This window comes from Isoptericola sp. NPDC060185, from assembly GCF_042728595.1.
GTDB lineage: Bacteria > Actinomycetota > Actinomycetes > Actinomycetales > Cellulomonadaceae > Isoptericola.
This window is the reverse complement of the sequence record NZ_JBHWYY010000012.1, coordinates 1-57,671: the sequence shown is the minus strand read 5'-3', so window position 1 is coordinate 57,671 and position 57,671 is coordinate 1. Positions and strand designations below refer to the sequence as shown.

45 protein-coding genes (1 of these 45 running past the window's edge) are annotated in these 57,671 nt (G+C 74.4%); 23 read left to right on the top strand and 22 right to left on the bottom strand.

Annotation, left to right across the window (positions count from 1 at the left end; translation table 11 throughout):
• The 10 genes from ACFWDO_RS06975 to ACFWDO_RS06930 all read left to right on the top strand — a co-directional run.
• Nucleotides 1-3,689, top strand: the 3' portion of a protein-coding gene (locus ACFWDO_RS06975; RefSeq protein WP_380315606.1) for a nitrate reductase subunit alpha. Its footprint begins 154 nt before the window's first position; the window shows 3,689 of its 3,843 coding nt (coding positions 155-3,843); its start codon lies beyond the left edge, outside the window; the stop codon is at nt 3,687-3,689.
• Entirely contained in the window at nt 3,686-5,344 is a 1,659-nt protein-coding gene (narH, locus tag ACFWDO_RS06970) for a nitrate reductase subunit beta (protein WP_380315609.1), read from the top strand. Before ACFWDO_RS06975 ends, narH begins: the two co-directional genes overlap by 4 nt.
• The gene (narJ, locus tag ACFWDO_RS06965) at nt 5,341-6,054 is read left to right on the top strand and encodes a nitrate reductase molybdenum cofactor assembly chaperone (protein ID WP_380315612.1); all 714 of its coding nucleotides are present in this window, start codon (nt 5,341-5,343) and stop codon (nt 6,052-6,054) included. The genes narH and narJ overlap by 4 nt, the downstream gene beginning before the upstream one ends.
• Nucleotides 6,045-6,806 (top strand): respiratory nitrate reductase subunit gamma, encoded by a 762-nt coding sequence (narI, locus tag ACFWDO_RS06960; RefSeq protein WP_380315615.1) that lies wholly within the window; start codon nt 6,045-6,047, stop codon nt 6,804-6,806. The genes narJ and narI overlap by 10 nt, the downstream gene beginning before the upstream one ends.
• 72 nt (nt 6,807-6,878) lie before the next feature.
• Nucleotides 6,879-8,108, top strand: a complete 1,230-nt coding sequence (locus ACFWDO_RS06955; RefSeq protein ID WP_380315618.1) for a nitrate/nitrite transporter — start codon at nt 6,879-6,881, stop codon at nt 8,106-8,108.
• An 88-nt stretch (nt 8,109-8,196) separates the two neighbouring features.
• On the top strand, nt 8,197-9,612 hold the full coding sequence (locus ACFWDO_RS06950) for a molybdopterin molybdotransferase MoeA (RefSeq protein WP_380315621.1): 1,416 nt from the start codon (nt 8,197-8,199) through the stop codon (nt 9,610-9,612).
• Nucleotides 9,613-9,626: 14 nt separating this feature from the next.
• Entirely contained in the window at nt 9,627-10,370 is a 744-nt protein-coding gene (locus tag ACFWDO_RS06945; RefSeq protein WP_380315624.1) for a molybdenum cofactor guanylyltransferase, read from the top strand.
• Nucleotides 10,367-10,684, top strand: coding sequence for a DUF6457 domain-containing protein (locus tag ACFWDO_RS06940; protein WP_380315627.1), 318 nt, complete (start codon nt 10,367-10,369; stop codon nt 10,682-10,684). Before ACFWDO_RS06945 ends, ACFWDO_RS06940 begins: the two co-directional genes overlap by 4 nt.
• Nucleotides 10,685-10,688: 4 nt before the next feature.
• On the top strand, nt 10,689-11,798 hold the full coding sequence (gene moaA / locus ACFWDO_RS06935) for a GTP 3',8-cyclase MoaA (RefSeq protein WP_380315630.1): 1,110 nt from the start codon (nt 10,689-10,691) through the stop codon (nt 11,796-11,798).
• A gap of 2 nt (nt 11,799-11,800) precedes the next feature.
• Nucleotides 11,801-12,070 carry a MoaD/ThiS family protein gene (locus tag ACFWDO_RS06930; protein ID WP_380315633.1) on the top strand — a complete coding sequence of 90 codons (270 nt, stop codon included), beginning with the start codon at nt 11,801-11,803 and terminating at the stop codon, nt 12,068-12,070.
• 13 nt (nt 12,071-12,083) lie between these two features.
• On the opposite strand, the gene ACFWDO_RS06925 is transcribed toward ACFWDO_RS06930, so the two are convergent.
• The 4 genes from ACFWDO_RS06925 to ACFWDO_RS06910 form a co-directional block, all read right to left on the bottom strand.
• Nucleotides 12,084-13,103, bottom strand: a complete 1,020-nt coding sequence (locus ACFWDO_RS06925) for an electron transfer flavoprotein subunit alpha/FixB family protein (RefSeq protein ID WP_380315636.1) — start codon at nt 13,101-13,103, stop codon at nt 12,084-12,086.
• A gap of 11 nt (nt 13,104-13,114) precedes the next feature.
• Nucleotides 13,115-13,921 carry an electron transfer flavoprotein subunit beta/FixA family protein gene (locus ACFWDO_RS06920; RefSeq protein WP_380315639.1) on the bottom strand — a complete coding sequence of 269 codons (807 nt, stop codon included), beginning with the start codon at nt 13,919-13,921 and terminating at the stop codon, nt 13,115-13,117.
• A gap of 121 nt (nt 13,922-14,042) precedes the next feature.
• Nucleotides 14,043-17,621 carry a discoidin domain-containing protein gene (locus ACFWDO_RS06915; protein ID WP_380315642.1) on the bottom strand — a complete coding sequence of 1,193 codons (3,579 nt, stop codon included), beginning with the start codon at nt 17,619-17,621 and terminating at the stop codon, nt 14,043-14,045.
• A 150-nt stretch (nt 17,622-17,771) separates the two neighbouring features.
• The gene (locus tag ACFWDO_RS06910) at nt 17,772-18,755 is read right to left on the bottom strand and encodes an N-acetylglucosamine kinase (protein ID WP_380315645.1); all 984 of its coding nucleotides are present in this window, start codon (nt 18,753-18,755) and stop codon (nt 17,772-17,774) included.
• A gap of 101 nt (nt 18,756-18,856) precedes the next feature.
• Here ACFWDO_RS06910 and ACFWDO_RS06905 point away from each other — a divergent pair, with 101 nt between their 5' ends.
• The 3 genes from ACFWDO_RS06905 to glgX all read left to right on the top strand — a co-directional run bounded on the left by ACFWDO_RS06905 (nt 18,857) and on the right by glgX (nt 22,954).
• Complete coding sequence (locus ACFWDO_RS06905; protein ID WP_380315648.1) at nt 18,857-19,804, top strand: MurR/RpiR family transcriptional regulator; 948 nt, start codon at nt 18,857-18,859, stop codon at nt 19,802-19,804.
• Nucleotides 19,801-20,547 (top strand): sugar isomerase domain-containing protein, encoded by a 747-nt coding sequence (locus tag ACFWDO_RS06900; RefSeq protein WP_380315651.1) that lies wholly within the window; start codon nt 19,801-19,803, stop codon nt 20,545-20,547. Before ACFWDO_RS06905 ends, ACFWDO_RS06900 begins: the two co-directional genes overlap by 4 nt.
• Before the next feature lie 118 nt (nt 20,548-20,665).
• Nucleotides 20,666-22,954 (top strand): glycogen debranching protein GlgX, encoded by a 2,289-nt coding sequence (gene glgX / locus ACFWDO_RS06895; RefSeq protein ID WP_380315654.1) that lies wholly within the window; start codon nt 20,666-20,668, stop codon nt 22,952-22,954.
• Between the two features lie 12 nt (nt 22,955-22,966).
• Here glgX and ACFWDO_RS06890 read toward each other — a convergent pair whose 3' ends face one another.
• Together ACFWDO_RS06890 and ACFWDO_RS06885 are read right to left on the bottom strand one after the other, a co-directional pair.
• Nucleotides 22,967-23,281 (bottom strand): type II toxin-antitoxin system PemK/MazF family toxin, encoded by a 315-nt coding sequence (locus tag ACFWDO_RS06890; protein WP_380315657.1) that lies wholly within the window; start codon nt 23,279-23,281, stop codon nt 22,967-22,969.
• Nucleotides 23,281-23,529, bottom strand: a complete 249-nt coding sequence (locus ACFWDO_RS06885; RefSeq protein WP_380315660.1) for a ribbon-helix-helix domain-containing protein — start codon at nt 23,527-23,529, stop codon at nt 23,281-23,283. The genes ACFWDO_RS06890 and ACFWDO_RS06885 overlap by 1 nt, the downstream gene beginning before the upstream one ends.
• Nucleotides 23,530-23,653: 124 nt before the next feature.
• Here ACFWDO_RS06885 and ACFWDO_RS06880 point away from each other — a divergent pair, with 124 nt between their 5' ends.
• Nucleotides 23,654-25,369, top strand: coding sequence for an FAD-binding dehydrogenase (locus ACFWDO_RS06880; RefSeq protein ID WP_380315663.1), 1,716 nt, complete (start codon nt 23,654-23,656; stop codon nt 25,367-25,369).
• 89 nt (nt 25,370-25,458) lie between these two features.
• Here ACFWDO_RS06880 and ACFWDO_RS06875 read toward each other — a convergent pair whose 3' ends face one another.
• The gene (locus tag ACFWDO_RS06875) at nt 25,459-26,196 is read right to left on the bottom strand and encodes a hypothetical protein (RefSeq protein ID WP_380315666.1); all 738 of its coding nucleotides are present in this window, start codon (nt 26,194-26,196) and stop codon (nt 25,459-25,461) included.
• A 352-nt stretch (nt 26,197-26,548) separates the two neighbouring features.
• Here ACFWDO_RS06875 and ACFWDO_RS06870 point away from each other — a divergent pair, with 352 nt between their 5' ends.
• From ACFWDO_RS06870 to ACFWDO_RS06860, 3 genes are read left to right on the top strand one after another with little or no spacing between them, the layout of a single operon-like run.
• Entirely contained in the window at nt 26,549-28,612 is a 2,064-nt protein-coding gene (locus tag ACFWDO_RS06870) for an alpha-1,4-glucan--maltose-1-phosphate maltosyltransferase (RefSeq protein ID WP_380315669.1), read from the top strand.
• A 24-nt stretch (nt 28,613-28,636) separates the two neighbouring features.
• Entirely contained in the window at nt 28,637-30,439 is a 1,803-nt protein-coding gene (gene treS / locus ACFWDO_RS06865; RefSeq protein WP_380315672.1) for a maltose alpha-D-glucosyltransferase, read from the top strand.
• Nucleotides 30,436-31,803, top strand: a complete 1,368-nt coding sequence (locus ACFWDO_RS06860) for an aminoglycoside phosphotransferase (RefSeq protein ID WP_380315675.1) — start codon at nt 30,436-30,438, stop codon at nt 31,801-31,803. Before treS ends, ACFWDO_RS06860 begins: the two co-directional genes overlap by 4 nt.
• Here the strand turns inward: ACFWDO_RS06860 and ACFWDO_RS06855 are convergent.
• The 8 genes from ACFWDO_RS06855 to ACFWDO_RS06820 all read right to left on the bottom strand — a co-directional run bounded on the left by ACFWDO_RS06855 (nt 31,787) and on the right by ACFWDO_RS06820 (nt 43,444).
• Entirely contained in the window at nt 31,787-33,991 is a 2,205-nt protein-coding gene (locus ACFWDO_RS06855; RefSeq protein WP_380315677.1) for an alpha-galactosidase, read from the bottom strand. The genes ACFWDO_RS06860 and ACFWDO_RS06855 overlap by 17 nt on opposite strands.
• Nucleotides 33,988-36,582 carry a glycoside hydrolase family 2 protein gene (locus tag ACFWDO_RS06850; RefSeq protein ID WP_380315680.1) on the bottom strand — a complete coding sequence of 865 codons (2,595 nt, stop codon included), beginning with the start codon at nt 36,580-36,582 and terminating at the stop codon, nt 33,988-33,990. Before ACFWDO_RS06850 ends, ACFWDO_RS06855 begins: the two co-directional genes overlap by 4 nt.
• Before the next feature lie 112 nt (nt 36,583-36,694).
• Nucleotides 36,695-37,915, bottom strand: a complete 1,221-nt coding sequence (locus tag ACFWDO_RS06845; protein ID WP_380315683.1) for an ROK family protein — start codon at nt 37,913-37,915, stop codon at nt 36,695-36,697.
• A gap of 69 nt (nt 37,916-37,984) precedes the next feature.
• The gene (locus ACFWDO_RS06840) at nt 37,985-38,788 is read right to left on the bottom strand and encodes an ABC transporter ATP-binding protein (RefSeq protein ID WP_380315686.1); all 804 of its coding nucleotides are present in this window, start codon (nt 38,786-38,788) and stop codon (nt 37,985-37,987) included.
• Nucleotides 38,785-39,702, bottom strand: a complete 918-nt coding sequence (locus ACFWDO_RS06835; RefSeq protein WP_380315689.1) for an ABC transporter ATP-binding protein — start codon at nt 39,700-39,702, stop codon at nt 38,785-38,787. The genes ACFWDO_RS06840 and ACFWDO_RS06835 overlap by 4 nt, the downstream gene beginning before the upstream one ends.
• The gene (locus ACFWDO_RS06830; protein WP_380315692.1) at nt 39,699-40,685 is read right to left on the bottom strand and encodes an ABC transporter permease; all 987 of its coding nucleotides are present in this window, start codon (nt 40,683-40,685) and stop codon (nt 39,699-39,701) included. Before ACFWDO_RS06830 ends, ACFWDO_RS06835 begins: the two co-directional genes overlap by 4 nt.
• Nucleotides 40,686-40,699: 14 nt before the next feature.
• On the bottom strand, nt 40,700-41,689 hold the full coding sequence (locus tag ACFWDO_RS06825; RefSeq protein ID WP_380315695.1) for an ABC transporter permease: 990 nt from the start codon (nt 41,687-41,689) through the stop codon (nt 40,700-40,702).
• Nucleotides 41,690-41,728: 39 nt separating this feature from the next.
• Entirely contained in the window at nt 41,729-43,444 is a 1,716-nt protein-coding gene (locus ACFWDO_RS06820; RefSeq protein ID WP_380315698.1) for an ABC transporter substrate-binding protein, read from the bottom strand.
• A 296-nt stretch (nt 43,445-43,740) separates the two neighbouring features.
• Between ACFWDO_RS06820 and ACFWDO_RS06815 the strand changes: the two genes are divergently transcribed.
• Both ACFWDO_RS06815 and glgB read left to right on the top strand, forming a co-directional pair.
• Complete coding sequence (locus ACFWDO_RS06815; protein WP_380315701.1) at nt 43,741-44,628, top strand: LacI family DNA-binding transcriptional regulator; 888 nt, start codon at nt 43,741-43,743, stop codon at nt 44,626-44,628.
• Between the two features lie 56 nt (nt 44,629-44,684).
• Nucleotides 44,685-46,940, top strand: coding sequence for a 1,4-alpha-glucan branching protein GlgB (gene glgB / locus ACFWDO_RS06810; protein ID WP_380315704.1), 2,256 nt, complete (start codon nt 44,685-44,687; stop codon nt 46,938-46,940).
• Here the strand turns inward: glgB and ACFWDO_RS06805 are convergent.
• From ACFWDO_RS06805 to ACFWDO_RS06795, 3 genes are read right to left on the bottom strand one after another with little or no spacing between them, the layout of a single operon-like run.
• On the bottom strand, nt 46,927-47,877 hold the full coding sequence (locus tag ACFWDO_RS06805) for a co-chaperone YbbN (RefSeq protein ID WP_380315707.1): 951 nt from the start codon (nt 47,875-47,877) through the stop codon (nt 46,927-46,929). The genes glgB and ACFWDO_RS06805 overlap by 14 nt on opposite strands.
• 24 nt (nt 47,878-47,901) lie before the next feature.
• The gene (locus ACFWDO_RS06800) at nt 47,902-48,918 is read right to left on the bottom strand and encodes a hypothetical protein (RefSeq protein ID WP_380315710.1); all 1,017 of its coding nucleotides are present in this window, start codon (nt 48,916-48,918) and stop codon (nt 47,902-47,904) included.
• Entirely contained in the window at nt 48,915-50,336 is a 1,422-nt protein-coding gene (locus tag ACFWDO_RS06795) for a hypothetical protein (protein ID WP_380315713.1), read from the bottom strand. The genes ACFWDO_RS06800 and ACFWDO_RS06795 overlap by 4 nt, the downstream gene beginning before the upstream one ends.
• A 307-nt stretch (nt 50,337-50,643) precedes the next feature.
• On the opposite strand from ACFWDO_RS06795, the gene ACFWDO_RS06790 reads away from it, so the two are divergent.
• A complete protein-coding gene (locus tag ACFWDO_RS06790; RefSeq protein ID WP_380315715.1) occupies nt 50,644-52,146 on the top strand; it encodes a hypothetical protein in 1,503 nt (500 codons plus the stop codon).
• A gap of 128 nt (nt 52,147-52,274) precedes the next feature.
• Here ACFWDO_RS06790 and ACFWDO_RS06785 read toward each other — a convergent pair whose 3' ends face one another.
• The 3 genes from ACFWDO_RS06785 to ACFWDO_RS06775 all read right to left on the bottom strand — a co-directional run bounded on the left by ACFWDO_RS06785 (nt 52,275) and on the right by ACFWDO_RS06775 (nt 54,313).
• On the bottom strand, nt 52,275-53,120 hold the full coding sequence (locus ACFWDO_RS06785) for an alpha/beta fold hydrolase (protein ID WP_380315718.1): 846 nt from the start codon (nt 53,118-53,120) through the stop codon (nt 52,275-52,277).
• Between the two features lie 55 nt (nt 53,121-53,175).
• A complete protein-coding gene (locus ACFWDO_RS06780; protein ID WP_380315721.1) occupies nt 53,176-53,949 on the bottom strand; it encodes an alpha/beta hydrolase in 774 nt (257 codons plus the stop codon).
• 64 nt (nt 53,950-54,013) lie between these two features.
• On the bottom strand, nt 54,014-54,313 hold the full coding sequence (locus ACFWDO_RS06775; RefSeq protein ID WP_380315724.1) for a hypothetical protein: 300 nt from the start codon (nt 54,311-54,313) through the stop codon (nt 54,014-54,016).
• Between the two features lie 121 nt (nt 54,314-54,434).
• Between ACFWDO_RS06775 and ACFWDO_RS06770 the strand changes: the two genes are divergently transcribed.
• Nucleotides 54,435-55,400, top strand: coding sequence for an FKBP-type peptidyl-prolyl cis-trans isomerase (locus ACFWDO_RS06770; protein ID WP_380315726.1), 966 nt, complete (start codon nt 54,435-54,437; stop codon nt 55,398-55,400).
• Nucleotides 55,401-55,518: 118 nt separating this feature from the next.
• Nucleotides 55,519-56,049: a phosphoribosyltransferase gene (locus ACFWDO_RS06765; protein ID WP_380315729.1), complete on the top strand. Its 531-nt coding sequence runs from the start codon at nt 55,519-55,521 to the stop codon at nt 56,047-56,049.
• 6 nt (nt 56,050-56,055) lie between these two features.
• Here ACFWDO_RS06765 and ACFWDO_RS06760 read toward each other — a convergent pair whose 3' ends face one another.
• Nucleotides 56,056-56,970, bottom strand: a complete 915-nt coding sequence (locus ACFWDO_RS06760) for an alpha/beta fold hydrolase (RefSeq protein ID WP_380315732.1) — start codon at nt 56,968-56,970, stop codon at nt 56,056-56,058.
• Nucleotides 56,971-57,037: 67 nt separating this feature from the next.
• Here ACFWDO_RS06760 and ACFWDO_RS06755 point away from each other — a divergent pair, with 67 nt between their 5' ends.
• Entirely contained in the window at nt 57,038-57,598 is a 561-nt protein-coding gene (locus ACFWDO_RS06755; RefSeq protein ID WP_380315734.1) for a TetR/AcrR family transcriptional regulator, read from the top strand.
• The last annotated feature ends 73 nt before the right edge of the window (nt 57,599-57,671 follow it).

Below are 57,671 nucleotides of genomic sequence, written 5' to 3'. Positions count from 1 at the left end.
ACGTCTTCTACCGGGACCGGTGGTCGCACGACAAGGTGGTGCGCTCCACGCACGGCGTGAACTGCACGGGGTCGTGCTCGTGGAAGGTGTACGTCAAGGACGGCATCATCACGTGGGAGACGCAGCAGACGGACTACCCGTCGGTGGGCCCGGACTCCCCGGAGTACGAGCCGCGGGGCTGCCCGCGGGGCGCGGCGTTCTCCTGGTACACGTACTCGCCCACGCGGGTGCGCTACCCGTACGTGCGCGGGGTGCTGCTGCAGGCGTACCGCGACGCGAAGGCGGCCGTCGGCGGGGACCCGGTGCTCGCGTGGGAGCGGCTGACGTCGGACCCGGCCACGGCGCGGGCGTACAAGAGCGCGCGCGGCAAGGGCGGGCTGGTGCGGGCCACGTGGGACGAGGCGGCGGAGATCGTCGCGGCGGCGCATGTGCACACCATCAAGGCGCACGGGCCGGACCGGATCGCGGGCTTCTCCCCCATCCCGGCGATGTCGATGGTCTCGCACGGCGTCGGGGCGCGGTTCGTGCAGATGCTGGGCGGCACGATGCTGTCGTTCTACGACTGGTACGCGGACCTGCCGGTCGCCTCGCCGCAGGTCTTCGGCGACCAGACGGACGTGCCGGAGTCGGCGGACTGGTGGAACTCGTCGTACCTCATCATGTGGGGCTCCAACATCCCGGTGACCCGCACCCCGGACGCGCACTTCATGGCGGAGTCGCGTTACCGCGGCACCAAGGTCGTGTCGGTCTCCCCGGACTACGCGGACAACACGAAGTTCGCGGACCAGTGGCTGGCCCCGCAGCCGGGCACGGACGGCGCGCTGGCCCTGGCGATGGGGCACGTCATCATGCGCGAGTTCCTCGTGGACCGGCGCACCCCGCGGTTCGCGGACTACCTCAAGCGGTACGCGGACGCGCCGTTCCTCATCCGGCTCGATCCTGCGCCGGGCGACGAGCGCGACGGCGCGTACGTGCCGGGCAAGTTCCTCACCGCGGCCGACGTGGACGACGCGACGCTGCCGGGCGCGTCGTCGGCGGCGAACGCGCAGTTCCGCACGCTGCTGCTGGACGCCGACGGCACCGTCGTCGCGCCGAACGGCACCCTGGCCGACCGGTACGGCGAGGCGGGCGAGGGGAGGTGGAACCTCGACCTGGGCGACGTCGACCCGCTGCTGTCGGTGGCGGACGCTCCCGGCGGCCAGGGCGCGGGCGAGCCGGGCACCGTGGCGGTCCTCCTGCCCCGGTTCGACATCGTCCCTGACGCCGCCGACGGCCAGTCCTCGCACCTCGGCGGCGCGGGCGTGCTCACCCGCGGCGTGCCGACGCGGCGCGTGGGCGGGCACCTGGTGACCACCGTCTTCGACCTGCTGCTGGCGCAGTACGGCGTCGAGCGCAAGGACCTGGCGCTGCCGGGCGAGTGGCCCACGGGCTACGACGACGCGTCGGCCCCCGGCACCCCGGCGTGGCAGGAGGAGATCACGGGCGTGCGGGCCGCGGACGCCGCGCAGATCGGGCGGGAGTTCGCGCAGAACGCGGAGGACTCGGACGGCCGGTCGATGATCATCATGGGCGCCGGCGCGAACCACTGGTTCCACTCCGACACCATCTACCGCGCGTTCCTCACCCTCACCACGATCACGGGCTGCCAGGGCGTCAACGGCGGCGGCTGGGCGCACTACGTCGGCCAGGAGAAGTGCCGCCCGATCACCGGGTGGGCGCAGTACGCGGGCGGCCTGGACTGGGTGCGCCCGCCGCGCCAGATGATCGGCACGGGCTGGTTCTACCTCGCCACGGACCAGTGGCGGTACGACGGGATGCCGGCCGACGCGCTCTCCTCCCCGCTGGCTCCGGGCCGGCTCAAGGGCCGCACGACGGCGGACTCGCTGGTCGAGTCGGCGCAGCGCGGCTGGATGCCGAGCTACCCGACCTTCGACCGCAACCCGCTGGACCTGGTCGACGAGGCGCGCGCGGCGGGCAAGGAGCCCGAGCAGCACGTCGTGGACGAGCTCAAGGCGGGCCGGCTGCGGTTCGCCTGCGAGGACCCGGACGACCCGGCGAACTTCCCCCGCGTGCTCACGGTGTGGCGGGCCAACATCCTCGGCTCGTCGGGCAAGGGCAACGAGTACTTCCTCAAGCACCTGCTGGGCACGGACTCCGCGGTGTTCGCCGAGGAGAGCGGGCCCGACCGCCGCCCGCGCTCGATGACGTGGCGCGACGAGGCGCCCCGCGGCAAGCTCGACCTGCTCGTCACGATGGACTTCCGCATGACCAGCACCACCCTGTACTCCGACGTCGTGCTGCCGGCGGCCACCTGGTACGAGAAGCACGACCTGTCGAGCACGGACATGCACCCGTTCGTGCACTCGTTCAACCCCGCGATCGCGCCGCCCTGGCAGACGCGCACGGACTTCGACACCTTCCACACGCTGGCGCGGCGGGTGTCCGAGCTGTCCGAGACGCACCTGGGCGTGCGCGAGGACCTGGTCGCGACGCCCCTGCTGCACGACACCCCCGACGAGCTCGCGGTGCCGCACGGCACCCTCACCGATGCGGGCGCACCGGTCACCGAGCGCGAGCTGGTGCCCGGCGTGACGATGCCGCGCCTGCAGGTGGTGCAGCGCGACTACCCCGCCTTCGCCGCGCGGATGGCCGCCCTCGGCCCGCTCGCGGAGACCAAGGGCATGGTCACCAAGGGCGTGACGTTCCACCCGGACGAGGAGGTGCGCCGGCTCGGGGAGCGCAACGGCCTCGTGCCGGACGGCCCCACCGCGGGCCGCCCGCGCCTGGACCAGGACACCCACGCCTGCGAGACGATCCTCGCCCTGTCGGGCACGACGAACGGCCGCCTGGCCGTGCAGGGCTTCCAGGACCTGGAGAAGCGCACCGGGCAGCGGCTGGCCGACCTCGCCATGGACGAGCAGGCCAAGCGGGTCACGTTCCCCGATGTGCAGTCGCGTCCGACGCCGGTCGTGACGTCGCCGGAGTGGTCCGGGTCGGAGCACGGCGGGCGCCGGTACACGGCGTTCGCGATCAACGTGGAGCGGCTCAAGCCCTGGCACACCCTCACCGGGCGCCAGCACTTCTACCTCGACCACGACTGGATGATCGAGCTGGGCGAGCAGCTGCCCGTCTACCGCCCGCCGCTGGACCTGCACCGCCTGTACGGCGACTCCCCCGTGCCGGGCAGCACCGCGGACGGCACCAGCACCGGCGGCAGCGCCGACCAGGTCGCCGTCGCCGTGCGGTACCTGACCCCGCACTCCAAGTGGTCGATCCACTCGGAGTACCAGGACAACCTGTTCATGCTGTCGCTGTCGCGCGGCGGCCCCAACGTGTGGATGAGCCCGGCCGACGCCGAGAAGATCGGCGTCAAGGACAACGAGTGGATCGAGGCGGTGAACCGCAACGGCGTCGTCGTCGCCCGCGCCGTCGTCTCCCACCGCATGCCCGAGGGCACCGTGTACATGCACCACGCCACCGACCGCACCGTCGACGTGCCGCTCGCGGAGGCGTCCGGGCTGCGCGGCGGCATCCACAACTCCCTGACGCGGATCCTGCTCAAGCCCACCCACCTGGCCGGCGGGTACGGGCAGTTCACCTTCGCGTTCAACTACCTCGGGCCCACCGGCAACCAGCGCGACGAGGTCACCGTCATCCGCCGCCGCTCCCAGGAGGTGCGTTACTCGTGAAGGTCATGGCGCAGATGTCGATGGTGATGAACCTCGACAAGTGCATCGGCTGCCACACCTGCTCGGTCACCTGCAAGCAGGCGTGGACGAACCGCACCGGCACCGAGTACGTGTGGTTCAACAACGTCGAGACCCGCCCGGGCCTCGGCTACCCCCGCACCTACGAGGACCAGGAGACCTGGCAGGGCGGCTGGGTGCGCACCAAGCGGGGCAAGCTCAAGCTCCGCGCGGGCGGGCGGGCCAAGAAGCTCGCGTCGATCTTCCACAACCCGAAGCTGCCGTCGATCCACGACTACTACGAGCCGTGGACCTACGAGTACGACATGCTGCTCAACGCCCCGCAGGGCCCCCACACCCCGGTCGCCAAGCCGAAGTCGCTGCTCACCGGCGACGACATGAGCATTCAGTGGTCGGCCAACTGGGACGACGACCTCGGCGGCTCCACGGCCACCATGCAGGACGACCCGATCCTGAAGCACATGAGCGAGCACGTCGCCGAGGAGCTCGAGCAGACGTTCATGTTCTACCTGCCGCGCATCTGCGAGCACTGCCTCAACCCGTCGTGCGTCGCCTCTTGCCCGTCGGGCGCGATGTACAAGCGGGTCGAGGACGGCATCGTGCTGGTGGACCAGGACCAGTGCCGCGGCTGGCGCATGTGCGTCACCGGCTGCCCGTACAAGAAGGTCTACTTCAACCACAAGACCGGCAAGGCCGAGAAGTGCACGCTGTGCTACCCGCGCATCGAGGTCGGCCTGCCCACCGTCTGCTCTGAGACCTGCGTGGGCCGCCTGCGCTACCTCGGCCTCGTGCTGTACGACGCGGACAAGGTCGGTGCGGCCGCCGCCATCGAGGACGAGCACGACCTCCTGGCCGCCCAGCGCTCCGTCTTCCTCGACCCGAGCGACCCCGAGGTGGTCGCCGCGGCCCGCCGCGAGGGCATCCCGGACGACTGGATCGACGCCGCGCAGCGCTCCCCCATCTGGAAGCTCATCCACGACTACGAGGTCGCGCTGCCCCTGCACCCCGAGTACCGGACGCTGCCGATGGTCTGGTACATCCCGCCGCTGTCGCCCGTGGTCGACGTGGTCGCCAGCTCGGGCAACGACGGCGAGGACGGCCGCACCCTGTTCGCCGCGATCTCGCAGCTGCGGATCCCGCTGGAGTACCTCGCAGGGCTGTTCACCGCGGGCGACACCGGGCCCGTGGAGCGGGTGCTGCGCCGCCTCGCCGCGATGCGGTCGGGCATGCGCGAGGTCAACCTGGGCCGCGAGTTCCCCGAGGAGAACGCCGCCGCCGTCGGCATGACCGGCGACCAGGTCCAGGAGATGTACCGGCTGCTCGCCATCGCGAAGTACGAGGAGCGCTACGTCATCCCCACCGCGCACACCGAGGTGGCGCGCGAGCTCGAGGAGATGGCCTGCTCGCTGGACTTCGAGGGCGGCCCCGGCATGGGCGGCGCCGGCCCCTTCGGCTCCTCCTCCGGCCAGTCCGTGCCCGTCGCCGTGGAGAACTTCCACGCCCTCGCGGCCCGCCAGACGGCGGACTCCCCGTACGGACCGTCGACCCCCGGCCGCGTGAACCTGCTCAACTGGGACGGCAACGGCCGCCCCGACGGGCTCTTCCCGCCCGACGAGGCGCAGGAGGACCCGCGATGAGCCGCCTCGCCTTCCTCCCCCGGCCCGGGGTGCGGGCCAGGCGGCTCGACCCGCTCGCCGCGGTACCGCTGCGCGACGCCGACCGCGCCGTCGCGCACATGGGCGCGTCGCTGCTGCTCGCCTACCCCGACGCCGCGACCCTCGAGGCCGCCGCCACCGTCCGCGACGCCGTCGCCGGGCTCCCCGGCTCGGTCCGCGACCGGCTCGCCGGCCTGGCCACCACCCTGCTCGACGGCGACCCGGACGCGCTGCAGGCCGAGTACGTCGCCACGTTCGACCTCAAGCGCCGGTGCGCGATGTACCTGTCGTACTACGCCGCCGGCGACACCCGGAAGCGCGGCCTCGCGCTGGTCCGCTTCGTCGAGGCGTACCGCGCCGCCGGGTTCGAAACCACCGGCGACGAGCTGCCGGACTACCTGCCCACCGTGCTCGAGCTGTCCGCCCGCGGCGGCCCCGACGGCGCCCGCATCGCCGGCGCGCTCCTGTCCGCCCACCGCGACGGCATCGAGGTGCTGCGCTCGGCGCTCGCCGCCCAGCGCTCGCCGTGGACGGCCGCGGTCGAGGCCGTGTGCCTCACGCTGCCGCCCGTCGACGCCGCCACCGCCGAGCGCGTCGCCGACCTCGTGGCCGCCGGGCCGCCGGCCGAGCTCGTGGGGCTGAGCGGGTACGGGGACGCCGGGGACGAGGGGAAGGACCTGCCGTGGGCCTGACGGACGCTTCCGCCGACAAGATCATCCTGTGGGTCGTGGTGCCCTACGTGACCTTCGCCGTCCTGGTCGTGGGGTCGATCTGGCGCTACCGGTACGACAAGTTCGGCTGGACCACACGCTCCAGCGAGCTGTACGAGAAGCGGCTGCTGCGGTACGGCTCCCCGCTCTTCCACTTCGGGCTGCTGTTCGTGGTGCTCGGGCACTTCCTGGGGCTCGTGATCCCCCAGTCGTGGACCGAGGCCGTCGGGATCAGCGAGAGCTTCTACCACTTCATCGCCACCTCGATGGGCTCGATCGCCGCCGTCGTCGCCGTCGCCGGGCTGCTCATCCTCATCTACCGCCGCCGCTCCACCGGCCCCGTCTTCCTCGCCACCACCAAGACGGACAAGCTCATGTACGTGTTCCTCGCCGGCTCGCTGCTGACGGGCGCGTGGGCCACCGTGCAGACCCAGCTCCTGGCCGGCGGCCACGGGTACAACTACCGGGAGACCATCTCGCCCTGGTTCCGGTCCCTGTGGTACCTGCAGCCCCAGCCGGAGCTCATGGCGGGCGTGCCCGCCGCGTTCCAGGTGCACATCACGATGGCGATGCTGCTGTTCGCGCTGTGGCCCTTCACCCGCCTGGTGCACGCGTTCTCCGCGCCGGTGCAGTACCCGTTCCGCCCGTACGTCGTCTACCGGTCCCGCGAGGCGTCCGTGTCGTCGCGCGCCCCGCGCCGCGGCTGGGACCCCACCGGAACCCCGCCCCGCTGACCGCCACACCCGACCGAACCGCCCGACCGAACCGCCCGACCCGACCGGCCCGCGGGCCTCGAAGGAGGAGCCATGACCTCGGCACCGACCCCCGGCCCGGCCGACGCGCCGGCCGTCCCCGCCGTCCAGGGCAACGTGACGCAGCTCGCCCTGGCGACGGCGGGCTTCGCGATCTGCTTCTGGGCGTGGGCGCTGCTCAGCCCGCTAGGCAACAGCTACGGCACGCTGTACCACCTGTCCGACTTCGAGGTGTCCGTGCTGGTCGCGGTCCCCGTGATCGTGGGGTCGCTGGGCCGCATCCCGATCGGCGCGCTCACCGACCGGTTCGGCGCCAAGGTGATGTTCCCGCTGTGCAGCGCGCTGACCATCGTGCCGGTGCTGTTCATCGGGTTCGTCGCGAACAGCCTGGTCTGGCTGCTGATCGGCGGGTTCTTCCTCGGCCTGGGCGGCACGACCTTCGCCATCGGCGTCCCGTTCGTCAACAACTGGTACCCGCCGGCCCGGCGCGGCACCGCGATCGGCATCTTCGGCGCCGGCATGGGCGGCACCGCCATCGCGTCGTTCTCCACCGTGCCGATCCGCGACGCGTGGGGCGACGGCGCCCCGTTCATCATCGTCTCCGTCTTCCTCGCCGTGTTCGCGCTGCTGTCGCGGGCGATGCTGCAGGACTCCCCCGCCTGGTCCCCCGGCTCGGGCGGCGGCATGTGGGCGCGCACCTGGGCCACCCTGAAGATCCCCGCCACCCTGCAGCTGTCGTGGCTGTACGCGATCGGCTTCGGCGGCTTCGTGGCCTTCTCGGTGTACCTGCCCACCTTCCTGCAGAACGCGTACGACCTCAGCGCCAGCGACGCCTCGTTCCGCACCGCCGGGTTCGTGGTGCTCGCGGTGATCTGCCGGCCGATCGGCGGCACCCTCTCGGACAAGGTGGGCGGGGTCGCGGTGAACCTCGTGTGCTACGCCGTCGTCACCCTCGGCGCCGCCGCCATCCTCTTCCAGCCGGCCCTGATCCCGGGCGCGACAATCGCGTTCCTCGCCATGGCCGCCGCGCTCGGCGGGTCGTCGGGCGCGACCTTCGCCCTCGTGGCGAAGATGGCGCCGCCCGGGACGGTGGGCGCCGTGACCGGCGTCGTGGGCGCGGCCGGCGGGCTCGGCGGGTTCATCCCGCCGCTGATCATGGGCGCCGTGTACGGCGCGAACGGCAACTACGGCATCGGGTTCGGGCTGCTCGCGCTGACCGCCCTGCTCACGCTGCTGTTCACGCTCGGGCCGGTGCGCCGGCGCGTGCAGGCGAACGCCGGATGACCGCTCGGCCCGTCCCCGCACACCGCCCGTCGCGCGCCGGTGAGGCGCCGGTCGTCCGCGCGACACGTCCCCGCCCTAGCCTGGCCCCATGACAGCGCCGAGCACGCCGCGGAGCCTGGCCGAGCACGTCGCCGCCGTGCTGGCGGGGGTCGCGCCGCTGCCGGTGCAGGACGTCGGGCTGGCCGACCTTGCCGTCGAGCCACCCGGGCGGTCGCTGGGGGCGGAGGTCCGCGCCGTCGCGCTCGTGCCGCCGTTCGACGCCGCCGCCATGGACGGCTACGCCGTGCGCCTCGCCGACCTGCCCGCCGACGGCTCCCCGGTGACCCTCACCGTCGTCGGCGACCGCCGCCCCGGCTCGCCCCCCGATCGTTGTGAGCGGGATCTTGGCCCGCGACACGCCGTGCACGGGGGCCAAGATCCCGCTCACACCGACCCGGGAGGCGCGGTCCGGATCATGACCGGCGCCCCGGTGCCCGGCTGGGCGGACGCCGTCGTGCCGGTGGAGCGCACGTCGACGGGCCGGTTCGTCGCGGGCGGCCCGACGACGGAGACCGAGGTCACGCTCGCGCGCCAGGACCGCGCGCACGTGCGCCGCCGCGGCGAGGACGTGCGTCCGGGCGACCTGCTCGGCGCTGCCGGCGACGCCGTCACCCCCGCGCTCGTCGCGGTCGCGGCGTCGGCCGGGCTGACCGCCCTGCCCGTGCGGCGGCGGCCGCGCGTCGCGGTGCTGTCCACCGGCTCGGAGCTGGTGCCCGCGGAGGGCAGCGCGGCCGGCGCCGGCGCGGGCCGCATCCCCGACTCGAACTCGCTGCTGCTGGCGTCCCTCGCGCGCGCCGCGGGGGCCGACGTCGTGCGCGTCGGCGCCGTCCCCGACGACGCCGACGCCCTGCGCGCCGCCCTCGACAGCGTTGTGGATGGGCACTTGGCCCTCGACACGCCGGGAGAGAGGGCCAAACGCCCACCCACAACACTCCAGGGGCCGGCGGTGGACCTGCTCGTCACGACGGGCGGGGTGTCGGCGGGGGCGTCGGACGTCGTGCGGGCGGTGCTCGACGCCGACGACCCGCGGCTGGCCGACGTGGACGTCGCCGCCGTCGCGCTGCGCCCCGGCCGCCCGCAGGCGCTGGCACGGTGGCGGGGCGTGCCGTGGGTGGCCCTGCCCGGCAACCCGGTCAGCGCGTTCGTGTCCTTCGCGCTGTTCGTGCGGCCGGCGGTCGCGACGCTCGCCGGCCGGGAGCCCGCGCGCCCCGTGACCCGTCCGGCCGCCGAGGCGTGGGCGAGCCCGCCCGGGCGCACGCACGTCGTGCCGGTGCGGACGCTGGCGTCCGGGGCCGTCGAGCGCGCCGCCGCCCCGGGCGCGGGACGCGACGGCGTCGGCGGGCACGCGACGTCTGCCCTGCTCGGCGCCGACGGCCTGGCCCTCGTGGAGCCGGACGTCGCGAAGGTCGAGGCCGGCGACCTCGTCCAGGTCCTGTCCCTCGACCTCCCGTTCGGCCTGCGCTGAAGGCGGCGGACGAGGTGACCACCGCTCCCGGGCCCGCGCCGCAGGTCGGGTTCGACGCCGTCGTCCTCGCGGGCGGTCGCGCGTCCCGGCTCGGCGGCGTGCCCAAGCCCACCGTGGTGCTCGACGGCGCCACCCTGCTCGACCGGGCCCTGGCCGCCACCCGTGACGCCGACCGCACCGTCGTCGTCGGGCCGGACGCGGCGGTGCCGCCCGGCCGGGGCGTGCTCGTCGCGCGCGAGGACCCGCCGTTCGGCGGCCCCGTCGCCGGCCTGGACGCGGGCCTGCTCGCACTCGACCGGGCGCACGGGCGGACGGACGATCAGGGCCCGGGCGCGGCGCCGGCCTGGGTGCTCGTGCTCGCCGTGGACGTGCCGCGCGCCGCCGAGGCCGTGCCGCTGCTGCGCGCCGCGGTCGCCGGTCCGCCGCCCGGCTCGGCGCCCCGTTCGGCGCACGGTTCGGCGCCCGGCTCGCCCCCCGACGGCGCCTACCTGGTGCGCGACGGCCGCGCGCAGTGGCTGGTCGGCGCGTACCGCCGCGACGCCCTGCGCCGGGCGCTCGACGCCCTCGCGGGGCTCGACGGCCTGACGGGGCTGCCGGTGCGGCGGCTGGTAGCCGGGCTGTCGTGCCTGGAGGTGCCCGACGTCGACGGCCTGAGCGCGGACGTCGACACCTGGGACGACGTGCGACGCCTTACGGTAGGACTCCACGACGTCTCCGCCGTCACCGCCGACGCCCACCGCTGGGGAGGATTCCGATGACCGACCAGATGCCCCGAGCCGCCGAGCCGGGCTCGAGCACCCTGGACCGCTGGGTGGACGCCCTTGAGGCCGAGCTGGGGCTGCCGGTGCGCAGTGTCGACGTCGGCGCCGTCCTCGACCTCGCGCGGGACGCGGCGCACCAGGTGGCGCGCCCCGCCGCCCCCGTCACCGCGTATGCCGTGGGGTACGCCGCGGGCCTCGCCGCGGCCCGCGGCTCCGGCTCGGACGCCCTGGAGCGCGCCACGTCGGCCGCGCTGTCCTGGCAGGACCCGGGCCCGGGCGGCGCGACGGCCGGCGCGGGGTCGGGGAGCTGATCGGATGACGACCGTCTCGCTGGGGATGCCGCGGGTGCCGGGCGCGGGGGTGCCGGACGTCCGCCTGCCCGCGGACCGACCCGCCACCGACGGGCTGGTGGACCGGTTCGGCCGCGTCGCCACGGACCTGCGGGTGTCGCTCACCGACCGCTGCAACCTGCGCTGCACGTACTGCATGCCGGCCGAGGGGCTGCCCACGCTGCCCAAGGACTCGGTGATGACGCGCGAGGAGATCGTGCGGCTCGTCGGTATCGCGACGCGCGACCTGGGCGTGCGGCAGGTGCGGTTCACCGGCGGGGAGCCGCTGCTGCGCCGCGACCTCGTCGACATCGTGCGCGAGTGCGCCGCCCTGCCGCACCGCCCGGAGCTGAGCCTCACGACCAACGCCGTCGGCCTCGACTCCCGCGCCGCCGCGCTGCGGGAGGCCGGCCTGGACCGCGTGAACGTCTCGCTCGACACCCTCGACCCGGACACCTTCGCCACGCTCGCCCGCCGCCCGTTCCTCGCCCGCACCCTCGCGGGGATCGACGCCGCGGCCCGCGAGTTCGACCTCGTGAAGATCAACGCGGTGCTGGTGCGCGGCGTCAACCTCGACCACGCGGCCGAGCTGCTGGCGTGGTGCCTGGAGCGCGGCTTCGAGCTGCGGTTCATCGAGCAGATGCCGCTCGACGCCGACCACGCGTGGGACCGCGACGCGATGGTCACCGCGGCCGAGGTGCGCGAACAGCTCGGCACCCGTTTCGCCCTCGAGCCCGACGAGGAGCCGCGCGACGGCGCCCCCGCCGAACGGTTCGTCGTGCGGGACGCGCGGGGCGAGCGCCTGGGCCGGGTCGGCATCATCGCGTCGGTCACCGAGCCCTTCTGCGACGACTGCCGCCGCACCCGCCTCACCGCGGAGGGCGGCGTGCGCGACTGCCTGTTCGCCCACACCGAGACCGACCTGCTGGGCCCGCTGCGCGCGGGCGCCGACGACGCCACCCTGGCCGACCTGTGGCGCACCGCCATGTGGCACAAGCAGGCCGGGCATGGCATGAGCGACACCGGCTCCGGCACCGACCTCGACAGCTCGGGGTTCACGCAGCCGGAGCGCACCATGAGCGCCATCGGAGGATGACGATGACGGACCTGACGACCGACCAGCAGACCGTGAGCCTGCGCTACTTCGCCGCCGCCCGGGCCGCCCTCGGCCGCTCCGAGGAGAAGCTGGCCGTCCCGCCGGGCGCGACCGTCGCCGACGTCGTCGCCCGCCTCGCCGCCGCCGACCCCGCGGCCGAGCCCGTCCTCGCCCGCTGCAGCGTGCTGCTCGACGGCCGCCGGGCCGCGCCGTCCGACGTCGTGCCGGACGGCGCGAGCCTCGACCTGCTGCCGCCCTTCGCGGGCGGCTGACCAGCGCTCGGGGTCAGCCCTCGCGGTGGGCGCGGATCGCCGCGGCGGCCTGCGGCAGCACGTCGGCGAGGTCGCCCACGACGGCGAAGTCGCAGATCTCGAAGATCGGCGCCTCGGGGTCGGAGTTCACGGCCACGATGACCTGCGACGCCTGCATGCCGCCGCGGTGGTGCGGCGCGCCGGAGATGCCCGCGCCCACGTAGAGGCGGGGGGCGATGGTCACGCCGGTCTGGCCGATGTACCGGTCGAACCAGCCCTCGAAGACGGCGTCCCGCGAGGCGCCGACCGCGGCGCCGACGGCGTCGGCGAACTCCTCGACGGGCCCGAAGTCGCCGCTGGTGCCGCGCCCGCCGGCGACGACCACGGCGGCCTCCTCCAGCGACGGGCGGCCCGGGGTGCGCTCCTTGACCTCGCGGGAGGTCACGACCACGCCGGACGTGCCCGCGGGCAGCGCGACGGGCAGCGCCTCGACGTCGGTGGCGACGGGGGCCTCGGCGGGCTCCGGCACGACGGCGTTGGCACGGACGGTGAGCACGGCCACGTCGGCGGTGACCAGGCACCGGGTGTCCCAGGCGCCGGCGAAGACACGCTTGCCGGCCACCACGCGGCCGTCCTCGTCCTCCCCGACGACGGCGGCGTCGATGACCAGGCCCGCGCCGAGCGCGTGCGCGGCCAGCGCGGCGGCCTCCTTGGCGCCGAACGTGGCGGGCGCGAGGACGACGTCCGCGTCCGCGCGGCGCACCGCCGCGGCGAGGGTCGCGGCGACGACCGACGGCAGGTGCCGGGCGGCGTCGCCGCCGGCGGCCTGGAGCGCGTCGGTGGGCACCTCGGCCTGGTGCACCGTCTCGACGCCGTACGCGCCGAGCTGGGCGAGCACCTCGACCGTGGGGGCCTCCAGGGTCACGGCCTCGACGCGGCCGAGGCCGCGGCCGATGGTCAGCAGCTCCAGCGCGCTGGAGCGGACCTCGGTGGCCGGGTCCAGCAGGACGAGGACGGTGCGGTTGCGGGTCGGCACGGGGGTGGGCACGGTCATCTCGCGTCCTCTCAGACCAGCTCGTTGCGGATGAGGTAGTCGGCGAGGGCGGTGCCGCCCTCGCCCTTGTCGACCACCAGCTCGACCTCGGGGCGGGCCGGGCGCGGCGCGGCGGCCACCGCCTCGGTGCGGGCGCCGGCGTCGCCGACGGCGGCCGGGTCGAGGCCCAGGTCGGCCGCCGACCACTCCTCGATCTGCTTGGTGCGGGCCGCCATGATCAGCTTGAAGTTCGGCATGCGCGGGGTGTTCGCGGTGTCCGCGACGGACAGGACGGCGGGCAGCGGGGCGGTGAGCGTCTCGACGGCCTCGTCGGTCTCGCGCGTCACGGTGAGGGTGCCGCCGGCGACGTCGACCTTCTTCGCCAGCGTGATCGCCGGGCGGCCGAGCTCGGCCGCGACGAGCGCCGGCACCACGGAGCCGAGCCCGTCGAGGGCGGCCATGCCCGTGATGACGAGGTCGACCGGCGCGCCGTCGGCCTCGAGCTTCCGCACGCCGGCCGCGAGCGCCGCGGCGGTGCCGAAGTAGTCCGAGCCCGCGAGCACGTCGTCCGTGACGCGGACGGCGCGGTCCACGCCCATCTGGAACGACTTGCGCAGCGCCACGTCGCCGTCGGCGGGGGCGACCGTGAGGGCGACGACCTCGCTGGCCGCGCGCTCGCCCTCGGGCAGGGCGTCGAGGATGCGCAGGGCCGCCTCGAGCGCGTTCTCGTCCAGCTCGTTGAGGGTGCCGACACCCGGGTCGCGGTCCACACGACAATCGACGAACCGTCGCTCCGCGTTGATGTCCGGCACGTACTTCACGGCGACGACGATGCGCACAGGCGCGACCTCCAGCTCACGGTGGTGACGACCGGCCGCAGGCGCCGCGGCCGACGGTGCCGAGCCTACCCGTGGGCCCGTCGTCCTTTCAGCCCGCACCACCCGGGCACGCACCGAGGAGTCATGCCCCGGCCCCGACGGCGCGCCATGGGCCCCCGTCCGTCCCCGGCACCTGGTTGCGGCTCCACCACTGCGCCTCCCAGACCCGGCCGCCGTGGACGACGCGGTCGCCGTCGTCGTAGATCCACGAGCTTGTCCATGTCCGGACCCGCCCGTACGCGGTGTCCACGGAGGTGCCGAGCTCCGCCCAGGCGCCCCAGGGCGACGATCCGGGCGCGCTCCCCTTCGTCCACCACGACGCGCGGTACGCGCGACCGTCGTACGTCACGTACTCGCCCCCGGTGTACGTCGCCGAGCGGCTCCAGACGGGTATGCGGACCAGGCCGTCCCGCACCTGGGCGAGCGCGTCCTCGGCCTCGTCGACCTGGAACTGGTACGGGTACGCCAGCGCCTCGACCCGACGCGCCTGTTCCAGCGGCTCGGCGAGCAGCGCCCAGCTCTCGGGCGTGTGGTCCGCCTCGGCCAGGGAGGCCACGTCGTCGAGCAGCGCCCGCAGCGCGGTGCGGTCGCTCGCCGGCGTGCCGTACACCTCGACGTCCGCGACCTGCATGAGGTAGCCGTCGCGACCGCCCGAGCGCAGCCTGCTGCTGACGACGCGGACGTAGGCGCCGGGCGCCGGTTCGTCGAGCGCGAACGTCCGCGGCGCGGTGCTGCCGTCGTCGCCCGTCACGTCCGCGACCGTCGTCCAGCGCCGGCCGTCGAGCGACACCTGCACCCGGTAGTCGACCGCGAACGTGCCCTTCGGGTGCAGCACGACCTTGCTGACGTCGTGCGTGGCTCCGAGCGCGACCGCCGCCCACTCGACCGCATCGGGGCGGGCGTTGCGCCCCAGGCCGCTGGACCAGCCGTTGTCCGTCCGGCCGTCGGCGAGGAACTTCGACGACCAGCCCCACTGCTCGTGGCTGGCGTCCGGGGTCGACGACGACACCACGACGGTCTTGCCCCGCGCGACGTTCTGCCCCTCGACGTACGGGTCGGGCCGCGGGACCGCCGGAGGCTGCTCGACCGGCGGCGTGCCGCCGTCGTCGTGGAAGACCTCGATCTCCGCGAGGGCCGCGGCGTAGCCGTCGTCGGTGGCGTTCATCGCCGTCACGGACACGCGCACGTACCGCGCCTGCGCGGCGTCGAAGGCGTGCGTCACCCCCGACGACGGCGGTTCCTGGCCGCTCGCTGACGCGACGGTCCGCCACGTCTCGCCGTCCGTCGAGACGTCCACGGTGTAGTCGCGGGGGAAGGTCGCGCCGCGGTCGAGGAGGTTGCCGGCCGGGTAGAGGTCGACGCGGTCGACGGTCTGCGCCCGGCCCAGGTCCACGGTGGCCCGCGCGGTGCGCGAGGCGTCCGACGTCGTCGTGCTCCAGCCGAAGGTGCCGCCGTCGGAGAAGCGCGCGCCGTCCGTGGTGGCGCGGGCGAACCAGCCGCCGGAGCCCACCGAGTCGCTCGCCCGGACCGTCGCGCCGCGCGCCAGGTTGGTGTTCCCCGGGGTCGGCGTCGCCTCGTAGTCGTAGCTCACCGGGAGCGCGAGAAGCACGCCCTCGCCCTTGTCGAGCCGGCGCTCGAGGACGCCGTCCGACAGGCCGACGTCGACCAGGTCACCGGACCGACGGCTGACCTCCTGCAGGGACGAGATCCCGGCGTCGAACCGCAGCGCGACGTCCTTCGCCTCGGTGAAGCTGTTGTTGACCACCATCACGTAGTTGCGCCCGCTCTCGCGGTCGCGCAGGTAGGAGAACGTCAGGTCGTCGTCGGTGAGCGACTGCACCGGGAAGGTCGCCGGGACGGGTTCCTGTCCCCAGGTCCGGCCGTGGAGGTAGACCTCCTTGGCGTCGAGCCGCATGAGCGTCGGGCCGAGCGCGTGGATCTCGGCGTTGAGCCGCTGCACGGGCTCGTACAGGTCGGTCTTCTTCCCGGTGGCGGTCATGATCGCCTCGGTGAAGTCCTCGCCGCGGTTCGTCGGCGTCCACCAGGTGAAGTACGAGAGCTGCTTGTACCCGTAGGCCAGCGACATGTTGGCCTCGTACCGCAGCTCGGCCTCGTTGGTGCGGCGGAAGTTGTTCACGACGCCCACGGACTGCAGGTAGAGGCCGGTCTTGACACCGTTCGCGAGCCCGACGCGCCGCACCGACTCCATGTTCGCGAGCATGCTCGTGTAGTCGAGGCTGCCGGGCGCCCACCCGAACGGGTACCGGTCGTACATGAGATAGTCCCGCGCGCCGGTCTGGTCGACCCAGCGCTGCATGTACTCCTCGTACTCGGCCATCGAGGGGTACGCGAAGCCGGGCAGGAAGTTCAGGTGGTGGTAGTACTCGGGCGCGGCGTCCTTCATGGCGTTGAAGACGCGGGCGTACGGCGTCGGGTCGTACGGCTCGTCCAGGACGTAGTAGCCACCGACGCCGGGCACGTTGGTGTACTCGCGCACGAGGTCCTCGATCTCGGCGTCCGTGAGGTTCAGCAGGCCCGGCCCGAAGCGGTGGTCGGCCACGCCGACCTGCATCCCGTGCTCGTGCGCCAGCCGGGCCATCTCGAGATTGGTCGCCTTGTCGGTGAGGTCGCCGGTGTGCACGTTCTGGACGAAGTCGATGCCCGCGTCGGCCAGGTAGCCGTACTGGGTCTCGTCGACGTAGTCCTTCGTGGGCGGCCAGAACACCGTGATCATGAAGTCGTCGCCGGCGCGCTCGACGTCGTCGGCGACCTCGACGGCGATGGTCGCCGAGCGGTCGGCGGCGGGAGCCGCCAGCGTGACGGTCGCGTCGCCCTGCCCGACGGCGGTCACCCGGCCCGTCCGGTCGACGGTCGCGACCGCCTCGTCCGACGACGACCACACGAGCTCCGGTGCGTCGTCCCCGAACGACGCCTCGTACGTCAGCTCCTCGACCGCGCCCGGCTCGAGCAGCAGCGCCGGCTTGCCGATCTCCAGCGTGCCCTCGGCCGGCACGCCGTAGACGGCGACCTCGGAGAGCTGCACGAGCTTGCCGTCGTTGCCGGTCCCGCCGCCGGGCGCGTCCTGGCTGTACCGCTGCGAGACGTCCACGCGCACTCCCGACGCGGTGACCGGCTGGTCCAGGTCGAGGACGACGGGCGCGGCCGGGCGCTGCGCCTGGGTCAGGTGCACGGTGTGCACCGCCTCGCCGGTCGCGTCGAGCAGCGTGACGGCGTACTCGACCGGGAAGTACGCCCCGTAGGGCTCCGCGCCGACGTCGCTCCGGGGGAACAGCACGACGCGCTCGACCTGGGACGCCGACCGCAGGGACGCCTCCACCCAGGCGGGCGTGGCGGGGTCGAGGACCTGGTCGTAGGGGTTCGTGGTCCACCCGTTGGGCGCGCCCGGGGCCGCCAGCACGCCGTCCACGAGCTTGGCGCGGCTCCACCCTTCGCCCGCCATCTCGTAGGACGACGACGCGGTGACGACGGCCCCGCCGGTCAGGTTCTCGGTGCCGACCGGGGCGTAGGAGCCGATGTCGGCGGGGTCCGCCGTGGCCTCCTCCGCGGCGCCCGCGACGGCCGGCACGCCGAGGACCGACAGGGACAGCGCCAGCAGCACGGCCACGGTCCTGGCCGGCCGGGGGAAACGTCGAGCGGTCACGGCTACTCCTCGTCGAGCGGTCGTCGGTGCACGTCTCAGGCCACGCGGGGGTTGCAGTGGTTCTGTTGTACACGATAACGACGCCGAGGTGAAAGAGATTTTCATCCACTTGTCGAGAGCCGGCCGCGTCGGACGCGCGCCGGACGCCGCTCAGCGCAGCGTCGCGAGAGTGCCCGTGACCGTCCCGAACACGGCCGCGTCGACGACCGTGCCGGCGTCGCGCAGCGCCAGCACGACCGCGCCGACCACCCCGTCGGTCACCGCGCGCACCTCCGGGGGCTCGCCGTCGCCGGCCCGGGCGGCGATTCTGCCGGGCAGGGTGCGGCGCAGGGCGACCGTGCCGCCGCCCAGCACCACGGGACCGCGCACGCCCGGGAGGGCGACGGCCCCGAGGGTGTGCACGAGGGCGTCCTCCGCGGCGGCGACGATCGCGTCCGCCTCCTCGTCGCCGTCCGCCTCGAATGCGAGCCGGGCGAAGCGGGCCAGCTCGACCGGTCGCATCGCGTACAGGGCGTCGACGGAACGCCACAGCGCTTCCGCCCGGCCGTCGCGGGACCTCGGGGCCGGCCCGTCGAGCCCGAGCTCGCGCAGCAGCATCGCCGTGAGGGCGGTCGGAGCGCCTCGGCGGTCGAGGTCGGCAAGGGCCGCCCGCACGACGCGGCGCCCGATCCAGAACCCGGAGCCGTCGTCGCCGAGCAGCCAGCCGAGCCCGTCCGCCGTCGCCGTGACCTCCCCGCCCTCCACCCGGACCGCCGCCGCTCCCGTACCCGCGACGAGCGCGTAGCCGGTGTCGCGGTAGGTGCCGGCGAAGAAGGTGGCGAGGAGGTCCGACCGGAAGACGGGCGATGCGGTGATGCCCAGGTCGCGGAGCGGCCGGCCGAGCTCCTCCAGCGGCGTCTGGGCGCTCACCCCCGCCGCAGCGAGCGTCACCCCCTCGACGTCGGCCGGGTCGACCCCGGCGGCACCGAGCGCCGCGGCGGCGCTCGCCGCCGCGGACCTCCCGGCGGCATCGACGCCCACCGAGACCGGGTTCCCGCTCCCGTCGCGGCCGTACCCGACGCACTCACCGGCGGGGGTCACGACGACGCAACGGGTGGAGGTCCCTCCGGCGTCGAGGGCGAGCAGCACCGTCATCCGTGACCCACCTGCCACTCGTGCACCATTGCTCCCGAGACGACGTTGCAACCAGTTTTCATCCGACCTCGTTCGGAGATGGTACAGATATTCATATGGACGTGACCGCACTCCACCTGCCGGCAGGCGGGTCCGGGTTCCGGAGCCGGATCCGGGCGAACCTCCCGCACCTGTCGAAGTCGATGACGAAGATCGCCCAGCTCCTGCTGGACGACCCGGCGCTGCCGCTCGAGCTGTCCAGCACCGAGCTCGCCCGGCGCGCCGGCACGTCCGCCGCGACCGTCACCCGCTTCTGCCGGCTCATCGGCTACGAGGGCTACGTCCCGCTGCGGGTCGGCGCCGCGGCCGACGTCGCCCGGTCCAGCACCCACGAGGCCGCCGAACCGGACGTCCGGCGAGCCCTCGACCCGGCGGACAGCCCTGCCGACGTGATCCGCACCCTGCTGGGCGCACACGTCGCCGCGCTGCAGTCCACCGCCGACCTCGTCGACACGGCGCTGGTGGAGCGCGTCGCGGCCGCCGTCGCCGCGAGCGACCAGCTCGACATCTACGGCATCGGCGGCAGCGCCACCATGGCCCGCGAGCTCCAGCTCCGCCTGTACGGCATCGGCGTGAACGCGCACGCATGGGGCGAGGTCCACCTCGGCCTGGCCAGCGCGGCGCTCCTGCGCGGGTCGACCGTCGCCATCGGCATCTCCCACTCCGGCCGCACCAAGGAGACGATCGACATGCTGTCCCTGGCGAAGTCGTCGGGGGCGCTCGCGGCGGCGGTGACGAGCGACCCGCACTCGCCGCTCGCGGCGGTGGCGGACGTGCACATCACCGGCTACGCGCCGGGCGAGTACCTCCAGCCCGACGACCTCTCCGCCCGGTACGCCAGGCTCTTCGTCCTCGACCTGCTCTACCTCATGGTGGCGCGCCAGGACTTCCGTCGGACGACGACGATGCTCGCGGCGTCGACCGCCGCCATCGCGTCCCACCGTCGCGCCCCGCGCACGACGTCCCGACGTCCGGACCCCTCCCCCTCGAAAGGAACGACCACAGGATGACTACCGACTACCTGACCCAGGTCCTCGACCGCCTGCACCCGATCGACGAGGACGCGCGCGCGGGCGGCCTCGACCCGGCGATCGACCTGATCGTCACCGCCCTCGAGGGCGGGGGTATCCTCCAGGCGTTCGGCACCGGGCACTCGCAGGCGTTCGCGATGGAGATCGCCGGTCGTGCCGGCGGCTTCGTCCCGAGCCACGCCCTCTCGTTGCGCGACCTCGTCCTGCGCGGCGTCCGCGAGCCCTCCGCGCTGGAGGGCGCCGACCTCGAGCGGGACAGCAGCATCTCGGACGACCTCTACGACCTCTACGAGATCCACCCCGCGGACGTCTTCCTCATCGCCTCCAACTCGGGGGTGAACGGGTCGATCGTCGGTCTCGCCCTGCGCGCCAAGGCCGAGGGGCACCCCGTGATCGCGGTGACGAGCCTGGAGCACACCCGCGCCGTCGAGCCGAAGCACCCCAGCGGCAAGCGCCTGAGCGACGTGGCCGACGTCGTCCTCGACAACCGGGCCCCGTACGGGGACACCACGCTCGACCTCGGCGACGGCATCGAGGTCGGGGCCGTCTCCTCGATCACGGCGGCGTTCATCGCGCAGCTGCTCACGATCGGCGCCGCCGAGCGTCTCCAGGCGGCCGGCACGGTCCCGCCGGTGTACATCTCGGCGAACATCCCGGAGGGCGACGAGCACAACAAGGCCCTCGAGGAGCGTTACGGGGCGCGCATCAAGCACCTCGCGTGACGCGGGGGCGTCACGCCGGCCCGGCGTCAGGCCGGGCACGTCGACGACGGTCCGTGGAGTCGATGCTGCCCTGACCTGCGGGCGCGCGGCCGGCGGCAACCCCGGGCAGCATGTCCCCATGGAGTCCCGCCCCAAGGTCACGCCGCTGACGCGCCCGCTGGCGCGGCGCAGCCACGTCCCGCCGCTGGGGGTGCACCCGACGCCCGACGGCGGGGTGGACGTGGCCGTTGCGGCGTCGCACGCGGACGGCGTCGAGCTGTGCCTGATCGACGTCGTCGAGCCGCACCGCGACCCCCACGACCCCGCCCGGTACGCGGAGCGCCGCGTCCCGCTCGACGGGCCGGTGTACGGCGTCTGGCACGCCCACGTGCCGCACGTGCGGCCCGGGCAGCGGTACGGCTTCCGCGTGCACGGCGCGTGGGACCCGGGGGCCGGCCAGCGGCACAACCCGGCGAAGCTGCTCGTCGACCCGTACGCCCGCGGGCTGGTGGGCGACCTCACCTACGGGCCGGAGACCCTCGGCGCGACGAGCGCGCCCCGCGACCCGGCCGACCCCGACTCGCCCGACGGGCGCTGGTGGGTGGCGGAGCCGTACGGCGCGCCGGACGACCGCGACTCCCTGGCGTTCGTGCCGCACTCCGTGGTGGTGGCGTCGCACCCGGGGCCGCCGCCGCTGACGCGCCCGCGCGTGCCGTGGGCGGACACCGTCGTCTACGAGGCGCACGTCCAGGGGCTGACGGCGACGCACCCGGACGTCCCTCCGGAGCTGCGCGGCACGTACGCCGGCGTCGCGCACCCGGCCACGATCGCGCACCTGACCAGCCTGGGCGTCACCACCCTCGAGCTGCTGCCGATCCACGCGTTCGTCAGCGAGCCGCACCTCGTGGCCCGCGGGCTCACGAACTACTGGGGCTATCAGACCCTCGGCTTCTTCACCCCGCACGCCGCCTACGCCACCCGCGCGGCGCGCGAGGCCGGGCCCGCCGCCGTCCTGGACGAGGTGCGGGGCATGGTGCACCTGCTCCACGAGGCGGGCATCGAAGTGCTGCTCGACGTCGTCTACAACCACACGTGCGAGGGCGGCGACGACGCGCTGCACGTGAGCTGGCGCGGCCTCGACAACGCCGGTTACTACCTGCACGACGGCGCCTCCCCGGCCGCGCTGGCCGACGTCACCGGCACGGGGAACTCCCTCGACTTCCGCCGCCCGCGCGTGGTGCAGCTCGCGCTGGACTCGCTGCGCTACTGGGCCGAGGTGGTGGGCGTGGACGGCTTCCGGTTCGACCTCGCGGTGACCCTCGGCCGCACCCATCACGGCTTCTCCCCCGACCACCCGTTCCTCGTGGCGCTGCAGACCGACCCGGTGCTGAACAACCTCAAGCTCGTCGCGGAGCCGTGGGACGTCGGCCCGGGCGGCTGGCAGACCGGCAACTTCCCCCCGCCCATGGCGGAGTGGAACGACCGGTTCCGCGACGCCGCGCGCGGGTTCTGGCTCGACGCCCCGCGCGAGGGCTCCCACGGGCGGCCCATGCACGGCATGCGCGAGCTCACCACGCGGCTGGCCGGGTCCGCGGACCTGTTCGGGCACTCCGACCCGCCGCTGGTGCGCGGCCCCGTCGCGTCCGTCAACTACGTCACCGCCCACGACGGGTTCACCCTGGCCGACCTCGTCGCCTTCGACCACAAGCACAACGAGGCGAACGGCGAGGACAACCGCGACGGCTCGGACCACAACCTGTCGTGGAACCACGGCGTGGAGGGGCACGCGCCGGGCGCCGAGGACGGGGAGGGCGCGGGCGACACCGGCACCGAGCCGTGGTCCGCCGTCGTGCCGCTGCGGCGGCGCTCGCAGCGCAACCTGCTCGCGACTCTCCTGCTGTCCGCGGGCACGCCCATGCTCACCGCGGGCGACGAGCTCGGCCGCACGCAGCGCGGCAACAACAACGCGTACGCGCAGGCGGGCGAGGTGTCGTGGGTCGACTGGGACCTCGAGGACGCCGCGCGCGACCTGCTCGACACCACCCGCTTCCTGCTGGCCCTGCGCGCCGAGCACCCCGCCCTGCGCGCGGACTCGTTCTTCCTCGGCTCGCCGCGGCCCGGGGAGGACGAGACCGACCTGCTGTGGTTCGGCGCCGACGGCGCGCCCATGGACCGCGACGCCTGGGCGGTCGCCGGACGGCGCGTGGTGCAGATGCTCCGCCCCGGGCCCGACGACGGCGACGCGCACGTGCTCCTCGTCCTCAACGGCGGCCTCGACGACGCCGAGGTGACGCTGCCGCCCGCGCCCGGCGGCGGCGCGTGGGAGCGGGCGTGGAGCTCCGCGTGGGACCGGCCGGAGGCGCCCGACGACGAGGCCGAGGACGCCGTGCTCGAGTCGCTCAGCGTGGAGGTCTTCCTCGGGCGGTAGGTCGGACGGTAGTCACAGGAGTCCGAAGTCCTCCAGGTCGAACGCCGTCGAGATCGCGCGGGCCAGGTCCTCCTCCTGGTCGTCCAGGAGGAACCCGACCTTCCGGCCGACCCGGTCGACATGAACCGTCTCGATGTTGTCGCAGTTGATGACGCAGGGGTGGTCGATCCCGTTGCGCGGGCCGACGGGGACCTCGACCGAGAGCCCCTTCACCGTGCTGGTGATCGGCGCGATGGTCAGGTGTGACATCCGATCGCGCACCCCCGGGCGGGTGAGGACGACCGCGGGACGCGACTTCTCCAGGTGGACGATGTGGATCGGCCGCATCAGTCGAGGTGGTCCCAGCTCGAGTTCTTCTCCACCCAGCGCACCATGCCGGCGAGGTCGTCAGGATCGTCCTGGTCGGCCGTCGCCGCGTAGATCTGCGCGTCACGCTCGGCGAGCTGCCGCCGCACCTCGCGCCGCAGCGCGCGCTCGACGGCGGAGGCCCGGCTCCGCGTCTTCCCCTCGGCCACCTGCTGGTCCACCCACGCGACGAGCTCGTCAGGCAGGCGGACCGCGATCTGCGTCGTCATCCCAGAACGGTACCGCTTCGGGATGCATGGCGTCGAGACCCGGGCGTTGACCCCACGACGCCGTTCCCCGAAGTCGCCCGGCCGAGCCGTTCACCGGGCGCCCGACCTCTGCCAGACTGCGCGCATGGATGCTGACGTCGTCGTCATCGGTGGGGGCCTGTCGGGGCTCGTCACGGCCACGGAGCTCACCGCCGCGGGCCGCCGGGTCGTGCTGCTGGACCAGGAGCCGGAGGCGTCGTTCGGCGGCCAGGCATGGTGGTCGTTCGGTGGGCTGTTCCTCATCGGCTCGCCCGAGCAGCGCGCGATGGGCGTGCACGACTCCGCGGACCTGGCCTGGTCCGACTGGCTGGGCTCCGCCCAGTTCGCGCCCGGCGCCGACCGCGGCGAGGGCCCCGATCGGCACGGGTACGCGTGGGCGCGCCGCTTCGTCGAGTTCGCCGCGGGCGACCTGCGGTCGTGGCTGCACGACAAGGGCGTGCGCTGGTTCCCGCTGGTGCAGTGGGCCGAGCGCGGCGGGTACACCGTCGGCCATGACGATGGCCGGACCGAGCACGGCAACTCCGTGCCCCGCTTCCACGTCACCTGGGGCACGGGGCCCGGCATCATCCGACCCTTCGTGGAGGCGGCGCTCGCGGCCCGCGACGCCGGCCTGCTCGACCTGCGGTTCCGCCGCCGCGTCACCGGCCTGGTGACGACCGACGGCCGCGTCACCGGGGTGCGCGCCGACGTGCTGGCCGACCAGCCCGTGGCCGGGCTGCCGTTCGGCGGCCGCGGCGCGCCGTCGAACCGCGACGTGGTGGGCAGCGAGGAGATCGCCGCGGGCGCCGTCGTGGTCGCGTCCGGCGGCATCGGCGCCAACCACGACCTGGCCCGCGCGCACTGGGACCCCGAGGCCGGCACGCTGCCGGAGCGGATGCTGTCCGGCGTCCCGGACTCCACCGACGGGCTGATGCTCGGCGTCGCCGCCGAGGCCGGCGGCGCCCTCGTGCACGAGGACCGCATGTGGCACTACCCGGAGGGCATCGCCAACCACTCGCCCGTCTGGACGAACCACGGCATCCGCATCCTGCCGGGCCCGTCGTCGCTGTGGCTCGACGCCGACGGCGGCCGCCTGCCCGCCCCGCTGTTCCCGGGCTTCGACGCGCTCGGGGCGCTGCAGCACGTGACGCGGCGCGGCGACGACCACTCCTGGTTCGTGCTCAACAAGGCGATCATGGAGTCCGAGTTCGCCCTGTCCGGCTCGGAGCAGAACCCCGACCTCACCGGCAAGGACGTCAAGCTCCTCGCCCAGCGGGTGCTGCCGAAGGCGGTCGGGCCCGTCGCGAAGTTCGCCGCCGAGTCGCCCGAGTTCCTCTGGGCCGATACCACCGACGAGCTCGCCGCGAAGATGAACGCGCTGGTGGACGCCACCCCCGGCGCGAAGGGCCACGTGGACCCTGCCGCGCTCGCCGCCGTCGTCGCCGCCCGCGACGCGCAGGTCGCGTCCGGCCTGGGCAAGGACCCGCAGGTCGTGGCCACCCGCGCCGCCCGCGACTACCGCGTGGACAAGCTCATCCGGGTCGCGAAGCCGCGCCCCCTGACGACGCCGAAGGACGGCCCGCTGCTCGCCGTCCGGCTCTCGGTGCTGACCCGCAAGACCCTCGGCGGCCTGTGGTGCGACCCGTCCGGGCGGGTCCTGCGCGCCGACGGGTCCGTGCTGGACGGGCTGTGGGCCGTCGGCGAGGCCGCCGGCTTCGGCGGGGGCGGTGTGCACGGCCACCGCGCCCTGGAGGGCACGTTCCTCGGCGGCTGCCTGCACACCGGCCGCACGACCGGCCGCGCCCTCGCCGCCGACGCCTAACGTCGCCTCGCCGATCGGCAATGACGGCCGAGGTAGTGCCTCCCGTCCTGCGGTAGTGCCCGGCGGGACCTACCGCAGGACGGGTGGCACTACCTCGCAAGACGACGGCGGGCCGCCTCGGCGAGCGCCCGCCGGATGCGGGCGATCAGGCGGTCCGGGTCGGCGAGTTCCTCCCAGGTGACCCGGAGGACGGCCCACCCCGCCTCCGTGAGCGCGTCGTGGCGACGCTTCTCGGCGAGCAGCCGCTCGCGCGGGTCGCCGTACTCACCACCGGAGTACTTCACCGCGCCGTCGAACTCGATTCCCACCTTGAGGTCCGGCCAGCCGGCGTCCACCCAGACGGTGCCACGCCAGGTCTCCACGGCGACGGCGAGGGACGGCACCTCGACACCGGCCGAGTGCAGTGTCCAGCGCAGCCGCGACTCCCCCACCGACTCCGACCTCGCGTCGGCGAGCTCCAGGATCCGCCGCGCCTGCCGCACCCCGGGCCTCCCGGCCGCCTCGGCAAGGACGGATGCGGCGACGCGACGGTCAGCCCCCGCGCGCAGACCCGAGTCGGCGACGACGAGCCCGCGCTCGCCCGGCAGCCACCGGGCGCAGTCGACCATCGTGCGCTCGAGGGTCGTGACCGGGTGCCTGCGCAACGTGGTGCCCCGCTCCCGGCGCACCTTCGGCTTCCACGCCTGGCTGACGTGGACCTCCTCGGCAAGTCGGTAGACCCCCAGCCCGTGCAGTAGCGCTGCCGACTCGTGACTGAAGCAGTAGTCGGTGTGCAGCGTCCGGGACGCTGCGACGATCCTCGCCAGGACGCGCTGCTCCCGCTGCACCGCGGGCCCTGCCTCCGCTGGCGGCGGGCCTGCGTACTGGCCGCGCCCCACCCGTACCAGCTCACCGCGCCGCCGTCGACGCTCGATCGTGGATCGCCGCGACTCGTCGTAGGTCACGACCGGCGGCAGGGCTCTCGGCCGCGGGACGGCGGTGTCCCGCGGCCTCCGGCTGTCGCGTCGTGACGGGGGCGCGTCGTCGGGCATGGCACCAGCGTGGCAGGAGGCCGGCGCCGCCGGGGACGCCCTGTGGACGACGCGACCCGGTAGTGCCTCCCGTCCCGCGGTAGTGCCCCGCGGGACCTACGGCAGGACGCATGGCACTACCGCGCGGAACGCTCGGCGGCTGGCTAGCGTGGAGGCCGTGACGTCTCCGCAGCCCACACCGCACGTGCCGATCGGACGGATACCCGTCCTGGACCTCTCCCCCGTCGTCGAGGGCGGGCGCTGGCCGGCGAAGGCCGCGGTCGGCGAGGTGGTGCCCGTCGAGGCCACGGTGTTCCGGGAGGGGCACGACGCCGTCGGGGCCACCGCCGTTCTCCTCGCCCCGGACGGCGCGGTGCACTCCACCGCCCCGATGGTCGACGTTGCGCCCGGCCTGGACCGGTTCCGCGGCTTCGTCCAGCCGGACGGGGAGGGCGACTGGTCGTACCGCGTCGAGGCGTGGTCCGACCCGTACGGCACGTGGTCCCACGACGCGGTGATCAAGTTCGACGCCGGGCAGGACGTCGACCTGGTGCTCGCGGAAGGCCGGCTGCTGTTCGAGCGCATCGTCGCTCCGGAGCTGCAGGCCGCCCGGCCCGCCGCCGACGCGGCGACCCTCGAGGCGGCGGCCCGCGAGCTCGCCGACGCCACCCGCCCCCCCGAGGCACGCCTCGCGATGGCGATGACGGCGGCCGTGAATGACGCGCTGCGCCGGAATCCCCTGCGCGACCTCGTGACCGCGAGCGCCGCGTACCCGCTGCGCGTGAGCCGGCCGCTGGCGCTCGCCGGGAGCTGGTACGAGATGTTCCCGCGCTCCGAGGGGGCGAAGCGCCGCAAGGACGGGACGTGGCGGTCCGGCACGTTCGCGACGGCGGCGCAGCGGCTGCCGGCGATCGCGGAGATGGGGTTCGACGTCGTCTACCTCACCCCCGTGCACCCGATCGGCACCACGTTCCGCAAGGGCCGCAACAACACGCTGGACCCGCAGCCGGGCGACCCGGGCAGCCCGTACGCGATCGGCTCGCCCGACGGCGGGCACGACGCGATCCACCCCGACCTGGGCACGGAGCGGGACTTCCGCGCGTTCACGGCCGCCGCCCGGAAGGAGGGCCTGGAGGTGGCGCTCGACCTGGCGCTGCAGTGCTCGCCGGACCACCCGTGGGTGACCGAGCACCCGGAGTGGTTCACGGTGCGCGCGGACGGCACCATCGCCTACGCCGAGAACCCGCCCAAGAAGTACCAGGACATCTACCCGCTGAACTTCGACCGCGACCCCGAGGGCCTGTCGGCGGAGATCCTGCGGATCGTGGAGCTGTGGATCGACCGCGGCGTCACGGCGTTCCGCGTCGACAACCCGCACACGAAGCCGCTGGACTTCTGGGAGTGGTTGCTCGCGCGGGTGCACGCCGCGCACCCCGAGGTGATCTTCCTGTCCGAGGCGTTCACCCGGCCCGCGATGATGCAGACCCTCGCGCGGATCGGCTTCCACCAGTCGTACACGTACTTCACCTGGCGCAACACCAAGGAGGAGGTCGAGGAGTACCTCCAGGAGGTCGCCGGGCCGCAGGGCTCGGTGCTGCGCCCGTCGTTCTGGCCGACGACGCACGACATCCTGCCCCCGTACCTGCAGCACGGCGGCGTGGCGGGCTTCGCGGTGCGCGCGGTCCTGGCGGCGCTCGGCAGCCCGACGTGGGGGGTCTACTCCGGCTACGAGCTGGTGGAGAACGTGCCGCGCCCGGGCGTCGAGGAGCAGATCGACAACGAGAAGTACGAGTACAAGCCCCGCGACTGGTCGCAGGCCGACGTCATCGGGATCTCGACGCTGCTGCGCCGCCTCAACGAGGTCCGGCGCGCGCACCCGGCGCTGCAGCAGCTGCGCGACCTCGCCGTGCACCCCACGACGAACGACCAGGTGGTGGCGTTCTCGCGCCGCGTGCGGGCCGAGCACCTGCCCGCGGCCGGCCGGCCGGGCGCGACGCAGGACGACGTCGTGCTGGTGGTGCTCAACCTGGACCCTTGGGCCACGCAGGAGTCCACGGTGCTGCTCGACCTCGAGGCCCTCGGCCTGACGCGGCCCGACGGCGTGGAGGACCAGCCGTTCTTCGTCGCGCACGACGAGCTGTCGGGCGCCACGTACCCGTGGGGCGCGCACCCGTACGTCCGGCTCGACCCGCGCGAGCAGGTGGCGCACGTGCTCACGGTGGGGCTGGCATGACAGGCCGGCCATGACGGGACAGCGATGACCCCGGACGTGCCGGCCACGGCCCGCGGCGCACCGGTGCCCCGCCCGATCACGCGGCAGGTGCCGGTGCAGGCGCTGCCCACGCGCGCGCAGCCGACTCCACCACCGCTGGACAAGCCGGGCCTGTCCGACGACCCGGAGTGGTACCGCACGGCCGTGTTCTACGAGGTGATCGTGCGGGCGTTCTCGGACACGGCCGGCGGGGGCACGGGCGACCTGCGGGGCGTGACGGAGCGGCTCGACTACCTGCAGTGGCTGGGCGTGGACTGCCTGTGGCTGCCGCCGTTCTACCCGTCGCCGCTGCGCGACGGCGGGTACGACGTCGCGGACTTCACGGCGATCGCGGGCCAGTACGGCACGCTCGGCGACTTCACCGAGCTGATCGAGGCGGCGCACGCCCGCGGCATCCGCGTGGTGGTGGACCTGGTGATGAACCACACCAGCGACCAGCACCCGTGGTTCCAGGCGTCGCGCTCCGACCCGCAGGGCCCGTACGGCGACTTCTACGTGTGGTCCGACGACGACACCCGCTACCCGGACGCGCGCATCATCTTCGTGGACACCGAGACGTCCAACTGGACGTTCGACCCCGAGCGCCGGCAGTACTTCTGGCACCGCTTCTTCAGCCACCAGCCGGACCTCAACTTCGAGAACCCGCGCGTGGTGGACGCGATGCTCGACGTGGCGCGGTTCTGGCTGGGCATCGGCGTGGACGGGTTCCGGCTCGACGCCGTCCCGTACCTGTTCGAGGCCGAGGGCACCAACTGCGAGAACCTGCCGGAGACGCACGCGTTCCTGCGCCGGGTGCGCCGCATGATCGACGAGGAGTACCCGGGCCGGATCATGCTGGCCGAGGCCAACCAGTGGCCGCAGGAGGTGGTGGACTACTTCGGCACGGCGGACGAGCCCGAGTGCCACATGTGCTTCCACTTCCCGGTGATGCCGCGGGTGTACTACGCGATGCGCGACCAGCGCGCCCGGCCCCTGCTGGACATCCTCGCGGACACGCCGGACGTGCCCGCCCCGGGCGGCCAGTGGTCCACGTTCCTGCGCAACCACGACGAGCTGACCCTGGAGATGGTCTCCACGGAGGAGCGCGCGGCGATGTACGGGTGGTTCGCGCCCGACCCGCGCATGCGCGCCAACATCGGCATCCGCCGGCGCCTGGCGCCGCTGCTCGACAACTCCCGCAAGGAGATCGAGCTCGCGCACGCCCTCCTGCTGAGCCTGCCCGGCAGCCCGTGCCTGTACTACGGCGACGAGATCGGCATGGGCGACAACATCTGGCTGCCGGACCGCGACGCCGTGCGCACGCCCATGCAGTGGACGCCCGACCGCAACGCCGGCTTCTCCACCGCCGACCCGGGCCAGCTGTACCTGCCGCTGGTGCAGTCCCTGGTGCACCACTACCAGCACACCAACGTGGAGGCGCAGCTCGCGCAGTCGTCGTCGCTGCTGCACTGGGTGCACGGCATGCTCGCGGTGCGGCGGCTGCACCCGGCGTTCGGCACCGGCGACCTCGGTGCCCTCGACGCGGACGACGAGGCGGTGCTCGCGTTCACGCGCGCGACGCCGGACGAGACGCTGCTGGTGGCGGCGAACCTGTCCGCGACGGCGCGGTCGGCGCGGGTGCGGCTGCCGGGGTACGCGGGGTGGTCGCTGACCGACCTCTTCGGCGGGGCGAGGTTCCCCGACGTGGCGCCCGACGGCGAGGTCACGATGACATGGGGCTCGCGCGACTTCTACTGGCTGCTCCTCACGCCGCCGGCCGGGTCGGCCCCGGGGGGCGAGCGGGCATGACCGCCGTGCGGCCGGCCGCGGACGTCCCCGACCCGAGCGTCGGGGACCTGCTCGCGGCCTGGCTGCCCGGCCGCCGCTGGTTCCCCGCGGGCGGCGCGAGCGGCGCCGGCGTGCAGGTGGAGCCCTGGCTCGCGGTGACCTTCGACGACGAGCACGTCGTCGTCGTGCTCACCCGGCTGCGCGGCGCCGGGGTGCCGGGCGGCGCCGCGGTGGCGCAGGTGCCGCTGGTGCTCACCGACCCGGCCGACCGGGGGCCCGGGTTCATCGCGGAGGTGCACACCGCCGCAGGGCCGGTCGCGGTGCACGACGGCGGGGCCCACCCCGCGGGGTGGCTCGCGCTGCTGCGCGCGACCGGCGCCGGCGACGGGGTGCCCGACGCCGACCTGGTGGCCGGCGGGCACGTCGTCGCCGGGGAGCAGTCGAACACCAGCGTGGTGCTGCCGGGCGTGCCGTCCCCCGGGTCCTCGGGCGGGATGCTCAAGATCCTGCGGACCGTGACCCCGGGCCCGCACCCCGACGTCGTCGTGCCGCGCGCCCTCACGCGCGCCGGGTGGGACGGGGTGCCGCGGTTCCTCGGCGCCCTGCAGGTGCCCACCGGGCCGGGGGTGACCACGGCCCTGGCCGTGCTCAGCGAGCTGGTGCCCCAGGCCCAGGACGGGTTCGAGCTGGCCTGCGAGCACGCCGGGCGGGGCGAGTCGTTCGCGCACCTCGCGGCGGACCTCGGGCGCACCGTGGCGGAGCTGCACGTGGTGCTGCGCCAGGCCATGCCGCCGGGACCGCTGCTCGACCCGGAGGCGTTCGTGGGCGGCCTGCGCCGGAGGGCGGCGCTCGCCGCGGCCGAGGCGCCGTCCCTGGCCGCGCGCGAGACGGAGATCGACGCCCTCCTCGACGACCTGCAGGGCCGCCTGCCCCGGCTGCGCCTGCAGACCGTGCACGGTGACCTGCACCTGGGCCAGGCCCTGCACGGCGCCACCGGCTGGAAGCTGCTCGACTTCGAGGGCGAGCCGCAGCGCCCCGCCGCGGAGCGCTCCGCGCCGGACCTCCCCCTGCGCGACGTCGCGGGCATGGTCCGGTCGTTCGCGTACGCGGCGGCGGTGGGCGGGGCGCCCGACCCGTACTGGGAGGCGGAGGCCGTGCACGCCTTCGTCGCCCGCTACCGCCAGTCCGCCGACGCGTCGGCGGCGGTGAGCGGCCTGGCCTCCCGCCGCTCCCCGGACCTCGACCCGCCCACGGCCGACGCCGTCCTCGCCGCCCTCGTGCTCGACAAGGCGCTCTACGAGGTCGTCTACGAGACCCGGCAGCGGCCCGCGTGGGCGCACATCCCGCTGTCGGCCGTGGACCGCGCGCTCAGCCGGCCGCGCTGACGGCGGTCACCCGCAGCAGCACCGCCCGGTCCGGGTCGAGCACGGGCATCGCCAGCCCGACGTCGGCCAGCACCGCGCCGGGCAGCGTGACCCCGCCGGCGTCGACCCAGGGCAGCGTGGTGCCCCAGCGTGCGGCGACGCCGTCGAGCGTGCGCGCCGGCCCGTCCAGCCGCACCCGGTAGGTGCGCCGCCTGTCGAGGCCGGGCAGGGGCACCGCGCCGGGCGGCCACGTGTCCGAGGTGGCCGTGCATACCCAGGCGAACAGCGCGTCGTCCGCGCCGGGCGCGACGACGCCGTGCAGCCGGTAGGCGGGGTCGGGGTGCTCGGCGTGCACCGCGGCGCCGCCGTGCAGCAGGCCGCGCACCTCCGTGAAGTACGCCGCCCAGGCGGCGACGCGGGCCCGGTCCTCCGGCGCCGCTTCGGTGAGGTCCCACTCGATGCCGAGGTGCCCGAACAGGGCCGTCGCCGCGCGGAAGTCGAGCGGCACGGCCCGGCCCGACGTCGGCGCGACGGGGGCGCTGACGTGCGCGCCGAGCATCTCCGGCGGCACCAGCAGGCCGGTCCAGCGCTGGATCTGCTGCCGCTCGTGCGCGTCGGTCGAGTCCGAGGCCCACACGCGGTCGGTGCGCTCCAGGATCCCCAGGTCCACGCGCGCCCCGCCGGACGCGCAGGTCTCGATCTCCAGGCCCGGGTGGCGGGCACGCAGCTCGTCGAGCAGCCGGTAGAGGGCCAGGGTCTGCCGGTGCGCGGCCGCGCGGCCCGACGGCGCGTGCCCCGCGCCGACGAGCTCCCGGTTGTGGTCCCACTTGAGGGAGGCGATCGGGTACTCCTCGAGCAGGGCGTCGAGCTGGTCCCGCACGTGCGCGTACGCGCCCGGGTGGGCCAGGTCGAGCACCTGCTGGCGCCGCGCGGGGCCCAGCGGGCGCCCGCCCGCGCCGGTGAGCAGCCACTCCGGGTGGGCCCGCGCCAGGTCGGAGTCCGGGTTGACCATCTCGGGCTCCACCCACAGCCCGACGTCCATCCCGAGCGCGCGCACGCGGTCCACCAGCGGCCACAGCCCGTCGGGCCAGACGTCGGGCGAGACCACCCAGTCGCCCAGGCCGGCGCCGTCGTCGCGCCGCGCGCCGAACCACCCGTCGTCGAGCACGAACCGCTCGGCGCCCGCCGCGGCGGCCGCCTCGGCCAGCGCGGTGAGCCGCCCCAGGTCGTGGTCGAACGTCACCGCCTCCCACGTGTTCACGACGACCGGTCGCGGCGCGCGGGGGTGCTGGGGACGCGCGCGTAGCCAGTCGTGCACGCGGGCGCGCACGCCGTCGAGCCCGACGCCGTGCACCGCGTACGTCCACGGCGAGACGTACTCCTCGCCGGCGCCGAGGCGCACCTCGCCCGGCAGCAGTGCCTCCCCCGCGGCGAGCAGGGCGACGCCGTGGGGCGAGCGCTCGGCGACCATGCGCTGGTTGCCCGACCAGCCGACGTGCACGGCCCACACCTCGCCGTGCCGGTCGCCGAACCCGGGCTCCCCCGCGCAGAGCAGGAAGCCGCTGTCGAACCCGGGCCGGCCGCGCAGGCTGCCGCGCTCGTGCCGCCCGTGCACGAACGGCAGCCGCTGCGGCGACCGCTCGCGCAGCTGGTGGCCGGTGACGTCCAGCAGCTCCACGGCGCGCGCCGGCACCGGCAGCGCCGGCAGCACGCCGGCGAGGTCGTAGGGCGCGGTCGGGTCGACGGTCGGGTCGCCGGTCGGTCCCGACGTCGAGCGCACCGCGGCGCGCAGCCGGACCAGGCCGGAGCGCGCCTGCTCGACCTCGAGGCGCAGGGCCAGACCGGCGTCCTCGTCGGCCGCCGTCACGACGACACCAGAGGCCCACGGCGCGGGCAGCTCCACGGTCTCGACGCCCGTCACGACGAACCGCGGCGCCGGGGCGGCCCCCGCCCGGTGGCCGGTGACGCCCTGCAGCCCCGGCCAGCCGGCGGACGCCTCGGGCAGCAGGGACACCGGCATCGGTCCGTCGACGGGGTACCCGAACGGCTGCGGCGCGGCGGCGAGCGCCAGCGCCGCCAGCGCGTCGTCGTCGAGGTCGCCGAGGTCGGCGCCCCAGTGCACGACGGCCGGCAGCCGCCCGCCGGCGAGGCGCAGCACGAGGCTCACCCCGCCGGCGCGCAGGTGCACGTGCCGGGCGGCGTCCGTCACCGGTCGGCGACGAGCTGGTTGAGCGACCGCAGCACGTGCGGCGCCACAAGCGCGTCGGGGTCGACGTCCGCGCCGTCGGGCACGGTCACGCGCAGGGTGACGCTCTCCCCCGGCAGCAGGGTGACGAGCATGTCGTCCACCCGGGCGTCGGGGTGCGCCTTGTCCGCGAGGAGGGTGAGGTCGCGCACCAGGTTCTGCGCGGTGACCCGCACCAGGAACCCGCCCGGGACGGCGTCCACCGCGGTCTGCAGGCGGGGCGCGGCGAGCGCGGAGTCGCGCGGCTCGGCGGCGAACCACAGGTCCCGGGCATCGCCGACGGTCGCGACGAGCACCTCGGACCCCGCGCCGTCGGCGCCGGCACCGTCAGAGACCGATGCGAGCGCCGAGGGCACCGGCACGGTGACCGCGGCCCGGGGCCCGACCTCGACGACCTGCTCGGACGCGGCCACCTCGGCCCCGTCGAAGCCCACCCGGCGCCACCGCAGCGTGCCGGCCCAGGCCTCGTCGGTGTCGTTGACGAGCACCGCCGCCAGGGTGTCGGTGCCGTCCCCGGCCGGCTCGCCGCCCGCGGCGGAGCGCGGCTGGATCGTCACGAGCCGGTCGGCGTGCGCGCGGGCGAGGGCGTGCAGCAGCGGCTTGGGGCGGCCGTCGCCGTCCACGGCGGCCCACGACGTCACCGGCCAGCAGTCGTTGAGCTGCCACATCACCGACCCCATGCAGCGGGGGCTCCACGAGCGCAGGTGCTCCACCGCGACGCGGACGGCGGTGGCCTGGTTCCAGGACATCGCCCAGTGCCAGTCGTCCATGTCGTCCGGCAGCGGCACGTGGGCCACCAGGCCGTCGGTGAGCTTGTCGTTGCCGCTCGCCGCCTTCTGGTGCACCTGCATGCCCGGCGACTCGGGCGTCAGCGGGTCGTCGCTCACCGAGCGCACGAGCGTGGACCAGGTGGGCGGGCCCTGCCAGCCGAACTCCGCCATGAACCTCGGCACGACGTCCCGGTAGTGCGGCCAGTCCTCCCGGTTCCACAGCTCCCAGGAGTGCATGGACCCGTGCCGCGGGTCGTTGGGGAACAGGTCGGGCTTGATCGGCAGGTCGCCGGACCAGGGGCTCGACGGCGTGTACGGGCGGGTGCCGTCGAGCTCGGCGACGACGGCCGGCAGCAGGTTCTCGTAGTAGTCGAGCCCCCAGGTGCGGCCGTCGAGGCGCTTGATCCAGCCCCAGGTGCCGTGGCCCCAGATGTTCTCGTTGCTGCCGTTCCACAGCACGAGGCTCGGGTGGGGCGCCAGCCGGGCGACGTTGTCGCGGGCCTCCGCCTCCACCTCCGCCCGCAGCGGCTCCTCCTCCGCGTACGCGGCGCAGGCGAACGCGAAGTCCTGCCACACGAGCACGCCGCGCTCGTCGCACTCGGCGTAGAAGTCGTCGGCCTCGTAGACCCCGCCGCCCCACACGCGCAGCAGGTTGATGCCGGCCAGCTCCGCCTGGTCGAGGCGCGCGGCGTAGCGGGCGCGGGTGACGCGCGGCAGGAACTCGTCGTCGGGGATCCAGTTGGCGCCCTTGACCCACACGGGCCGGTCGTTGACCACGATCGTGAACGACGTGCCGTCGGCGTCCGGCTCCACCGCGAGCCGCGCGGTGCGGAAGCCGGTGCGCGTCGCCCAGCGGTCGAGGGCGTCGTCGGGCGCCGGGGCGGCGCCGTCCGTGTCGGCAGCCGTGAGAGTCGCCGCGACGTCGTGCAGCGGCTGGTCGCCGTACCCGCGCGGCCACCAGAGGGCGGCGTCCGGCACCTCGAGGCGCACGAGGGCGGCGTCCTCCCCCGCGGCCAGGTGCGCGGTGCCGGCGACGTCTGCGCCGTGCCCGGTCACGCGGACGGCGACGTCGAGCGGGCCGGCGTCCCGCGCCCCCGCGCGCTCCACGCGGACGTGCACGTCGAGCAGGCCGACGCCGCGGGCGACGTCGGCGGTCGCCAGCGGGCGGACCTCGGCGAGGCGGGCCGTGCTCCACGACTCGAGCCGCGCGGGCCGCCAGACGCCGACCGTCGCGGCGTCGATGCCCCAGTCCCAGCCGAAGTTGTACGCGGCCTTGCGCAGCGCGTTGAACGGGTGGTGGTTCACCTGCGGGCGGTACCCGAGGGACAGGCTGCGGGCGTCGGCCTCGCGCACGGGCGACGCGAACCGCACCGTCAGCTCGTTGGCGCCCGGGCGGAGCAGCGCCGAGACGTCGAACCGGTAGCGGCGGTGCTGGTTCGCGGTGCGGCCCACCTCGGCGCCGTTGAGCGTGATCGTGGCGACCGTGTCGAGGCCGTCGAGGACCAGGTCCTGCCGGTCGCGGCCGTCGGGCTCCCACGCGACGGTGGTGCGGTACTCCCAGTCGCACGCCGAGACCCACTTCAGCAGCGCCTCGTGGTCGTCGAGGTACGGGTCGGGGATGAGGCCCGCGGCGAGCAGGTCGGTGTGCACGGTTCCGGGCACGGTGGCGGGGACGCCGCGCGGGTCGTGCAGGACGGCGGCGAGGTCGTCGGGGACGGGGCCCGCGACGGCGCGGACGGTCCAGCCGTCGTGCAGCTCGCGCGAGACGGCGGTGGTGCGGGACATGCGGTTCCTCCGGAGGATGTCGGGGGTCACGAGACGGGGATGACGGCGCGGCGGGGCGACGGGAGCAGCGGCGAGGGGGTCGGTGGCGGCGGAAGCGGTGGCGGCGACCCGGTCAGCCGGCCGCGACGCGCAGGCCGCCGGTGCGGGCCACGAGTTCGCCCTGCAGGACGAGGGCGGCCGCGCCGATCGCGGCGGCCTCCGCCGCGGCGGACGAGATGACCACCTGGACGCCGTGGTCCTGCGGCGCGAACGACGACGCGGCCAGGCGCTCCTGGACGGCGGGCAGGTAGAGCGACCCGGCGAGCGCCATCGCCGGGCCCGTGAGGACGAGGCGGTCGACGTCGAGCACGCGCGCGAGGGTCTGCGCGGCGATCGCGACGTAGCGGGCCGAGCGGTGCAGCAGGTTGGCGGCGACGGGGTCGCCCGCGAGCGCCGCGCGGGCGAGGGCCGCGAAGCGCACCGACACGGGCCGGTCCGCGCCGCCGAGGTCGAAGCCGGCCGCCTCGGCCGCCGCGACCACGACCCGTGGGCCGCCCAGGGCCTCCACGCAGCCGCGCGACCCGCACCAGCACTCCGGCCCGTCGGCCTCCACGCACACGTGCCCGATCTCGCCCGCGTTGGAGCTCACGCCGCGCAGCGGGACGCCGTCGAGCACGGCGCCGGAGCCGATCCCGGTGGCGAGGTACAGCGCCGCGAACGCCGTGCTGCCCCCCGCCCCGCCGGTCCAGTGCTCGCCCACGGCCGCGGCCGTCGCGTCGTTGTCGAGGACGACGGGCAGCCCCGTCGCCTCCCCGAGCCGCGGGCCGAGGGGGAAGTCCGCCCAGCCGCCCGCGGCCGGCCCGGTCAGGACCATTCGCGAGCCGGTCGCGAGCGGGCCCGGCGAGACGACGCCGAGGCCGAGCACGTTCTCCCAGCGGGCGCCGGCGCTGTCGACCAGGCCGCGCACCGTCTCGGCCATGCCCCGCACCACGTCGTCCGGGTCCCCGGTCACCGAGGTGCGGCGCAGCCGCGCCACCACCGCGCCGTCGAGGTTCACCAGGGCGTACGTGACGTCCGTGCCGTCCAGGTGCACCCCCACGGCGTGCCGGCTCGTGGGCACCAGCTCCAGCAGCACGCGCCGCTTGCCGCCGGTGGACTCCCCGAGCCCCGACTCCTGCACCAGCCCGTCCTCGATGAGCCGGCGCACCGTGGTCGACACGGTGGCCCCGGTCAGGCCCGTGGCGGCCGTGATCTCGACGCGGCTGATCGTCCCCGCGGCGCGGATCGCGTCGAGCACGGCCGAGCGGCTCGACGGCCCCGCCGCCGGCCCGGCACCACCGAGCACCTCTGTCATGGTCAACCTCCCGGCTCAGGGTGTCACGACACGGGCGCCGCGCGCCCGCCTGCGGCGCGCGGCGCCCGGTCACGACAGCTCCGCGAGGCGCCGGTCGGGGTCCGGCGACGCCGCGCGCAGCGTCTTGGTGTAGTCGTGCTGCGGGCGCAGGATGACGTCGTCGGCCGGCCCGCCCTCCACGATCCGGCCCTGGTGCATCACCAGGATCTCGTCGGAGAAGTGCCGGGCGGTGGCCAGGTCGTGCGTGATGTACAGGACGCCGAGGTCGTCCTCCTCCTGCAGCGACGCGAGCAGGTTGAGCACGCCGAGCCGGATGGACACGTCGAGCATGGAGACGGGTTCGTCGGCCACGAGGATGCCGGGCTCGGGCGCGAGTGCTCGGGCGATGGCGACCCGCTGCCGCTGCCCGCCGGACAGCTCGTGCGGGCGGCGCTGGGCGTACGCCTCGGCGGGGTCCAGGCGCACGCGCCGCAGCAGCCCCAGTACCCGCTCCCGCACCTCGGCGTCGCCGAGGCGCGGGTGGTGCAGGCGCACCGGCCGCTCCAGGTGGTGGCCGATCGAGTGGTACGGGTTGAGGGAGCCGAAGGGGTCCTGGAACACCATCTGCACCCGGCTGCGGTAGGCCACCTCGGCCCGCCGCCCCCGCCGCACGCGGGCGCCGTCCACGAGGATCTCTCCCGTGGTGGGGCGCTCCAGGTGCATGAGCATCTTTGCGACCGTCGACTTGCCGGACCCGGACTGGCCCACCAGGGCGGTGGTCCGGCCGGGCTCGAGCCGGAAGGACACCCCGTCCACGGCCCGCAGCACGGTGGACCGGAAGCCGGCGCGCAGCCGGTACTCCTTGACGACGTCGCGCACCTCGAGCGTGGTCATACCGTCTCCTCCTCGACGTCGGCGGCCGGGCGCACCGCCCGCGACCCGTGCCGCACGAACCCGCCGCGCTCCCCGGTGAGGCTGGGGAACGACGACAGCAGCGTGCGCGTGTACTCGTGCTGGGGGCTGGTGTAGAGCGTGAGCGCGTCGGCCAGCTCCACCACCCGGCCCTCGCGCATCACCGCGATCCGGTCGCTGATCTCCAGCAGCAGCGGCAGGTCGTGGGTGATGAACATGACCGCGAAGCCGAGCTCGTCGCGCAGGCGGGAGATCTCCTGCAGGATCTCGCGCTGGACGACGACGTCGAGCGCCGTCGTCGGCTCGTCCATGATCATGACCTGCGGGTCGAGCGCCATCGCCATCGCGATCATCACGCGCTGCCGCATGCCGCCGGACAGCTCGTGCGGGTACGCGGTGAGCCGGTTGCGGTCCACCCCGACCCGCTCGAGCAGCTCGCCGCACAGGGTGCGGCGCTGCGCCTTCGACATGTCGGGCCGGTGCGTGGACAGCACGTCGTCGAGCTGGTCGCGGACCTTCTTCACGGGGTTGAGCGAGTTCATCGCCCCCTGGAAGACCATCGAGATCTTCGACCAGCGGAACTGCCGCAGCTCCTCGCCGTCCATCCGCATGACGTCCAGGGCGTACCCCTCGCGGGAGTGGAACTCGACCGACCCGGACGTCACCTCGGCCGGCGGCTTGAGCAGCCGGGTCACCCCGTAGGCGAGCGTCGACTTGCCGCAGCCGGACTCGCCGGCCAGCCCCAGGACCTCGCCGCGGCCCAGCTCCAGGCTGACGTCGCGCACGGCGTGCACGGGCGTCGCGGTCTGGTACGTGATGCTGAGGTCCCGGATGGACAGCACCGGCGGGCGACCGGTGCCCGTCGGTGCCGGGCTCGTCTGCGTCGCCGCGCTCATGCGGCCACCTCCGTCGGGTCGGTCGCCACGGCGGCGGTGCGCGCGCTGCGGCGCCACCCCTTGCGCTCGGAGCGCGTCTGGCTGCGCAGTTTCGGGTTGATGATCTCGTCGATGGAGTAGTTGACCAGCGACAGCGCGGCGCCGAAGACGGCGATCGCCAGGCCCGGCGGCACGAACCACCACCAGGCGCCGAGGCGCAGGGCCAGGCCGTTCTGCGCGTAGTAGAGCATCGTGCCCCAGGTGAACGACCCGGTGGCCCCGAGCCCGAGGAACGACAGGCCGGCCTCGCCGAGGATGGCGAAGATGACCGCCATGACCACCTGCGACGCGAGCAGCGGGATGAGGTTCGGCAGGATCTCGACGACGAGCACGCGCCACGGCCGCTCCCCCGCCACGCGGGCGGCGAGCACGTAGTCCCGGCCGCGGACGCTGAGGGTGAAGCCGCGCAGCACGCGCGCCGACCCGGCCCAGCCGGTGATCGCCAGCACGAACGCCACGAGCAGGATGCTCTTGTCCGGCACGTAGCTGGAGATGACGATCACCAGCGGCAGGCCGGGGATCACCAGCATGACGTTCGAGAGCAGGGAGAACGCCTCGTCGGTGAGGCCGCCGGCGTACGCGCCGACGACGCCGAAGAAGGCCGAGAGCACCAGGGTGAGCACTCCCACGATCGCGCCGATGAGCAGCGACCCGCGGGTCGCGTAGGCGAGCTGGGCGAGCACGTCCTGGCCGGTCTGGGTGGTGCCGAGCAGGTGGTCGGCGGACGGCGGCGTCATGCCGATGCTGTTCACCGCCGACGGGTCCTGCACGACCAGCGGGCCGAGCAGCCCGAAGAGCACGAACGCGGCCACGAGGCCCGACCCGACGACGAGCTTGGGGGTGAGCGGGGGCAGCGGGATGCGGCGCCCGCCGCCGGGGGGCGGCGCCCCGGCCGCCGTGTCGACGCCCGCGGCGTCGACGATCTCGGAGGAGGTGATCGACATCGATCCGTCCTTTCTCAGCCGCGCGCGCGGGTTCGGGGGTCGATCACCGAGTACAGGAGATCGACCAGGAGGTTGGCGCCCAGCACGGAGAGCGTGATGACGAGGAAGATCCCCTGCATCAGGGCGTAGTCGCTGCTGTTCACCGCGGAGAGCAGGGCCGACCCGATGCCCGGGTAGCTGAACACCGCCTCGGTGACGATGGAGCCGGCGACGACGAAGCCGAGCGAGATCGCGAAGCCCGCGATCGACGGCAGGACGGCGTTGCGGGCCGCGTAGGTGCGCATGATCCGCCCGCGCCGCAGCCCCTTGGCCTCCGCGGTGACGATGAAGTCCTCGGACAGCGTGGACACCATCATGTTGCGCATCCCCAGCATCCAGCCGCCGATCGACGACACGACGATGGTCACCGCCGGCAGCGCGCCGTAGTAGAGCACCGACCCGATGAAGGCCGCGTTCCAGCCCGGCGACGTCGTGTACACGTCGTAGCCGCCGTTGAGCGGGAACACCTGCCACACCGACCCGAAGAGGTACAGCAGCACCAGCGCCAGCCAGAAGTACGGCACGGACTGGAACATCGTGGTGACGGGGATGAGGTTGTCCAGCCACGAGCCCCGCCGCCAGCCGGCGAGCGTGCCCAGCCCGATGCCGAGCACGAAAGAGATCACCGTGGACAGCCCGATCAGTCCCACCGTCCACGGCAGGGTCTGGGAGATCACCTGCGTCACCGGCGCCGGGAAGTACGAGACCGAGACGCCCAGGTCGCCGTGGGCGAGCTGGCGCAGGTAGTCCACGTACTGCTGCCACAGCGGCGACGACGTGTCGGCGCCGAGGAGGAGCTCGATGGCGTGCCGGGTGGCCGGGGTGACCTGGCCCTTCTGGGCCAGCTTGGACACCAGCTGGTCCACCGGGTTGCCCGGCATGAGCCGTGGGATCAGGAAGTTCAGGGTCAGGGCCGCCCACAGGGCGACGACGTAGAACCCGAGCTTGCGTGCGACGAACGTCATGTCGTTGACCTCGCGGTCTTCCTCCTCGGCGCCTGCGCGTCAGCCGGCCGGCTGGATGGTCTTCAGGACGATGCCGTTGTCCCAGGCCTTCCAGGACGCGGCGAACGCGTACTTGTCGTCGTTGTCCGGCCAGCCGGTCACCCGGGTGTTGTTGAACTCCGTCAGCGTGGAGTTGATATAGATCGGGACGTACGGGAGGTCCTTGACGATCTCGTCCTGGACGATCGCGTACTGCGCCTTCTGCTCCGCCGGGTCGGAGGTCTGCGACGCGGCCTTGATCGCGGCGTCGACCTTCGCGTTCTTGTAGCGGGCGTAGTTGCCGCCCGACGCCATCTCGCCGACCTTCGCGGTGTTCACCGACGAGTACTTCGGGTTGTAGGTGAAGTACGGGTTGTCGGACGCGCCCAGCCCGATCGAGTCGAGCGAGAGCTGGTAGGTGCCCTTGAGCTGGTTGTCGTTCCACTCGTTCCAGGCGAGCTGCGACGGCTCGAGCTCGATGCCGACAGCGGCGAGCTGCTGCTTCATCGTGTCGTTCAGGGAGATGTAGTCCGACCAGCCGGTGACGGTCTGGATCGTCATCTTCAGGCGCTCGCCGTCCTTGGCGCGCACGCCGTCGTCGCCCTTGACCCAGCCCGCGTCGTCGAGGATCTGGTTCGCCTTGTCGACGTCGGCGCCGGTCGGCGTCTCGAGGTTTCCGGGGTCCGCGACCCAGTCCTGGTCGCGCTCCGGCAGCAGCAGGGTGGGCGATCCGGTCGCGGCGAAGCCGCCGCCTGCGAGCTTGTTGAGCTGGTCGCGGTCGAGCGCCCAGTACATGGCCTGGCGCACGGCCGGGTCCGTCTGCGGGCCCTTGCAGCCGAGGCCGGCGTCGGAGCAGGTGAAGATCGACGTCGTCATCGCAGGGGTGTTGACGTACGAGATCTCCTGGTTGTCCTTGAGCATCTGGTCGAGGCCCGGCAGGAACGAGCTCATCCAGTCGACCTTGCCCGCGAGCAGCGCGGCGGACGCGGCGTCGGCCGTGTCGAGGGAGATGTACCGGACCTCCTGGACGGAAGGCTTGCCCTTCTCCCAGTACGTGTCGTTCTTCTCCAGCAGGTAGCTCTGCGGGGTGAAGTCCTTGAGCGTGTAGGCGCCGGTGCCCACGGGGTCCGGGTTGATCGTGGTGATCGGGTCGTCGATCTTCGACCAGACGTGCTCGGGCACGATGGCCTGGTTGCCCAGGACCTGCGCCTCCTGCATGAACGAGTTCTTCTCGGGGAACGTCAGGACGACGTGCGTGTCGTCGGTCGCCTTCGCGGAGGCGGACAGCCCGGACGTGTTGAGCTCGGGGGTCTTCTGGATGAGGTTGAACGTGAAGGCCACGTCCTTGGCGGTGAACGGCTCGCCGTCGGACCACTGCACGCCGTCGCGCGTGGTGACGCTGAGCTCCGTGCCGTTGTCGTTCCAGGAGAACTCGGTGCCGAGCAGCGGGGTCGGGTCGGACGTCTGGGCCAGGTTGTACCAGAACAGCGGCTCGTAGATGACGCCGAGCGTCGGCTGCAGGGCGGTGGGCGAGAACGGGTTCCAGTTCTCGTTGATGGTGCCGGTCGAGCCGTTGAACACGGTGATCGACGCGTCCTTGCCGCCACCCGCGGGCGTGGCGCCGCCGCCGCCGGTGCCGCCGCCGGAGCAGGCGGCCAGGGCGAGCAGTGCGGCGGAGGCCGCGGCGATCCCGGTGAGCACCCGGCGACGGGCACGGCGTCGTGTCATGTCGGTCATCAGGAGTCCTTCTGTCGGTCGCCGTCGTCGGCGACACCTGTGCCGCTCCTCGAGCCCGCACCCCCATCGGTGCGGCGAGCCTGCGAGCCGGCAGGGACTTTTGTAGCGGACCGAAGAAAGTTCCCGCAAGAGGTGGTCCGCGATTCAGGACGCCGATCGGGGCAGATCCGCGCATTCCCGGGAAAAGACCGGCGCAACCGCCTCGACACCTCCCGGGCCGCCTCCGACCCCGAGCGCCTCCTTTGTTCGCGCTGCGAAGTAGCGGCCCTCGCCATGGTCACGGGTAGCGTGTGGCCGTGCAGCGCTCCCCGTCCCCCGACGTCGTCGGCCTGGTCCTCGCCCGTCCGGCCCGGCTCCTCGCCATCGAGCCGTTCTTCATGGAGCTCGTCGCGGGGATCGAGGAGGTCCTCACCGCCGACGACATGTCGCTGCTGCTGCACGTGGTGCAGGACCTCGACGCCGAGCTCGCCACCTACGAGCGGTGGACCCGCAACGGCACCGTGGGCGCCGTCGTCGTGACCAACGTGCGCACCGACGACCCGCGCCCCGACGCCCTGCGGGAGCTCGGCCTGCCCTACGTCGTCGCCGGCGGGCCGCGGCCGTCCGGCGACGCCCCGCACGTGTGGATCGACAACGCCCGGCCCGCGCGCGACGCGGTCGGCTACCTCGCCGAGCTCGGCCACACGGTGGTCGCCCGCGTCACCGGGCCCGCCGTGTTCGCGCACACGCGCACCCGCACGGACGCGTTCCTCGAGCGCTGCCGCACCGCCGGCGTCGTCCCCCACGTCGTGGAGGGCGAATACACGGAGGAGTCCGGCGCGCGCGCCACCGGTGAGCTGCTCGGCCTCGACCCGCGGCCCACGGCCGTCGTCTACGACAACGACGTCATGGCCATCGGCGGGCTGGAGCACGCCCGGTCCACGGGCCTGCGGGTGCCCGACGACCTGTCGATCGTCGCGTGGGACGACTCGGCCCTGTGCCGGCTGTCCTCCCCGCCGCTGTCCGCGATGCACCACGACGTGCACGGCATGGGGCGCCTCATCGGCGAGGCCCTGCTCGACGCCGTGCAGGGCCTCGCCCCGACCACCCGCACGGCCCCGTTCCCGCGGCTCCTGGTGCGCGGGTCGACGGCGGCGCCGCCCGTCGCCGAGAGCGCCGCGGCCGGGGACGCGCCCACGTCGTAGGCGCGGGGCCGACCAGGAGCGGGGCGGACCGGGAGCGGACGTGGAACAGTGAGGCCATGACCGGGTCCGCCGCCGCCCCCGCACCGCCCCCCGTCGACCCCGAGGTGCTGACCGCCCTCGCGCAGGGCACCCTGCACGACCCGCACGCCGTGCTCGGCCCGCACCTCCTGGACGCCCCGCCGGCCGTCGCGGGCGCCGCCGACGCCCCCGGCGCGTGGGCCGTCGTGCGCGCGCTGCGCCCCCTGGCGGACGAGGTCGTGGTGGTGGTCGGCGACGTCGAGCACCCCGCGCGGCACGTCGCCGCGGGCGTGTGGGAGGCCGTCGTCCCGGCGGGCGCCGACCCGGACGGCGGGCGGCACGCCCCGGACTACCGGGTACGCACCCGGTACGACGACGACGTGCAGACCGTCGACGACCCGTACCGCTTCCTGCCCACGCTCGGCGAGGTGGACCTGCACCTCATCGCCGAGGGGCGCCACGAGGAGCTGTGGCGGGTGCTCGGCGCCAACCGGCACCGCTACCCGAGCGCGCTGGGCGACGTCGAGGGCACCGCGTTCGCCGTCTGGGCCCCGAACGCGCGCGGCGTGCGGCTGGTCGGCGACCACAACCGGTGGACCACCGTGCACCCGATGCGGTCGCTCGGCTCGAGCGGCGTGTGGGAGCTCTTCGTGCCCGGCGTCGGCGCGGGCACGCGGTACAAGTACGAGGTGCTGGGCGCCGACCGGGTCTGGCGGGCCAAGGCCGACCCCCTCGCCAAGGGCACCGAGGTGCCCCCCGCGACGGCGTCCGTCGTCGTCGACTCCGTGTACGAGTGGGGCGACGGCGCGTGGCTGGCGCGGCGCGCGTCGGGCGACCCGCACTCCGGCCCGGTGAGCGCCTACGAGGTGCACCTGGGCTCGTGGCGGCCCGGGCTGGGCTACCGCGAGCTCGCCGAGGAGCTCACCGCCTACGTGGTCGAGCAGGGCTTCACGCACGTCGAGCTGCTGCCCGTGGCGGAGCACCCGTTCGGCGGGTCGTGGGGCTACCAGGTGACGGGCTACTACGCGCCGACGGCGCGGTTCGGGCACCCGGACGACTTCCGGTACCTCGTGGACCGGCTGCACCAGGCGGGCGTCGGCGTCATCCTCGACTGGGTGCCCGGCCACTTCCCCCGCGACGAGTTCGCCCTCGCCCGGTTCGACGGCGCCCCCCTGTACGAGCACCCGGACCCGCGCCGCGGCGAGCAGCCCGACTGGGGCACGTACGTCTTCGACTTCGGGCGACGCGAGGTGCGCAACTTCCTCGTCGCCAACGCGACCTACTGGTTCGAGGAGTTCCACGCCGACGGCCTGCGCGTCGACGCCGTCGCGTCGATGCTCTACCTCGACTACTCGCGCCAGCCCGGCGAGTGGGTGCCGAACGTCCATGGCGGGCGGGAGAACCTCGAGGCGATCGCGTTCCTGCAGGAGGCGAACGCCACGGCCTACCGCCGCTCCCCCGGGGTCATGATGATCGCCGAGGAGTCCACCGCGTTCCCCGGCGTCACGCGCCCCACCGACGCGGGCGGCCTCGGCTTCGGGCTCAAGTGGAACATGGGCTGGATGAACGACGGGCTGCGCTACGTGGCGCACGACCCGATGTACCGGCGCTACCACCACCACGAGCTCACGTTCTCGCTGGTCTACGCGTTCTCCGAGCAGTACGTGCTGCCGGTCAGCCACGACGAGGTGGTGCACGGCAAGGGCTCGCTGCTGCGCCGCATGCCGGGCGACCGGTGGAAGCAGCTCGCGGGCGTGCGCGCCTTCCTCGCCTACCAGTGGACGCACCCCGGCAAGCAGCTGCTCTTCATGGGCCAGGAGTTCGCCCAGGACGCCGAGTGGGACGAGGGGTCCGGCCTCGACTGGTGGCTCCTCGAGACCCCCGGCCACGCCGGCGTGCAGCGCCTGGTGCGCGACCTCAACGCCCTCTACCGCGCCACGCCCGCCCTGTGGGAGCGCGACTTCGACGCCGCCGGGTTCGAGTGGCTCGACGCCGACGACGCCGACCACGACACCCTCTCGTGGGTGCGCCGCGACGCCGCCGGCGAGCCCGTGGTCGTGGTCGTGAACTTCGCCGGCGTGCCGCACGAGGGCTACCGTCTCGCCCTGCCCGACGGCGGCGCGTGGGACGAGGTGCTCAACACCGACGCCGAGGTCTACGGCGGCTCCGGCGTCGGCAACCTCGGCCGGGTGCACGCGCAGGACGTCCCCTGGAAGGGCCGCCGCCACTCCGTCACCCTGCGCGTGCCGCCCCTGGGCGCGCTGGTCCTCCGGCCCAGCGTCAGTACAGGCTGATCGCCAGGCGCTGGCGGGCCTTGACCACGCGCGGGTCGGTGGGGCCGACGATCTCGAAGTACTCCACCAGGCGCACGCGGAGCTTCTCCTTGGCGTCCGGGTCGGCACCGGGCAGCTGCTCCAGCAGGCGCGCGAGGGCGTCCTCCACCTTGCCGCCGAGCATGTCCATGTCCGCGACCCCGAGCTGGGCGTCGACGTCGCCGGGGGCGTCCGCGGCGGCGGTGCGGGCGGCCTGCAGGTCCACGCCGCGGGTGCGCTGCAGCAGCCGCACCTGCGCGAGCCCGGCCACGGCCAGGGCGTCCTTCGGGTCCTGCTTGATCGCCTTCTCGTACGCGGCGACCGCGGTGTCCAGGTCGTCGCGCTCGATGGCGTCGTACGCCTCCTGGTGCAGCGGCGGCAGCGGCTCCTCGACCGGCTCCGCCTCGGCCTCGGCCGGGGCCTCGGTCTCGCCGCCCTGGGCGGGGGCCCGGCCGGTGACGCCGTTCTGCTCCGCCGCGGCCAGCACCTGGTCGAGCACGCCGCGCACCTGCTCCTCGGGGGCCGCGCCCTGGAAGAGGGGCAGCGGCTGGCCCTGGAGGACCGCGACGACCGTCGGCACGCCCTGCACCTGGAACGCCGCCGCGACCTGCGGGTACGCCTGCGCGTCGAGGCGGCCCAGCAGGAACTTGCCCGCGTACTCCTGGGCGAGGCGGCCCAGCAGCTCGCCGAGGTCGGCGTTCGCCTTGTCGGTGGGGATCCACAGCAGCATGACGACCGGGTAGGTGGTCGAGTCCTGCACCACCTGCTGGAAGTTCGCGTCCGTGACGTCCAGCACGTAGCCGGCGGCGGACGGCGCGCCGCCGGGCTCCCCCGGGGGCGGCGACTGCGGGCGGTTCAGCGCCGACAGGTCGACGGCACCGCGCACGGCGAAGGACGGGTCGGGCGTGGCGTTGGTCATGGACGTCATCCTACGAGCGGTGGATCAGTTCGAGGCCGCCGTCGCCACGTGCGAGTAGCCGAGCGGGCGGATCTTCTCGTCCGAGTCCTTGGGCGGCACGTACAGCGCGACCATGTCGGTGTACTCGGTCTTGAGCACGTTGGTCGGGTCGGCGTCGCCGAGCAGCGCCTTCTGCGTCTCGGACAGCGCGGGCACCTTGGCGTCCTCCTCGGCCTGGACCGTGGTCTTGCCGTCGAGCACGCCCATGACGAGGGCGCCGCCGTCGACGGTGCGCACCGCGCGCACGGCGTCCTTGCGGGCCGCGTACTTCTTCGAGTACTTCGTGCCCGACTCCTCGAAGCCGTCCACCGACTTCCATGCCTTCTCGTCCGCGGCGACCGCGGCGACCAGGTCGGCGTCGGGCAGGTCGAAGCCCTTCGCGAACGACGACTTCTTCGCGCCGAGGGTCACGATGTCGGCGTACTGCGCGAGCGCGTCGGCCGGGGAGGCGGCCAGCGAGTCGTCCTTCGCCCCGACGGCCTCCGAGCCGATGGCGGAGTCGGCGAAGTACGGCATCTCCTGGCCGGGGATGAGCTGCACCCAGGACCACATCTTGTAGTTCTCCCGGGCGCTCGCCTGCTCGAAGGCGACCAGGCGCGGCGTCTCGAGCTTCTCGGTCGCCTCGGTGATCGAGAAGCTCGTGCGCGGCCATCCCTCGGTGGTCGGGATGATCATCTGCTGCGAGCTGTCCGGGATGTCCGTGACGAACTCGGAGTTGTCCCGCTTCTTCGCCACGGCGAGCTGGCTCGAGCGCACCTCGTACGCCGGGCCCGTCACGCGCGGCTTGAGGGCCTTGGCGCTCTTCGCCTTGTCGGCCTTGTCGACCGTCGCGGCGACCGTCGTGACGACGTGGGTGTCCTGGTCCTTCGTCAGCACCGGGCGGGTGTCCGCCGCGTCCGGCGCGGGCTGCGGCAGCTCCTGCGCGCAGCCCGTGAGGAGCGCCGAGGACACGACGAGGGCGCTCGCCACGGTCAGGCCGCGGCGGGTGGTACGGCGGTTCATCGGTTCTCCCCGTCGGTGTCGGTCGGGCGCGGGTCGGCGTCGGCGGACTGGCCGGCCCCGAACCCCCAGGTGGCGCGCCAGGCCGCGGCGCGGCCGGTGGGCGTGGACAGGTCGGGGCGAGGCTCGGCCTCCGCCTCGGCCGGCGCCGCCTGCTGCGGGCGCACCGCGGGGATGGAGCCGGTGATGGCGCGCAGCATGCGCGTCATCCCGCCCTGCTCCTGGGCCCGGCGGGCCTCCTCCTGGGCGCGCAGCTCGCGGCGGGTCATCCGCAGGGCGCCGGTCGCCGTGGTGGGCTCTTCCGGGACGGGCTCGTGGGACGCCGGCGCGGCCGGGACCGGCGCGTGCGGCGTCGGCGCGGCGGCCGGGACGGGCACGGGGTGCGCGTCGCCGAACGACGGCGCGGCGGGGGCGGCGGGTGCGGCGGCGTCCGTCTCGGGTGCGGTCTCGTCCGTCGCGGGAGCGGCGTCGTCGCGCTGGCGACGGCGGGAGCGGCGCAGCAGGCGGCCCGCGACCGGCACCTCGGCGGTGCCCGCGGTCGCCGTCGCCGTGCCGTCCTCGGTCTCGCCCGCGTCCTGCGTGCCGTCCTGCGGGTCGCCCGCGGCGGACGCCTCGGGCTCCGAGGACGGGGACGACGACTGGGACGGCGGCCCGGCGCCGAGGGCGCCCGGGGTCACCGGGGCGAACGGGCCCGCCGACGGACCCCCGAAGGGGCCGGCGCCGTCCGCGTCGACGGACGTCGCGTCGGCGGGGCCGACCTCGTCCCGCTGGTCGCGGTCCGCCCGCTGTGCGCGGACGCGGCGCCCGCCGAGCACGAGGAGGAGCGCACCGACGAGCACGAGCACGGCGCCGGCGATGACGCCCGGCCACAGGTACGGCGTCGCGACGGCACGCGGCCAGGTGAGCTCCAGCGTGGGCGCCTGGGCGCCCTTGCCGACGCCCGCGGCGAGCAGGGTCCAGCGGCCCGGGCGGTCGCTCCAGCGGAGCGTGACGCTGTCGGCGTCGGAGGCCTCGGCGACCCACATGTCGGAGCCGGCGGGGTCGGGCCCCGTCGTCGGCGCCTTGGCGGTCTTCGCGTCCGCGTCGGCGGGCTCGCCCGCGGCGACGGACAGGTTCTCCCAGTCGCTGAGGCCGGTCACGCGCGAGTACGGGTCGTTGCCGACCCACCCCGCGACGTCGACGTCCCGGCCGACCGCCAGGGTGACCTTCTGCCCCTCGGGGACGGATGCGCTGATGGTGACGTCGTCCCCGACGAGCCCGAGGACCCCGGGGTCGGTGACGACGAACGTGCCGTCGCCGGACGGCTTGGCCGTGGCGGCCACCGTGTCGGTGTCGCGCCAGACCGTGGCGGAGGCGACACCGAGCGCGGCAGCGGCCAGTCCGATGAGGACCAGGACGCCGCCCAGAATGCGTTGCAGCACCGAGCTTTCCCTTCGACGTGGACAGTCCAGCATAGGGACGGCACGCGGAGCTCCGTCCACGTCGGCCCCCTCGCGGGGGCCGGTTCACGAACCCTTCACGACTCGGGTACGTCGGCCGCGCCCGGGCTCCCGCCCGCCCCCACGAGCCGCCGGGGACGGCGCGGCGCCGCCCCCAGCAGGGCGGGTCCGCCGTGTGAGAGAATGCCTGGCTCGTCCCGTTGGGCCAGTATGTCCCGAGTATCGGCGCCACGGTCGCACCACTATCCTGACGTGGCCGGGACACCCCACCACACACGGAGGTCTGCACGTGTCCGACGAGCGCACGCTCTTCCCGATCACCATGCGCGGCTACGACCGCGCCCAGGTGGACGGCCACATCGCCCGACTCGAGCAGGCCCTGGAGGAGGCTCGTCGGAACGTCGAGAGCACCGACGCGCGCGCCATGCAGATCTCCTCGGAGCTCGCGCTCGCGCAGCGCCAGCTCCGGGAGAACGAGAAGCCGTCCTACGCCGGGCTCGGGTCCCGCGTCGAACGCCTCCTGCGGTCCGCCGAGGAGCAGTCGACCGAGGTCCTCACCCAGGCCAACCAGCAGGCCGCCGACATCATGGCGCGCGCCAAGCTGTCCGCCGGCCAGGTGCGCTCGCGCGCCGAGTCCGAGGCGTCGGAGCTGCTCGGCAGCGCCCGCCGGGAGGCCGAGGAGATCCGGTCCACCACCGCGGCCGAGGCCGAGGGCACCCTGCTCGCCGCCCAGCGGCGCGCGGAGGAGCTGGTCGGCTCCGCCGAGCGCGAGGCCGCCCTCATCACCAGCACGCTCTCCGCCGAGGAGAGCGAGCGCCGCGCCTCCCTCGAGCGCGAGATCGGTGTCCAGCGGTCCACCGCCGAGCGCGAGACCACCGAGCTGCGCGTCTCCGCCGAGCGCGAGACCGCCCAGCAGCGCGCCTCGGCCGCGGCCGAGGCCGCCGCCCAGCGCGAGGAGGCCGACCGCGAGTCGTCCGACCTGCTCGAGCGCACCCGCCGCGAGGCCGCCCGCATCATCGCGGAGGCGAAGCACCAGGCCACCGAGGCGTCCGACGCCGTCACCACCGAGCTCGAGCAGCTGCGCGAACAGGCCCGCGCCGCGCTGGCCGACGCCGAGCTGGAGATCGCGCAGCGCCGCGAGCAGGTCGAGCACGAGGCCGCCGCCCGGCACGAGACGGCGCGCCAGGAGACCGACCTGCTCGTCCGTGCCGCCGAGGAGCACGCTGCCGAGGCCGAGCAGCGCGTCGCCCTCGCGCTGCAGCAGGCGGAGAAGGTGCGTGCCGAGTCCGACGCCTACGTCAAGGCCCTCGTCGCCGACGCTCGCCGCACCGCCGACGGGATCGTCGCCGAGGCGCGCGAGTTCGCCGAGACGATGGTGGGCGACGCCCGGGTCGAGGCCGAGACCCACCGCGCCACGGCCTCCCGGCAGCTCGAGGACCTCACCCGCCGGCACGACTCGATCAACTCCTACCTCGAGGAGCTGCGCGGGCTGCTCGGCGCGGAGAAGAAGTCCGACCAGGGCTCGGCCCGCACGGCCGCTGCACTGGCCGACGTGCCGGCGGCCCCCGTCGCCACGGTCTCCGCCCCGGAGCCCGTGACCGAGGAGCAGGTCGTGAACCCGCAGGAGCCCGTCGTCCAGGGCGAGACAGCCGAGGACGACGCCGCGCGGACCGCGTCCGCGAAGGCGGCCAAGGGCAGCAAGGCCAAGGCATCGGCCGCCGAGGAGCCGGCGGCCGAGGGCACCGACGACGCGGAGGCCGGCCAGGAGGCGGCGGCCGCCTCGCAGGCCTGACACCGCACGCACGACGAGGGCCGGTCACCCACCCGGGTGGCCGGCCCCCGTCGTGCCAGGCCCGGACCTGTCAGGGCGAGGTGCACGGAAACCTTCGCGTGGCCCTGACGGGCCCGCGCGCGGCGGGATCAGGCGTCGGCCGCGGGACGGTACTGCCAGGGCCAGCGGGGCGGGTGCGTCTCCTGGGCCACGCGCCGGTGCAGCAGGCCCAGGGCGGCCGCGACGGTGGCCGGGTCCTCCACCGCGCTCATGTGCCCGGCACCGGGCACCACGGTGAGGGCGCCGTCGCGCGCCGCGTGAGCCATGTGCTCCGCCTCGACGAGCGGGGTCACCTGGTCCTCGGCGCCGACCACCACCGCGACGGGGCCGTCGAAGGCGCGCAGCACGTCCGTGCGGTCGGGCCGGGCCGCCATCGCCCGCTGCGCCCAGGCCACGCCGGAGGGCGACTGCCCCCGGATCCACGACTCCAGCAGCGGGAAGAGGTGGCGCCGCTTCTCGGTGCTCGTCGAGCCGAGCAGGGTGCCCGGCATGCTGAGGACGGGGTCGAGCGTCTGGCCCTCGGTCACCGCGGCCGCGATGCGCAGGCGGTTCGCCCGGGCGGCGTCGAGGTCGGCCGTCGACTTGGTGTCCACCAGCCCGAGCCCGACGACGAACCCGGGGTGCCGCTCGGCCAGCGCGAGGGCCACGTAGCCGCCCATCGACAGGCCGACGACCACCGCGTTCCCCTCCCCCTGCTGCTGCATCGTCCGGTGCACGGCGTCCGCGACGTCCTCGAGCCGCGGCGGGACTCCCCCGAGGTCGGAGTGGCCCTGGCCGGGCAGGTCCACGCCGATGGCGCGCACCCCCTCGGGCAGAGCCTCGGCTGCCGCCGCCCACATCCGGTGGTCGAGGGGGAAGCCGTGCAGCAGCAGCAGCGGCGTGCCGGCCCCGTCGTGGAGCTCGTACGTCGCCAGGAGCGCGGAGGTGGTGGTCATCGTCGACTCCTCGTCATCGCCATGTCATGTCATCCGGGAACCTCGTGCGGCGCCGTCAGCGCGGCACCGTCTCCGCCTGTCGCACGTCGCCGTCGTAGTGCGTGGGCAGCGGGGCGTGGCCGGGCAGCACGTGCCCGACGATCTCGTCGAGCACCCGGCGCACCGCCGGCTCCCCGACCCACAGGTGCTTGGCGCCGTCGACGCCGATCACCTCGGCCTGCGGCACGCGCGCGAACCGGCGCCGCGCCTCCTCGGGCCGCAGGTAGTCGTCGTGCTCGGGCACGAGGACGACCAGCGGGCGCCCGAAGGCGGCCCAGCGGTCCAGGTCCTCGTCGGTGGCACGGTGCAGCGGCGGGGACAGCAGGATCGCGCCCTCGACGCTCGGGTCGGTGCCGTGCTTGAGCACCAGCTCCGTGCCGAACGACCAGCCGACGAGCCACGGGCGGGGCAGCTCGCGGAACTCGGCGAGCTCGATCGCGGCCGCGACGTCGAACCGCTCGGCGTCACCTCCGTCGAACTCGCCCTCGGACGTGCCCCGCGGCGATGACGTCCCTCGGGTGTTGAACCGCAGCACCGCGAGGTCGGCGAGGGCCGGGAGCCGCCAGGCGGCCTTCCGGTAGACGTGCGAGTCCATGTACCCGCCGTGCGTGGGCAGGGGGTGGAAGGTCAGCAGCGTCGCGACCGGGTCGCGGTCGGCAGGGAGGGCCAGCTCCCCGACGAGCGTCAGCCCGTCCGCGGTGTGCAGGTCGACGTCCTCGCGCCGTGCCGGGAGCATCGTCAGCGAGCGGATCTGGTGGCCGGTGGACTCGCCGGCGGGCTTGTCGTTCATCACCGCCCAGCGTAGTTCGGACGGACGCTCCCGGCCGGTCCGCGCGCCCCGCCGAGCGTGGGGCTCAGCGCAGCCGCGCGCGGCGCTCCCAGCACGAGGAGTGCCAGTGCCGGCGGTCCTCCAGGCCGGCGCTCTCGCCCCCGACGACGTCGCGCTGCCACGCCACGACGTGCGGCGTGCCGGCGGGGATCTCCTGGCGGCACGCGGGGCAGCGGTACGCCTTGTCCCCGCCCCGCAGCCTGCGGACCGTCCACTCGCCGTCCGCCGCGCTCTCCCGTCGCACGCCGCCCAGGGCGCGGTCCAGGTCGAGCGGCGGGGGCGTGGCGCCCCAGGGGCGCTTGCGGGACGGACGGCTGGACGGCATGCACCCATTGTCGCCCGGGCGCCGGACCGGCCGGGCGAGGCCGGTGCAGAAGCCTGGACGGGGCGGTCAGGTGGTGCCGTTACAGTGTCCCGGTTCGTCCCCGCCGACCGAAGGACTCTCCGTGAAGCTCCGCACGTCCGCCGCCGCAGCCGCGCTGGCGCTGGCCACGGCCCTGGCCCTGACCGCCTGCGCCGACGACTCCGGCGACGGCGCCACCCCGTCCGCGTCGGCGTCGTCGTCGCCGGCCACCGAGGCGCCGACGCCCACCAAGGAGGACGTCGCCGCCCTCGAGGCCGTGAAGGTCGACGGCGACGCCGGGAAGGAGCCGAAGCTCTCCTTCAAGGCTCCGCTCGAGGTCTCCGTGCCGACCTCCCGCGTCATCGACGAGGGCAAGGGCGACGCGCTGGCCGAGGGCATGCAGGTGACGATCGACTTCGTGGGCTACACGGGCGCCGACGGGAAGAGCCAGGGCTCGACGTGGCAGCAGAAGCAGCCGGCCACCTTCATCCTCGGCGACCAGAGCTACGGCGTCCTCACCGAGCCGCTCACCGGCCAGAAGGTCGGCTCGCGCGTGCTCGTCGCGTTCCCGACGCAGGATCAGCAGGGCAACGCCGTCACCGCCGTCAACCTCGTCGAGGTCACCGGCGCGAAGAAGATCCCGACCCGCGCCGAGGGCGAGGCCGTGAAGCCGGCGGCCGGCCTGCCGACCGTGACGCTCGACGACTCGGGCAAGCCGTCCGTGAAGATCCCCGACGGCTACAAGGCCCCCAAGGACCTCGTGGCGCAGACCCTCATCAAGGGCGACGGAGCGAAGGTCACCAAGACCCAGTCGATCACGGCCAACTACACGGGCTGGACGCTCGACGGCAAGTCGTTCGACTCGTCCTGGGACCGCGGCGCCCCCGCCTCGTTCTCGCTGCAGGGTGTCATCCCGGGCTGGACCGACGGCCTCGCCGGCCAGACCGTCGGCAGCCAGGTGCTGCTCGTCATCCCGGCCGACCAGGCGTACGGCGCGAAGAAGAGCGACCAGAACGAGCTCGCCGGCCAGCCGCTCGTCTTCGTCGTGGACATCCTCGCGGCGCAGTGACGCCCGAGCGGCGCGCGTGACGTCTCGCACGTCGCAGCCGCGTCGGCGCAGGTCAGCAGCATCAGGACGGCGGGTCCCCGGTCACGGGGGCCCGCCGTCGCGCGTACGCTCGGTTGCCATGACCGCATCGTCACCCGAGCCGCCCACCGGCGCCGCGCCGGCGCCCGAGCGCGAGGTGCTCACCTGGACCCTGCTGCCCGTCGCCATCCGCGAGCTGGCCGAGCGCGTCGTCGCGAGCGGGTTCCGGCCCGACGTCGTCGTCGCGGTCGCGCGCGGCGGCCTCGTGCCCGGCGGCGCGATGGCGTACGCGCTGGGCACCAAGGGGGTGGGCACGCTGAACGTCGAGTTCTACACCGACATCGGCAAGACCCTCGACGACCCGCGCGTGCTGCCGCCCCTGATGGACACCTCCGAGCTGCCCGGCGCCAAGGTGCTCGTGGTGGACGACGTCGCCGACTCCGGCCGCACCCTCGCGCTCGTCATGGACATGCTCACGAAGCAGGGCGCCGACGCCCGCTCCGTGGTGCTGTACACGAAGCCGCGCACGATCATCCGGCCGGACTACTCGTGGCGGGACACCGACCTGTGGATCACGTTCCCGTGGTCCGCCGACCCGCCCGTCACCGGCGCGCACTCGGCCGACGTCTGAGCACCGTCACGCCGCGCGGGCGAACAGCTCTCGAGCGCGGTCCACGACGAGGTCCGGGCGCTCGTCGACCATGAAGTGCGAGACCCCGGGGAGCACGTCGACGGTGAGGTCGTCGGCGTGCTCCTCGTACCCGCCGAGCAGGGCGGGGTCGCTGAGGATGTCGTTCTCGCCGAGCAACGCGTCCGTCGGCGTGGTCAGGTGCTGGTCGCGGTAGGCGCCGCGCAGCACCGACCACAGCTCGCGCCGCACGAAGTCGCGGCAGAGCGCCGACCCCGCGCGGGCGCCCGCGGGCAGCCGCAGCGGCGCGAGGTACGCCTCGACGTCGCTCTCCGTCATCACGGGCGCGTCGCTGCCGTACTCCTGGAGCAGGTGGCGCGGCAACCGCTGACGCCCCCGCGACAGGGCGCGCGGCCCTGTGAGCCGCGAGGCGATGACCACCTGGAACCAGGTGTGCCGCAGCATGAGCAGCAGCCTCGGGTCGAACCGCAGCCACAGGTGGGGCACGCCCATGCTCAGCAACGACGCGGCGCGGTCGGGGTGCTCGAGCGCGAGGTGGAAGCCGACCAGCGCACCCCAGTCGTGCGCGACGACGTGCGCGCGCTCCAGGCCCAGCGCGTCGAGCAGGCCGACGACGTCGGCCAGCAGCCGGTCGCGCGTGTAGCCGCCCGGCGGCGCGTCGGTCCAGCCGAAGCCACGCAGGTCGGGGCACACGACGTGATGGTCGGCGGCGAGCGGACCGATCACCCCGCGCCACTCCCACCAGTGCTCCGGGAAGCCGTGGAGCAGCAGCACCGGGTCACCGGCGCCCTGCTCGACCACGTGCATCACGAGCCCGTCGACGTCGACCCACCGATGGGTGACACCGGCGAGCTCGGGCATCGGCACCTCGGCCGACGCTTCGCTCACCACGTTCTCGTCCATCCCTCGACGCTACTACGTTCGTAGTGTCGTGTCACTATATTCGTAGTAACGGGTTTAGGGTGACGTCGTGACCGCCACCCTCCCGCCCCGACGCCGCGCGCTCGACGCGGCCGTGGACCTGCTCGGCACCGAGGGGCTGCGCGCCCTCACGCACGGGAAGGTCGACGACCGCGCCGGGCTCCCCCGCGGCTCGACGTCGAACTACTTCCGCACCCGCGCCGCCCTGCTGGCCGGAGTGTCCGAGGAGCTCGCGAGCCGGGACCTGGCCGGCCTGTCCGCCGTGCCGGAGCCCGCGTCGGCGGCCGACATCGTCGACATGCTGTGCGCCGGCTTCGCGCAGGCGACCGGCCCCGACCGCGCCGCCACGACCGCCCGCCTCGTCCTCTTCCTCGAGGCGAGCCACGACCCCGACCTGCGCGGGCGTGTCAACCGGGGCCGCGAGGCGCTCGTCGAGTGGGGCGAGCGGATGATGGGCCGGCTCGGCGCGCCCGACGCGCGCGCGGCGATGGTCGCCGTCGCCGGCGCCTACGAGGGGCTGCTGCTGCACGCGATCGCCCGGCACGACCCGACCGACCCGCGCCCGACCCTCACGCTCGTCGTCGACGCCGCGCTGGCGACGCCGAGGTAGTTCGAGACCCGCCGAGGTAGTGCGAAGGGCGGCCCGCAATGCTGCGGGCCGCCCTTTTCGAACTATCTCGGCG

What these genes read in the sequence shown, in the direction of transcription:
- narJ (WP_380315612.1), top strand. Translation starts at nt 5,341, where the DNA reads ATGAGCCGCCTCGCCTTCCTCCCCCGGCCCGGGGTGCGGGCCAGGCGG.
- ACFWDO_RS06955 (WP_380315618.1), top strand. Translation starts at nt 6,879, where the DNA reads ATGACCTCGGCACCGACCCCCGGCCCGGCCGACGCGCCGGCCGTCCCC.
- ACFWDO_RS06950 (WP_380315621.1), top strand. Translation starts at nt 8,197, where the DNA reads ATGACAGCGCCGAGCACGCCGCGGAGCCTGGCCGAGCACGTCGCCGCC.
- ACFWDO_RS06940 (WP_380315627.1), top strand. Translation starts at nt 10,367, where the DNA reads ATGACCGACCAGATGCCCCGAGCCGCCGAGCCGGGCTCGAGCACCCTG.
- moaA (WP_380315630.1), top strand. Translation starts at nt 10,689, where the DNA reads ATGACGACCGTCTCGCTGGGGATGCCGCGGGTGCCGGGCGCGGGGGTG.
- ACFWDO_RS06930 (WP_380315633.1), top strand. Translation starts at nt 11,801, where the DNA reads ATGACGGACCTGACGACCGACCAGCAGACCGTGAGCCTGCGCTACTTC.
- ACFWDO_RS06925 (WP_380315636.1), bottom strand. Translation starts at nt 13,103, where the DNA reads ATGACCGTGCCCACCCCCGTGCCGACCCGCAACCGCACCGTCCTCGTC.
- ACFWDO_RS06910 (WP_380315645.1), bottom strand. Translation starts at nt 18,755, where the DNA reads ATGACGGTGCTGCTCGCCCTCGACGCCGGAGGGACCTCCACCCGTTGC.
- ACFWDO_RS06900 (WP_380315651.1), top strand. Translation starts at nt 19,801, where the DNA reads ATGACTACCGACTACCTGACCCAGGTCCTCGACCGCCTGCACCCGATC.
- glgX (WP_380315654.1), top strand. Translation starts at nt 20,666, where the DNA reads ATGGAGTCCCGCCCCAAGGTCACGCCGCTGACGCGCCCGCTGGCGCGG.
- ACFWDO_RS06890 (WP_380315657.1), bottom strand. Translation starts at nt 23,281, where the DNA reads ATGCGGCCGATCCACATCGTCCACCTGGAGAAGTCGCGTCCCGCGGTC.
- ACFWDO_RS06885 (WP_380315660.1), bottom strand. Translation starts at nt 23,529, where the DNA reads ATGACGACGCAGATCGCGGTCCGCCTGCCTGACGAGCTCGTCGCGTGG.
- ACFWDO_RS06880 (WP_380315663.1), top strand. Translation starts at nt 23,654, where the DNA reads ATGGATGCTGACGTCGTCGTCATCGGTGGGGGCCTGTCGGGGCTCGTC.
- treS (WP_380315672.1), top strand. Translation starts at nt 28,637, where the DNA reads ATGACCCCGGACGTGCCGGCCACGGCCCGCGGCGCACCGGTGCCCCGC.
- ACFWDO_RS06860 (WP_380315675.1), top strand. Translation starts at nt 30,436, where the DNA reads ATGACCGCCGTGCGGCCGGCCGCGGACGTCCCCGACCCGAGCGTCGGG.
- ACFWDO_RS06850 (WP_380315680.1), bottom strand. Translation starts at nt 36,582, where the DNA reads ATGTCCCGCACCACCGCCGTCTCGCGCGAGCTGCACGACGGCTGGACC.
- ACFWDO_RS06845 (WP_380315683.1), bottom strand. Translation starts at nt 37,915, where the DNA reads ATGACAGAGGTGCTCGGTGGTGCCGGGCCGGCGGCGGGGCCGTCGAGC.
- ACFWDO_RS06840 (WP_380315686.1), bottom strand. Translation starts at nt 38,788, where the DNA reads ATGACCACGCTCGAGGTGCGCGACGTCGTCAAGGAGTACCGGCTGCGC.
- ACFWDO_RS06835 (WP_380315689.1), bottom strand. Translation starts at nt 39,702, where the DNA reads ATGAGCGCGGCGACGCAGACGAGCCCGGCACCGACGGGCACCGGTCGC.
- ACFWDO_RS06830 (WP_380315692.1), bottom strand. Translation starts at nt 40,685, where the DNA reads ATGTCGATCACCTCCTCCGAGATCGTCGACGCCGCGGGCGTCGACACG.
- ACFWDO_RS06825 (WP_380315695.1), bottom strand. Translation starts at nt 41,689, where the DNA reads ATGACGTTCGTCGCACGCAAGCTCGGGTTCTACGTCGTCGCCCTGTGG.
- ACFWDO_RS06820 (WP_380315698.1), bottom strand. Translation starts at nt 43,444, where the DNA reads ATGACCGACATGACACGACGCCGTGCCCGTCGCCGGGTGCTCACCGGG.
- glgB (WP_380315704.1), top strand. Translation starts at nt 44,685, where the DNA reads ATGACCGGGTCCGCCGCCGCCCCCGCACCGCCCCCCGTCGACCCCGAG.
- ACFWDO_RS06805 (WP_380315707.1), bottom strand. Translation starts at nt 47,877, where the DNA reads ATGACCAACGCCACGCCCGACCCGTCCTTCGCCGTGCGCGGTGCCGTC.
- ACFWDO_RS06800 (WP_380315710.1), bottom strand. Translation starts at nt 48,918, where the DNA reads ATGAACCGCCGTACCACCCGCCGCGGCCTGACCGTGGCGAGCGCCCTC.
- ACFWDO_RS06785 (WP_380315718.1), bottom strand. Translation starts at nt 53,120, where the DNA reads ATGACCACCACCTCCGCGCTCCTGGCGACGTACGAGCTCCACGACGGG.
- ACFWDO_RS06780 (WP_380315721.1), bottom strand. Translation starts at nt 53,949, where the DNA reads ATGAACGACAAGCCCGCCGGCGAGTCCACCGGCCACCAGATCCGCTCG.
- ACFWDO_RS06775 (WP_380315724.1), bottom strand. Translation starts at nt 54,313, where the DNA reads ATGCCGTCCAGCCGTCCGTCCCGCAAGCGCCCCTGGGGCGCCACGCCC.
- ACFWDO_RS06765 (WP_380315729.1), top strand. Translation starts at nt 55,519, where the DNA reads ATGACCGCATCGTCACCCGAGCCGCCCACCGGCGCCGCGCCGGCGCCC.
- ACFWDO_RS06760 (WP_380315732.1), bottom strand. Translation starts at nt 56,970, where the DNA reads ATGGACGAGAACGTGGTGAGCGAAGCGTCGGCCGAGGTGCCGATGCCC.